The 56745-nt window shown below is 63.4% G+C and carries 52 protein-coding genes and 1 pseudogene (1 of these 53 only partly in view); 25 read left to right on the top strand and 28 right to left on the bottom strand.

Annotated features, from left to right (window positions below):
- A protein-coding gene (locus tag CAG46_RS25920; RefSeq protein WP_003256970.1) for a DUF2388 domain-containing protein crosses the window boundary here: on the top strand, nucleotides 1-4 show its final stretch. It extends 317 nt beyond the left edge of the window; only the last 4 of its 321 coding nucleotides appear in the window; the start codon falls outside the window, past its left edge; its stop codon occupies nucleotides 2-4.
- Complete coding sequence (locus CAG46_RS25915) at nucleotides 1-1956, top strand: DUF4105 domain-containing protein (protein ID WP_085619025.1); 1956 nt, start codon at nucleotides 1-3, stop codon at nucleotides 1954-1956. The genes CAG46_RS25920 and CAG46_RS25915 overlap by 4 nt, the downstream gene beginning before the upstream one ends.
- Nucleotides 1957-2082: 126 nt before the next feature.
- On the opposite strand, the gene CAG46_RS25910 is transcribed toward CAG46_RS25915, so the two are convergent.
- Nucleotides 2083-2484: a GFA family protein gene (locus CAG46_RS25910; protein ID WP_085619023.1), complete on the bottom strand. Its 402-nt coding sequence runs from the start codon at nucleotides 2482-2484 to the stop codon at nucleotides 2083-2085.
- 267 nt (nucleotides 2485-2751) lie between these two features.
- On the opposite strand from CAG46_RS25910, the gene CAG46_RS25905 reads away from it, so the two are divergent.
- The 9 genes from CAG46_RS25905 (at nucleotide 2752) to CAG46_RS25865 (ending at nucleotide 13109) form a co-directional block, all read left to right on the top strand.
- A complete protein-coding gene (locus tag CAG46_RS25905) occupies nucleotides 2752-4059 on the top strand; it encodes a CitMHS family transporter (protein WP_015268498.1) in 1308 nt (435 codons plus the stop codon).
- Between the two features lie 71 nt (nucleotides 4060-4130).
- Entirely contained in the window at nucleotides 4131-4901 is a 771-nt protein-coding gene (locus tag CAG46_RS25900) for a TerC family protein (protein ID WP_025337243.1), read from the top strand.
- A gap of 351 nt (nucleotides 4902-5252) precedes the next feature.
- The gene (locus CAG46_RS25895; RefSeq protein ID WP_085619021.1) at nucleotides 5253-6911 is read left to right on the top strand and encodes a Na/Pi cotransporter family protein; all 1659 of its coding nucleotides are present in this window, start codon (nucleotides 5253-5255) and stop codon (nucleotides 6909-6911) included.
- Nucleotides 6912-6941: 30 nt separating this feature from the next.
- Complete coding sequence (locus tag CAG46_RS25890; RefSeq protein WP_085619019.1) at nucleotides 6942-8348, top strand: pitrilysin family protein; 1407 nt, start codon at nucleotides 6942-6944, stop codon at nucleotides 8346-8348.
- 145 nt (nucleotides 8349-8493) lie between these two features.
- Nucleotides 8494-9516 (top strand): DUF5924 family protein, encoded by a 1023-nt coding sequence (locus CAG46_RS25885; RefSeq protein WP_085619017.1) that lies wholly within the window; start codon nucleotides 8494-8496, stop codon nucleotides 9514-9516.
- A gap of 115 nt (nucleotides 9517-9631) precedes the next feature.
- Nucleotides 9632-10765, top strand: coding sequence for an ABC transporter permease (locus CAG46_RS25880; RefSeq protein WP_085619015.1), 1134 nt, complete (start codon nucleotides 9632-9634; stop codon nucleotides 10763-10765).
- A complete protein-coding gene (locus tag CAG46_RS25875) occupies nucleotides 10762-11553 on the top strand; it encodes an ABC transporter ATP-binding protein (protein WP_015268492.1) in 792 nt (263 codons plus the stop codon). Before CAG46_RS25880 ends, CAG46_RS25875 begins: the two co-directional genes overlap by 4 nt.
- A 3-nt stretch (nucleotides 11554-11556) precedes the next feature.
- Nucleotides 11557-12495, top strand: coding sequence for an MlaD family protein (locus tag CAG46_RS25870; protein ID WP_046616914.1), 939 nt, complete (start codon nucleotides 11557-11559; stop codon nucleotides 12493-12495).
- Nucleotides 12492-13109, top strand: a complete 618-nt coding sequence (locus tag CAG46_RS25865; protein WP_085619013.1) for an ABC-type transport auxiliary lipoprotein family protein — start codon at nucleotides 12492-12494, stop codon at nucleotides 13107-13109. The genes CAG46_RS25870 and CAG46_RS25865 overlap by 4 nt, the downstream gene beginning before the upstream one ends.
- 143 nt (nucleotides 13110-13252) lie before the next feature.
- Here CAG46_RS25865 and CAG46_RS25860 read toward each other — a convergent pair whose 3' ends face one another.
- The 6 genes from CAG46_RS25860 to CAG46_RS25835 all read right to left on the bottom strand — a co-directional run bounded on the left by CAG46_RS25860 (nucleotide 13253) and on the right by CAG46_RS25835 (nucleotide 18757).
- A complete protein-coding gene (locus tag CAG46_RS25860; RefSeq protein ID WP_085619011.1) occupies nucleotides 13253-14482 on the bottom strand; it encodes a nucleoside recognition domain-containing protein in 1230 nt (409 codons plus the stop codon).
- Between the two features lie 238 nt (nucleotides 14483-14720).
- Nucleotides 14721-16049 carry a glutamate/aspartate:proton symporter GltP gene (gene gltP, locus CAG46_RS25855; RefSeq protein WP_025337235.1) on the bottom strand — a complete coding sequence of 443 codons (1329 nt, stop codon included), beginning with the start codon at nucleotides 16047-16049 and terminating at the stop codon, nucleotides 14721-14723.
- A 745-nt stretch (nucleotides 16050-16794) separates the two neighbouring features.
- A complete protein-coding gene (locus CAG46_RS25850) occupies nucleotides 16795-17265 on the bottom strand; it encodes an inhibitor of vertebrate lysozyme family protein (protein ID WP_085619009.1) in 471 nt (156 codons plus the stop codon).
- A 2-nt stretch (nucleotides 17266-17267) separates the two neighbouring features.
- Nucleotides 17268-17429 (bottom strand): DUF1328 domain-containing protein, encoded by a 162-nt coding sequence (locus CAG46_RS25845; protein WP_003252966.1) that lies wholly within the window; start codon nucleotides 17427-17429, stop codon nucleotides 17268-17270.
- Between the two features lie 41 nt (nucleotides 17430-17470).
- Nucleotides 17471-17761, bottom strand: coding sequence for a hypothetical protein (locus CAG46_RS25840; RefSeq protein WP_025337233.1), 291 nt, complete (start codon nucleotides 17759-17761; stop codon nucleotides 17471-17473).
- A gap of 174 nt (nucleotides 17762-17935) precedes the next feature.
- A complete protein-coding gene (locus CAG46_RS25835) occupies nucleotides 17936-18757 on the bottom strand; it encodes a BON domain-containing protein (RefSeq protein ID WP_085619007.1) in 822 nt (273 codons plus the stop codon).
- 213 nt (nucleotides 18758-18970) lie between these two features.
- Here CAG46_RS25835 and algB point away from each other — a divergent pair, with 213 nt between their 5' ends.
- The gene (gene algB, locus CAG46_RS25830) at nucleotides 18971-20317 is read left to right on the top strand and encodes a sigma-54-dependent response regulator transcription factor AlgB (RefSeq protein ID WP_025337231.1); all 1347 of its coding nucleotides are present in this window, start codon (nucleotides 18971-18973) and stop codon (nucleotides 20315-20317) included.
- Nucleotides 20314-22095, top strand: coding sequence for a KinB sensor domain-containing domain (locus CAG46_RS25825; protein WP_085619005.1), 1782 nt, complete (start codon nucleotides 20314-20316; stop codon nucleotides 22093-22095). The genes algB and CAG46_RS25825 overlap by 4 nt, the downstream gene beginning before the upstream one ends.
- A gap of 163 nt (nucleotides 22096-22258) precedes the next feature.
- Here CAG46_RS25825 and CAG46_RS25815 read toward each other — a convergent pair whose 3' ends face one another.
- From CAG46_RS25815 to CAG46_RS25785, 7 genes and pseudogenes are all read right to left on the bottom strand, one after another.
- A complete protein-coding gene (locus CAG46_RS25815) occupies nucleotides 22259-23863 on the bottom strand; it encodes an EAL domain-containing protein (protein WP_025337229.1) in 1605 nt (534 codons plus the stop codon).
- Between the two features lie 228 nt (nucleotides 23864-24091).
- Nucleotides 24092-24880 carry an N-acetylmuramoyl-L-alanine amidase gene (locus CAG46_RS25810; RefSeq protein ID WP_025337228.1) on the bottom strand — a complete coding sequence of 263 codons (789 nt, stop codon included), beginning with the start codon at nucleotides 24878-24880 and terminating at the stop codon, nucleotides 24092-24094.
- Between the two features lie 80 nt (nucleotides 24881-24960).
- The gene (locus tag CAG46_RS25805; protein ID WP_085619001.1) at nucleotides 24961-26904 is read right to left on the bottom strand and encodes a GGDEF domain-containing protein; all 1944 of its coding nucleotides are present in this window, start codon (nucleotides 26902-26904) and stop codon (nucleotides 24961-24963) included.
- A gap of 27 nt (nucleotides 26905-26931) precedes the next feature.
- Nucleotides 26932-27764, bottom strand: a pseudogene (locus CAG46_RS25800) (endonuclease/exonuclease/phosphatase family protein).
- A 34-nt stretch (nucleotides 27765-27798) separates the two neighbouring features.
- A complete protein-coding gene (gene dsbA / locus CAG46_RS25795; protein ID WP_025337225.1) occupies nucleotides 27799-28431 on the bottom strand; it encodes a thiol:disulfide interchange protein DsbA in 633 nt (210 codons plus the stop codon).
- A gap of 285 nt (nucleotides 28432-28716) precedes the next feature.
- On the bottom strand, nucleotides 28717-29334 hold the full coding sequence (locus CAG46_RS25790; RefSeq protein ID WP_003256951.1) for a cytochrome c: 618 nt from the start codon (nucleotides 29332-29334) through the stop codon (nucleotides 28717-28719).
- A gap of 31 nt (nucleotides 29335-29365) precedes the next feature.
- Nucleotides 29366-29668 (bottom strand): cytochrome c5 family protein, encoded by a 303-nt coding sequence (locus CAG46_RS25785; RefSeq protein WP_015268479.1) that lies wholly within the window; start codon nucleotides 29666-29668, stop codon nucleotides 29366-29368.
- Between the two features lie 201 nt (nucleotides 29669-29869).
- Between CAG46_RS25785 and yihA the strand changes: the two genes are divergently transcribed.
- Nucleotides 29870-30502 (top strand): ribosome biogenesis GTP-binding protein YihA/YsxC, encoded by a 633-nt coding sequence (yihA, locus tag CAG46_RS25780; RefSeq protein ID WP_003252993.1) that lies wholly within the window; start codon nucleotides 29870-29872, stop codon nucleotides 30500-30502.
- 401 nt (nucleotides 30503-30903) lie between these two features.
- Here the strand turns inward: yihA and polA are convergent, their stop codons facing one another.
- Nucleotides 30904-33651 (bottom strand): DNA polymerase I, encoded by a 2748-nt coding sequence (gene polA, locus CAG46_RS25775; protein ID WP_085618999.1) that lies wholly within the window; start codon nucleotides 33649-33651, stop codon nucleotides 30904-30906.
- 75 nt (nucleotides 33652-33726) lie between these two features.
- Here polA and CAG46_RS25770 point away from each other — a divergent pair, with 75 nt between their 5' ends.
- Complete coding sequence (locus CAG46_RS25770) at nucleotides 33727-34014, top strand: DUF2782 domain-containing protein (protein ID WP_013970316.1); 288 nt, start codon at nucleotides 33727-33729, stop codon at nucleotides 34012-34014.
- A gap of 69 nt (nucleotides 34015-34083) precedes the next feature.
- The gene (locus CAG46_RS25765; RefSeq protein ID WP_085618997.1) at nucleotides 34084-35034 is read left to right on the top strand and encodes a homoserine kinase; all 951 of its coding nucleotides are present in this window, start codon (nucleotides 34084-34086) and stop codon (nucleotides 35032-35034) included.
- A gap of 112 nt (nucleotides 35035-35146) precedes the next feature.
- Here the strand turns inward: CAG46_RS25765 and CAG46_RS25760 are convergent, their stop codons facing one another.
- A complete protein-coding gene (locus CAG46_RS25760; protein WP_085618995.1) occupies nucleotides 35147-36103 on the bottom strand; it encodes a zinc ABC transporter substrate-binding protein ZnuA in 957 nt (318 codons plus the stop codon).
- Nucleotides 36104-36121: 18 nt separating this feature from the next.
- Between CAG46_RS25760 and zur the strand changes: the two genes are divergently transcribed.
- From zur to CAG46_RS25740, 4 genes are all read left to right on the top strand, one after another.
- Nucleotides 36122-36607, top strand: coding sequence for a zinc uptake transcriptional repressor Zur (gene zur / locus CAG46_RS25755; RefSeq protein ID WP_025337220.1), 486 nt, complete (start codon nucleotides 36122-36124; stop codon nucleotides 36605-36607).
- A complete protein-coding gene (gene znuC, locus CAG46_RS25750) occupies nucleotides 36604-37380 on the top strand; it encodes a zinc ABC transporter ATP-binding protein ZnuC (protein ID WP_025337219.1) in 777 nt (258 codons plus the stop codon). The genes zur and znuC overlap by 4 nt, the downstream gene beginning before the upstream one ends.
- A complete protein-coding gene (gene znuB / locus CAG46_RS25745; protein ID WP_003253007.1) occupies nucleotides 37373-38155 on the top strand; it encodes a zinc ABC transporter permease subunit ZnuB in 783 nt (260 codons plus the stop codon). The genes znuC and znuB overlap by 8 nt, the downstream gene beginning before the upstream one ends.
- Nucleotides 38156-38282: 127 nt before the next feature.
- Entirely contained in the window at nucleotides 38283-38990 is a 708-nt protein-coding gene (locus CAG46_RS25740) for a PA5502 family lipoprotein (protein WP_085618993.1), read from the top strand.
- 109 nt (nucleotides 38991-39099) lie between these two features.
- Here CAG46_RS25740 and katE read toward each other — a convergent pair whose 3' ends face one another.
- Nucleotides 39100-41235 (bottom strand): catalase HPII, encoded by a 2136-nt coding sequence (gene katE, locus CAG46_RS25735; RefSeq protein ID WP_085618991.1) that lies wholly within the window; start codon nucleotides 41233-41235, stop codon nucleotides 39100-39102.
- Nucleotides 41236-41461: 226 nt separating this feature from the next.
- On the opposite strand from katE, the gene CAG46_RS25730 reads away from it, so the two are divergent.
- From CAG46_RS25730 to CAG46_RS25720, 3 genes are all read left to right on the top strand, one after another.
- Nucleotides 41462-42469, top strand: a complete 1008-nt coding sequence (locus CAG46_RS25730) for a methionine ABC transporter ATP-binding protein (RefSeq protein WP_003256960.1) — start codon at nucleotides 41462-41464, stop codon at nucleotides 42467-42469.
- Nucleotides 42469-43140 carry a methionine ABC transporter permease gene (locus CAG46_RS25725; protein WP_013970307.1) on the top strand — a complete coding sequence of 224 codons (672 nt, stop codon included), beginning with the start codon at nucleotides 42469-42471 and terminating at the stop codon, nucleotides 43138-43140. Before CAG46_RS25730 ends, CAG46_RS25725 begins: the two co-directional genes overlap by 1 nt.
- Nucleotides 43141-43204: 64 nt before the next feature.
- On the top strand, nucleotides 43205-43975 hold the full coding sequence (locus CAG46_RS25720; protein WP_025337216.1) for a MetQ/NlpA family ABC transporter substrate-binding protein: 771 nt from the start codon (nucleotides 43205-43207) through the stop codon (nucleotides 43973-43975).
- A gap of 123 nt (nucleotides 43976-44098) precedes the next feature.
- Here CAG46_RS25720 and CAG46_RS25715 read toward each other — a convergent pair whose 3' ends face one another.
- Genes CAG46_RS25715 through CAG46_RS25695 form a run of 5 tightly spaced genes read right to left on the bottom strand, consistent with a single transcriptional unit; the run spans nucleotide 44099 to nucleotide 47982 of the window.
- Nucleotides 44099-44731, bottom strand: coding sequence for an SCO family protein (locus tag CAG46_RS25715; protein WP_013970305.1), 633 nt, complete (start codon nucleotides 44729-44731; stop codon nucleotides 44099-44101).
- The gene (gene cyoE / locus CAG46_RS25710; RefSeq protein ID WP_025337214.1) at nucleotides 44728-45621 is read right to left on the bottom strand and encodes a heme o synthase; all 894 of its coding nucleotides are present in this window, start codon (nucleotides 45619-45621) and stop codon (nucleotides 44728-44730) included. The genes CAG46_RS25715 and cyoE overlap by 4 nt, the downstream gene beginning before the upstream one ends.
- Nucleotides 45606-46685 carry a heme A synthase gene (locus tag CAG46_RS25705; protein WP_015268468.1) on the bottom strand — a complete coding sequence of 360 codons (1080 nt, stop codon included), beginning with the start codon at nucleotides 46683-46685 and terminating at the stop codon, nucleotides 45606-45608. The genes cyoE and CAG46_RS25705 overlap by 16 nt, the downstream gene beginning before the upstream one ends.
- A 9-nt stretch (nucleotides 46686-46694) precedes the next feature.
- On the bottom strand, nucleotides 46695-47276 hold the full coding sequence (locus CAG46_RS25700) for a hypothetical protein (protein WP_085618989.1): 582 nt from the start codon (nucleotides 47274-47276) through the stop codon (nucleotides 46695-46697).
- Nucleotides 47245-47982 carry an SURF1 family protein gene (locus CAG46_RS25695; protein ID WP_085618987.1) on the bottom strand — a complete coding sequence of 246 codons (738 nt, stop codon included), beginning with the start codon at nucleotides 47980-47982 and terminating at the stop codon, nucleotides 47245-47247. Before CAG46_RS25695 ends, CAG46_RS25700 begins: the two co-directional genes overlap by 32 nt.
- Nucleotides 47983-48045: 63 nt before the next feature.
- Here CAG46_RS25695 and CAG46_RS25690 point away from each other — a divergent pair, with 63 nt between their 5' ends.
- The gene (locus CAG46_RS25690) at nucleotides 48046-48249 is read left to right on the top strand and encodes a twin transmembrane helix small protein (protein WP_085618985.1); all 204 of its coding nucleotides are present in this window, start codon (nucleotides 48046-48048) and stop codon (nucleotides 48247-48249) included.
- Between the two features lie 174 nt (nucleotides 48250-48423).
- Here the strand turns inward: CAG46_RS25690 and CAG46_RS25685 are convergent, their stop codons facing one another.
- From CAG46_RS25685 to coxB, 4 genes are read right to left on the bottom strand one after another with little or no spacing between them, the layout of a single operon-like run.
- Nucleotides 48424-49311, bottom strand: a complete 888-nt coding sequence (locus CAG46_RS25685; RefSeq protein ID WP_003258926.1) for a cytochrome c oxidase subunit 3 — start codon at nucleotides 49309-49311, stop codon at nucleotides 48424-48426.
- Between the two features lie 16 nt (nucleotides 49312-49327).
- A complete protein-coding gene (locus tag CAG46_RS25680) occupies nucleotides 49328-49894 on the bottom strand; it encodes a cytochrome c oxidase assembly protein (RefSeq protein WP_085618982.1) in 567 nt (188 codons plus the stop codon).
- Nucleotides 49895-49904: 10 nt separating this feature from the next.
- Nucleotides 49905-51494: a cytochrome c oxidase subunit I gene (gene ctaD / locus CAG46_RS25675; RefSeq protein ID WP_015268463.1), complete on the bottom strand. Its 1590-nt coding sequence runs from the start codon at nucleotides 51492-51494 to the stop codon at nucleotides 49905-49907.
- A 43-nt stretch (nucleotides 51495-51537) separates the two neighbouring features.
- Nucleotides 51538-52665, bottom strand: coding sequence for a cytochrome c oxidase subunit II (gene coxB, locus CAG46_RS25670; protein ID WP_015268462.1), 1128 nt, complete (start codon nucleotides 52663-52665; stop codon nucleotides 51538-51540).
- A gap of 369 nt (nucleotides 52666-53034) precedes the next feature.
- Between coxB and CAG46_RS25665 the strand changes: the two genes are divergently transcribed.
- Nucleotides 53035-53676 (top strand): hypothetical protein, encoded by a 642-nt coding sequence (locus tag CAG46_RS25665; RefSeq protein WP_039612407.1) that lies wholly within the window; start codon nucleotides 53035-53037, stop codon nucleotides 53674-53676.
- A 141-nt stretch (nucleotides 53677-53817) separates the two neighbouring features.
- Here CAG46_RS25665 and CAG46_RS25660 read toward each other — a convergent pair whose 3' ends face one another.
- Together CAG46_RS25660 and CAG46_RS25655 are read right to left on the bottom strand one after the other, a co-directional pair.
- A complete protein-coding gene (locus tag CAG46_RS25660; RefSeq protein WP_085588915.1) occupies nucleotides 53818-55350 on the bottom strand; it encodes a SulP family inorganic anion transporter in 1533 nt (510 codons plus the stop codon).
- A gap of 191 nt (nucleotides 55351-55541) precedes the next feature.
- Nucleotides 55542-56261: a carbonic anhydrase gene (locus CAG46_RS25655; protein ID WP_013970295.1), complete on the bottom strand. Its 720-nt coding sequence runs from the start codon at nucleotides 56259-56261 to the stop codon at nucleotides 55542-55544.
- Nucleotides 56262-56745 lie beyond the last annotated feature (484 nt).

Here is a 56745-nt window from a genome sequence, read left to right as displayed (position 1 = left end):
GTGAACCGCGTGCGCGCCTGGCTGCTCGGCTGCGCCCTGACGCTGCTCGGCACGCCCGCCCTGGCCGACCTGCAGCTCGAGCTGCAGGGGTCCGGCCTTGACTCGCAGCAGGCCCAAGCCACTCAGGCTCTGCTCGACGAAGCCATGGGCAAGCTGCCCCCTCGCTTCAAGCAACAGCTGAACCGCCGGGTGCGGGTCAGCTGGAGCGACAACATGCAGGCCGACGCCTATGGCCAGGCATCGCTGGTATCTACCCTCGAACTCAATCGCCGCCTGCTGCCCAGCCTCACCGATGGCAGTGCTGCCACCGAGCGCACCAACCGCCCGCATGGCACGGTGCGAGAAGAACTGCTGGCCACCGTGCTGCACGAACTCACTCATATCTACGACCGTGCCCGGCTGTGGCCCAGCGCCGAGAACGCGCTGATCGCCCGTTGCAAGCGCCAGCAAGGTACGTTGGGCAAGGTCGGCCTGCCCGAAGCATGCCGTGGCCAGGCCGAGCGCCGCTTCACCCTCAGCGACGACCCGCGCCTGCTCGACCTGGCCGGCTGGCAGCAGTACGTGGGCCGACGCGGCGAGCGCGAGCAGCACAACGGCCAGTTCGTGCGCAGCCCCGACAGCTATGAACTGAGCAGCCCCAAGGAGTACATCGCGGTCAACATGGAGTACTTCCTCCTCGACCCGAGCTACGGCTGCCGCCGTCCGGCGCTGAACCAGTACCTGCGCGAACACTTCGGCTGGGCACCGCAGCAGGACAGCTGCGCCAAGGGCCTGCCGTTCATCAATGCCGGCAGCGACTTCGCCCGCCAACCGCTGGGCGAAATCGACCCCGAGCGGGTCTATGAGGTGGACTACCTGCTGGCCGAAGCCAACCAGAACCTGGTCAGCCGCTGGGGCCACAGCATGCTGCGCCTGGTGATCTGCAAGCCGGGCCGCCCACGCGGGCCGGACTGCCGCCTGGACCTAGACCAGAGCTTGGTGCTGTCGTACCGCGCCTTCGTCAACGATGTGCAGCTTTCCAGCTGGGACGGCCTGGTCGGTGCCTACCCCTCGCGCCTGTTCGTGCTGCCGCTGGGCCAGGTGATCGACGAGTACACCAAGACCGAACTGCGCAGCCTGGCCTCGGTGCCCTTGCGGCTCGACCGCGACGAGATCGAGAACCTGGTGCGTCAGGCCGCCGAAATGCACTGGAGCTACGATGGCAACTACTGGTTCCTGTCCAACAACTGCGCAGTAGAGTCGTTGAAGCTGCTGCGCAGCGGCACCGCCAACCCACGCCTGAACGACCTCGACAGCATCATGCCCAATGGCTTGCTGGCTGTGCTCAAGGGCAGGGGGCTCGCCGACACCAGTGTGCTCGACGACCCCCGCGAGGCGCTGCGCCTGGGTTATCGCTTCGACTCCTACCGCGACCGTTACCAAGCCATGTTCGAGGTGTTGAAGAAGCAGTTGCCAATCAAGCAGGACAAGGTCGAGGACTGGCTGGCCCTTGACGCCGAGCAACGGCGGGGCTGGTTCGCCCAGGCCGACCTGCGCACCAGCGCCGCCTTGCTGCTGCTTGAACAGGCCAGCTTGCGCCGGCAACTGCTGCTGGCCCAGGACGAGGTCAAGCAGCGGTACCTTAACGCCGCCGCGCTGAACGATGGCAGCGTCAGCAAGGCCGATGCGACCCTCAGGCAGATGCTTGCCAACAGTGGCTTCCTCAGCCGCCCGGCAGAGTTGCTCGATAGCAAGGGCTACGGGCTGCCGCAGCCGCAGGAGCGCAAGCACCTGGAGCAAGTCAGCAGCGAGCGGCAAGCGAAATTGCTGCGCTTGAGCACGAGCCTGGACAAAGAGGTGAGGGCGCTGCTGGAGCCGTCGCGGGCCAGGGAGATTGCGGCGGTGGAAGCCAATGTGAAGCAGGTGGGCGAGCATCTGCGGGCATTGCACAAGGCTGCAGGAGGCCTGCAGTTGTAAGTACGGCTGTACGGGCCCTATCGCCGGCAAGCCAGCTCCCACAAGACCACCATAGGTCTGAAGGTGGTGGGACACCTGTGGGAGCTGGCTTGCCGGCGATAGGGCCAGCAGCACCAACACAATCTCTTACAGGTTCTCCTCCGCCTCCGAAGGCAAATCCTCGTCCAGATGCAACCAAGGCAACCGGCTACCCACCCAGATATGCCGGTTGGCCCTGACGCGTTCCGGGTGGTCCAGCGTCGCCACCGTCACATCCACCGTCTCCGGGCTATGTGTAGTCACCAACGCCACATGCGCCCCGCAATGCCCACAGAAGTACCGGCTGCAACTGGCCGGTGCCACATAGCAGTTCGGCTCGCCCGCCAGCCACCGGAACCCCGAGCGGGGCACGGTGAGCCAGGTCACCACCAGCCCGCCACTGACCCGCCGGCAGATCGAACAATGGCAATGGGCAATGTCCGTCAGGTCGCCCTCCAACCGATAACGCAAGGCGCCACAATGGCAGCCACCCTCGGTCACATCCTGCATCACCTACCTCTCGTCGCCTTTGCTTCGGCGAAAGCTGGCTGAAAGCTTGCCCTCATAGGATAGCCCCCACTACCGGCACAAGACCGGTCAGCCAGGGCACCCGGTAACCACCGCGCCCGGCCCAATCAACAACAACAATGGTGATTCTGATGTATTCCTGTGCCCGACTTTCCGTAGCCCCCCTCCGCATGCTCCCCGCACAGCGCCAAGCGCGCTGATCCGCCCGAATCGACGTTCCTTTCGCCGCGCCACGCCTGGAGTATTGCCATGCTGACCTTCCTCGGCTTTGCCATGGTCATCACCTTCATGTACCTGATCATGACCAAGCGCCTGTCGGCCTTGATCGCGCTGATCCTGGTACCGATCCTGTTCGCCCTGTTCGGTGGTTTTTCCGCCAAGATCGGCCCGATGATGCTCGAGGGCATCAGCAAGCTCGCACCTACCGGCGTGATGCTGATGTTCGCCATCCTCTATTTCGCCTTGATGATCGACTCCGGCCTGTTCGACCCGGCCGTGCGCAAGATCCTCAAGCTGGTCAAGGGTGACCCGCTGAAAGTCTCCGTCGGCACCGCAGTACTGGCCCTGGTGGTCTCGCTCGACGGTGACGGCGCCACCACCTACATGATCTGCTGCGCCGCCATGCTGCCGATGTACAGCCGCCTGGGCATGAGCCCGCGGATCATGGCCGGCCTGATCATTCTCGCCGGCGGGGTGATGAACATGACCCCCTGGGGTGGCCCGACTGCCCGCGCCGCCAGCGCCCTGCACGTGGACCCGTCGGACATCTTCGTGCCGATGATCCCGGCCATGCTGTTCGGCGTGCTGGCAATCCTGGCCATCGCCTACATGTACGGCAAGCGTGAACGTGCCCGCCTGGGCGAGTTGCACCTGCCCACCGACGACATCGACCACAGCGAAATCACCGTTTCGCAGTACCCGGACGCGCGCCGGCCAAAACTGCTGTACTTCAACGGCGCCCTGACCGCTGCCCTGATGGTCGCGCTGATTGCCGGCGTGCTGCCACTGCCAGTGCTGTTCATGATCGCCTTCAGCATCGCCATGATCGTCAACTACCCGTGCCTGCAGCAGCAGAAAGACCGCATCGCCGCCCACGCCGGCAGCGTGCTGGCGGTCACCGGGCTGATCTTCGCCGCCGGCATCTTCACTGGCATCCTCTCAGGCACCGGCATGGTCGACGCCATGTCCAAGAGCCTGCTGTCGGTCATCCCCGAGGCGCTGGGCCCATACCTGGCGGTGATCACCGCGATCGTGAGCATGCCGTTCACCTTCTTCATGTCCAACGACGCGTTCTACTACGGCGTGCTGCCGGTGCTGGCCGAAGCTGCCAGCCACTACGGCATCAGCCCGGTGGAAATGGCCCGTGCGTCGATCGTCGGGCAACCGGTACACCTGCTCAGCCCCTTGGTACCCTCCACCTACCTGCTGGTGGCCCTGGCCGGCATCGAGTTCGGCGATCATCAGCGCTTCACCTTGAAGTGGGCAGTGCTGGTGTGCCTGTGCATAATGCTCGCCGCGCTGCTGATGGGCATTTTCCCGCTGTTCAGTAGTCTTTAATAAACGCGTATTTCCCTAACGCGACGCGCCCTGATCCGGGCGCGTCGCCTTTACCGTTCGAAGGAAAACACATGGAATGGCTGACCAGCCCGGAAATCTGGGTTGCCTTTTTCACCCTTACCGCGCTTGAGATCGTCCTCGGTATCGACAACATCATCATGATCTCGATTCTGGTCAGCCGCATGCCCAAGCACATGCAGCCGCGCACCCGGATCTTCGGCCTGGCCCTGGCCATGGTCACCCGTATCATGCTGCTGCTGTCGATCACCTGGGTCATGCGCCTTACCGCCGACCTGTTCGTGGTCCTGGGCCAGGGCATCTCCGGGCGTGACCTGATCCTGTTCTTTGGTGGCCTGTTCCTGCTGTGGAAAAGCTCGCAAGAGATCTACCACGGCCTGGAAGGCGAGGACGAGAACCCGGAAGAGCCGAAAGGCGCGGGTGGCAAGTTCTTCTACACCATCATCCAGATCGCCATCATCGACATCGTGTTCTCGCTGGACTCGGTGATCACTGCGGTGGGCATGGTGTCCCACGTACCGGTAATGATCGCCGCGATCATCGTCGCCGTGCTGGTGATGATGCTGTGCGCCGGCACCATCAGCGACTTCATCGACAAGCACCCGTCGCTGAAGATGCTCGCACTATCGTTCCTGATCGTGGTCGGTACCGTGCTGATCGCCGAAGCTTTCGACGTGCATGTACCAAAGGGCTACGTCTACTTCGCCATGGCGTTCTCGCTGGCGGTGGAAGCCATCAACATCCGCATGCGCACTGCCTTGGCCCGCAAGAACGGCAAAGAGCATGAACCGGTGAAACTGCGCAAGGACATTCCGGGTCAATAAGATCAGGAAGTGCAGGACATAAAGGGCCCTTCGTTCTGTTCGGGGCCCTTTTTTCATTTCTGGGTATCAGAAATGGAGCTGTTCTGTGCCGGCCTCTTCGCGGGTAAACCCGCTCCCACAGGGGCCACACAGGCCTTGAGGTTATGGTGATCCTGTGGGAGCGGGTTCACCCGCGAAGAGGCCGGCACAGGCAATCATTCATTTCCAGTGTGTTTCAAATAAATGGCAGCCATGCGAAGCTGGCGACAGCTACGCAAAACAACTAAAGCTTTGAGTGAGCACTGAAAATTCTTCAAACGCTCACGCTTCGTCTCTTGGCCCTCTGGGCCAATGCAACAGGGGGCCGTCGCCATGCTGACCCTGCTCAACCTGCTCTCGGCCGTTACGCTTCTGGTCTGGGGCACCCACATCGTGCGTACCGGCATCCTTCGGGTATTCGGCTCGAGCCTGCGGCGCATCATCAGCCAGAACATGAGCAAACGCCCGCTGGCGTTCGTCGCCGGCATTCTGGTCACGGCCATGGTGCAAAGCAGCAACGCCACCGCCATGCTCGTCACCTCGTTCGTCGGCCAGGGCCTGATGGCCATGACCCCGGCCTTGGCAATCATGCTCGGCGCCGATGTGGGTACCGCGCTGATGGCCCGGGTGCTGACCCTGGACCTGTCTTGGCTGTCGCCGCTGCTGATCTTCCTGGGTGTTATCTTCTTCCTCTCACGCAAACAGACGAGGGCCGGCCAGCTGGGCAGGGTAGGCATCGGGCTTGGCCTGATCATCCTGGCATTGGAGCTGATCGTGCAGGCAGCTACGCCGATTACCCACGCCCAAGGCGTGAAGGTGCTGTTCGCCTCGCTGACCGGTGACATCATGCTCGACGCCTTGGTCGGCGCTCTGTTCGCCATGATTTCCTATTCCAGCCTGGCGGCCGTGCTGCTCACCGCAACGCTGGCCGGTGCCGAAGTGATCAGCCTGCCGGTGGCCATCGGCCTGGTGGTGGGCGCCAACATCGGTAGCGGACTGCTGGCCTTCCTCAGCACCAGCATGCAAAACGCCGCCGGGCGCCGAGTGGCTCTGGGCAGCCTGCTGTACAAGCTGATCGGCCTGCTGCTGATCATCCCCGTGTTGCACCCGCTGGTGAGCTGGATGGACTCACTGAGCTTCAGCCCACAGGAGCTGGTCATCGGCTTCCACCTGCTCTACAACACACTGCGTTGCCTGATCATGCTGCCCACGGTCAAACCCATGGGCCGGCTGTGCAACACCCTGCTCCCCGAACGGGAAAACGGCAACGGCCAGATTCGCCCGCGCCATCTCGACACCTCGGCGCTGGAAACACCCAGCCTGGCCCTGGCCAACGCCTCCCGCGAAACCCTGCGCCTGGGCGATATCGTCGACAGCCTGCTCGAAGCCATGCTCGGTGCCCTGCGCGGTACCCAGGCCGCCTTGCCGCAGCAGGTCCGCGCCCTCGGCGAGGACGCCGAAGCCTTGTACAGCGCGATCAAGCTGTACCTGGCGCAGATGTCGCGTGAAGACCTCAGCGAACAGGACAACCGCCGCTGGGCGGAAATCATCGAACTGGCGATCAACCTCAAGCTGGCCTGCGACCTGATCGAGCGCATGCTGCGCAAGGTCCAACAGCAGAAAACCAGCCAGCGCCGGGAGTTTTCCCAGGTGGGCCTGGAAGAGCTGACCGGCTTGCAGGAACAGCTGCTGGCCAACCTGCGCCTGGGCTTGTCGGTGTTCCTCAGTGCCGACCCGGAAAGCGCCCGCTTGCTGCTGCGGGAAAAACGCCGTTTTCGCGCCCAGGAACGGCGCCTTGCCCACGCCCATGTCAGCCGCTTGCAGCGCAAGGTAGTGCAAAGTATCGAGACCAGTTCGCTACACTTGGAGCTGATCGCCGACATGAAACGGTTGAACTCTTTGTTCTGTAGCAGTGCCTATGTGGTACTGGGCGGCTCGGACACGGGCGGGCTGATGCTCGACAGCGTGCCGGACGAAGCCCGTCTGCCGTGATTTCGCCTACCTGAGGACCCAAGCTCGCCCATGCGTTGCCTGATGTTCGTTTGCCTGCTGATCTGCAGCCTGCCCTCATTCGCCCTCGACCGCTCGCGGGTTGAAGGTTACCTGTTGCCCAACGGCCTGCAGGTCATCCTGAAAAACGGTTATGAACGTGACCATGTGGCGATTCGCCTGGTGGTCGGCGTCGGCCTGGATGACTTCAATTGCGAGCAGAAAGAGCTGCCGCACCTGCTCGAACACCTGCTGTTCAGCGGCATCGACGAAACTGGCGAGGGCGGCCTGGAAGAGCGCCTGCAATCGCTGGGCGGCGAGTGGAACGCCTACACCAGCAGCGCCGACACCACCTTCGTCATCGAAGCCCCGGCGCGCAACCAGCGCAAAATCCTCGACCTGCTGCTGGCGGTGATCCACGACACCCGCATCGATGCCAAGGCCCTGGCCACCGCCAAGCGCATCATCGAGCGCGAGGATGGCGGCCACTATGGCCACCTGCAGCGCTGGCTCGACCGCCAGGACATCGGCCACCCCGCCAGTGACCAGCTGGCCACCGAGCTGGGCCTGAAATGCCCGGAGCGCTCCAACCTCGACGACATGACCCTGGAGCAGGTGAACACCTTGCGTGACCGCTGGTACGCGGCCAACAACATGACCCTGATCGTGGTCGGCGGCCTCGACCGCCTGCTGCCGGCCTACCTGGAGCGCACCTTTGGCGAACTGCCCGCCACCGAGCCGGAGGAGCGCCGCACCCTGGAAAGCATCGGCCAGCAAGCTGCACAGCGCCGCGACCTGACCCGCGGCTGGCTGGGTGACAGCGTCAAGCTGCACTGGCTGTTCGTCGAGCCGGTGCTGGACAACGACCACCAGGCCACCCTCGACCTGCTGTCGCACTACCTGGACTGGGCGCTGTACGACCAGCTGCGCCTGCGCAACGGTTTGTCCTACGGCCCTTCGGCAAAACGCGAAAGCTTTGGCGACACCGGCCTGCTAAGCCTCAATGCCGACCTGCAGCGCGAGGATATCGACCAGGCGGTCGAGGTGATGCAGAAATTGTTCGACCACCTGCGCAAGGAAGGCCTCGACCCGGATACCTTCGAGCGCATCAAGTACGCCAGCGTCGCCAAGGAAAGCTGGAGCACTCAGGGCAACAGTGCCTTGGCCGACTACTACTGGGGCGCGCTGAACGACTATAGCGACGGGCGCTTCGTCAACCCGGTGCGCAAGCTGCGCCAGGTCAGCCTGGCGCAGGCCAACGAGGCGCTGAAGGAACTGCTCAAGGAAGATGGCTATGTGCGTATCGAGAAACCATTGCTTGGCTATGATGAGCTCTACGGGCTGGTTGCCTTGCTGTTGGGGCTGATCCTGGCAGCGGGGCTGCTGCGCTGGCGTCGGCATGGTCCGGAAAAACCGAGCGGTGCTACACGCGAGCAGTGAAACGACGGTATCCTTTTGCCAGTACCGGTCTCTTCGCGGGCACGCCCGCTCCCACAAAGGTCAGTGACAACCCGGACCCTGTGGGAGCGGGCGCGCCCGCGAAGAGGCCAGCACAGTCACCTCACCCATTCTGTTGTAGCCCCCAATGCCCCAAATCCCCCACATCGTCCAGCGCATCATCGAACTGCTCAAACGCTACCCCGGCGTCATCGCGCTCGGTGGTTTCCTCTCCGGCATCGGCAGTTTCATCCTGGTCGACCGTCAGGCTGGCCTGGCCAGCTGGGTAGCTGTGCTCATGCTGGTCAGCTGGCTCTGGCTGATGCTGGAAAACACCCTCACCGGCCTGTTCGCGCGCACCTTCAACCGCGAAATACCGCAGCCATTGCTGCGCTACGCGACGCAGATGATCCACCAGGAATCACTGTTCTTCGTACTGCCGTTTTTCTTCATCACCACCACCTGGAACAGCGGCCAACTGGTGTTCACCGGCCTGCTCGGTGCCGCCGGGCTGATTTCGATCATCGACCCGCTGTACTACAAGTGGCTGGCACCGCGGCGCTGGCTGTTCCTGGCGCTGCATACCCTGACCCTGTTCGCCGCCCTGCTGACCGCGCTGCCGATCATCCTGCACCTGACCACAGCGCAAAGCTTCAAGCTGGCCCTGATTGCAGCCATGGCCCTGTCGTTCCCCAGCCTGGCCAGCAGCTTCCCGATCAACAACTGGCGCCGCGCCGTGGCCCTGGTGCTGGTCACCCTGTCGGTCGGCGGCGGGGGCTGGCTGCTGCGTTCCTGGGTGCCGCCAGCGACCCTGTGGATGACCGAAGTGGCGGTCAGCACCGAAGTGCTGAACCGCCAGCCGGGCGATTCGCTGGACGAAATTGCTGCCAGCCGCATCCGTAGCAGCGGCCTGTACGCCTACACCGCGATCAACGCGCCACGCGGCCTGAACGAGCGGATCTACCATGTGTGGCAAAAGGACGGCCAGGAAGTCGACCGCATTGCCTTGGACATCCACGGCGGGCGCAAGGAAGGCTACCGGGCCTGGACCCACAAGCAGAACTTCCCGCCGAACCCGGTGGGCAAGTGGCAGGTGAGGGTACTGACCGAAGATGGGCAGGTCATCGGCGTGCTGCGCTTCAAGGTGGTCGACGAAGCGCCCGCGGGGTGAGTGAAAGGGGCCGCTTTGCGGCCCCCAAGGTCCGTGAAGACAGCACATAATCACCAAACAGCCCATGCCCGCTGCGCTATGATCAGGCCCTAAGCCTTAGCGCCGAGTCAGTAGCATGGAGTCGATGACCACCCCCAGCGCCACCCTGGACACCAGTAGCCAACCGGCCTGCCTGCGCATTACCGGTGACTGGACCCTGGCGCACTACGCCAGCCTCAAGCGTGAGAGCGAGCGCCTGCGCGCGCAATACGCTGCCGATACCGTCGCCGACCTCAGCCAACTGGGCCGCCTGGATACCGCCGGTGCCTCGCTGCTGGCCGAACTGCTCGGCTCCGAGCGCCTGTCGCGCTGCACCCACGGCCTGCCCGAAGCCAGCCGCGCTCTGCTCAAGAACGTCTACTGCTCGGTGCAGGACTACTGCATCCCGGTCAAGGAACCCGAGCGTAACGTGCTGCTGTTGCTGCTGGAACGCATCGGCTGCGCCGTCGGTACCCTGTGGCAAGACACCATGCAGGTGCTCGGCTTCGTTGGCCTGATCCTCGAAACCCTGCTGCGCCGCGCCCTGCAACCTCATCGCTGGCGCTTCACCCCGGTCGTGGCGCACATCGAACAGACCGGCCTGGACGCCGCGCCCATCGTCGCCCTGCTGACCTTCCTGGTGGGCGCGGTGGTGGCCTTCCTCGGCGCCACGGTGCTGGCCGATTTCGGTGCGACCATCTTCACCGTCGACCTGGTGGCATTCTCGTTCCTGCGCGAGTTCGCCGTGCTGCTCACCGCTATCCTCATGGCCGGCCGCACCGCCAGCGCGTTCACCGCGCAGATCGGCTCGATGAAGGCCAACGAGGAAATCGATGCCATCCGCACCCTCGGCCTGAACCCCATGGAGATGCTGGTGGTACCGCGCGTACTGGCGCTGTTGATTTCGCTGCCCTTGCTGACCTTCATCGCGATGATCTGCGGCATCGTCGGCGGTGCGGTGGTGTGCGCGCTGTCACTGGACATCTCGCCAGCCATGTTCCTGTCGCTGCTGCAAAGCGACATCGGCGTACAGCACTTCCTGGTCGGCCTGGCCAAGGCACCGTTCTTCGCCTTCCTGATCGCCGCCATCGGCTGCCTGGAAGGCTTCAAGGTCAGCGGTAGCGCCGAATCGGTGGGCGCACACACTACCTCGGCGGTGGTGCAGTCGATATTCGTGGTCATCGTGCTGGATGCGGTGGCCGCACTGTTCTTCATGGAGATGGGCTGGTGAGTGGCCAGGAACGCGTGATCGAGGCCCGCGGCATCTGCAACCGCTTCGGCCGCCAGAGCGTGCACGAAAACCTCGACCTCGACCTGTATCGCGGCGAGATCCTCGCCGTGGTCGGCGGCTCGGGCAGCGGCAAGTCGGTGCTGCTGCGCAGCATCGTCGGCCTGCGGCGGCCCGACGAAGGGCAGATCAAGGTGTTCGGCCAGGACCTGGCCGGCCTGCGCGAAGAGCAGCGCTCACTGGTCGAGCGGCGCTTCGGCGTGCTGTTCCAGAAGGGCGCGCTGTTCTCTTCGCTGACCGTCACCGAAAACGTGGCGTTGCCGCTGATCGAGCACGCCGGGCTGTCCCGCGCCGATGCCGAGCACCTGGCCGGAGTGAAGCTGGCCCTGGCCGGGCTGCCGATCTCGGCCGCCGACAAGTACCCGGCCTCGCTGTCGGGGGGCATGATCAAGCGCGCCGCGCTGGCCCGTGCCCTGGCACTTGACCCGGACATCCTGTTCCTCGACGAACCCACCGCTGGCCTGGACCCGATCGGCGCCGCCGCCTTCGACCAGTTGATCCTGACCCTGCGTGACGCCCTGGGCCTGTCGGTGTTCCTCATCACCCACGACCTCGACACCCTGTACACCATTACCGACCGCATCGCCGTGCTGTCGCAGAAGAAGGTCCTGGTGGCCGGCCCACTGGCCGAGGTCGAGCAGACCAACGACGCCTGGATTCAAGAATACTTTCATGGCCCACGCGGGCGCGCAGCCGAGCAGGCCGCCACCCGTGCCGGGCAGGAGCGCTGAGCAATGGAAACCCGAGCCCATCACGTTCTTATCGGCCTGGTCACCGTCCTGGTGGTGGCCGGTGCCATGCTGTTCGGCCTGTGGCTGGCCAAGTCTAGTGTCGACGACGCCTTCAAGGACTACGAAGTGGTGTTCAACGAAGCCGTCTCCGGCCTGTCCCGTGGCAGCCCGGTGCAGTACAACGGCATCAAGGTAGGCGACGTGTCCACCCTGCGCCTGGACCCGAAAGACCCGCGCCGGGTACTGGCACGGGTGCGCCTGAGCGCTGACACCCCGGTGAAGGAAGACACCCAGGCCAAGCTGACCCTGGCCGGCGTGACCGGCAACTCGTTCATCCAGCTCAGCGGGGGCACCCCGCAAAGCCCCGAGTTGAAAGGCAAGGACGGCAAGCTGCCGGTGATCATCGCATCGCCCTCGCCAATCTCGCGCCTGCTCAATGACAGCAGCGATCTGGTGACCAACATCAACCTGCTGCTGCACAACGCCAACCAGATGTTTTCCGAGGACAACATCGGCCACCTCAGCAACACCCTGTCCAACCTCGACAAGACCACCGGCGCCTTCGCTGGCCAGCACGGCAGCATCACCCAGGCCATCGAGCAACTGGTGCAGGTGGGCAAGCAGGCCAGCGCCACCCTGGCCGAAACCCAGGCACTGATGCGCAATGCCAACGGCCTGCTGGGCAGCGAAGGCAAGCAGGCAATCGGCAGCGCCGAGCAGGCCATGCAGTCACTGGCCGAGAGCACCGCCACCATCAACCGCCTGCTCGAGGACAACCGCGAGGCCATCGGCGACGGTGCCCAGGGCCTGAACCAGCTGACCCCGGCGATTCGCGAGCTGCGCGAAACCCTCAACGCACTCAAAGGCATTTCCCGGCAACTGGAGGCCGACCCTAGCGGCTACCTGCTCGGCCGCGACAACAACAAGGAGTTCCAACCATGAAACCGTCACTGCGCCTGCTGGCCCTGGCGGCCGCACTGAGCCTGGCCAGTGCCTGCTCGATCCTGCCGCAGAGCGAGCCCGTCGACCTGTACCGTCTGCCGGTGAACCAGCCCGGCCGGACGGCGCCGGCGCTGGACTGGTCATTGCGCCTGAACAAGCCGCTGGCCAGCGAAGTGCTGGCCGGGCCACGGATTGCCGTGATTCCCCAGGGCGATGTGGTCAGCAGCTACAAAGGCGCGCGCTGGAGCGACGCAGTACCGGTGCTGCTGCGCAACCGCCTGCTCGACGGTTTCCAGCGTGACGGCCAGGTACAGCGCCTTAGCGCCGACGACAGCAACCTGCAGGCCGACTACGAGCTGGCTGGCGAGCTGCAGGCGTTCCAGGCCGAATACCGCGAGGGCGGGGCGGTGGAGGTGGTGATCCGCTATGACGCACGTCTGGTCCAGGGCCGCAGCCAACGAATTCTGGCCAGCAAACGCTTCGAAATCCGCCAGCCGCTGGCCGACAAGCAGGTGTCAGCGGTGGTTGCCGGCTTCGGGAAGGCCTGCGACCAGCTGACCGGGCAGGTGGTCAGTTGGACCATTGCGCAAGCATCCAGCGTTCCTGCTCACTGAAGCCCTGCCTGCTTTTTGTGGGAGCGGCCTTGTGTCGCGAAAGGGCCGCGAAGCGGCCCCGGCAATTCTTGCATGAGCGCCGAAATCCTGGGGCCGCTGTGCGGCCCTTTCGCGACACAAGGCCGCTCCCACAACGGTCCGCGTCAGGCGAAGAACCAGTAGCAGACGAAGATCGCCGCGATCACACCGGACAACTCCGCCAGCAATGCGCAACCGACGGCATGGCGCACGCGCTGGATACCCACCGCACCAAAGTAAACCGCCAGCACGTAGAAGGTGGTTTCGGTACTCCCCTGAATCGTCGCCGCTACCAGCGCCGGGAAGCTGTCCACACCGTGGGTCTGCATGGTCTCGATCAGCATCGCCCGCGCCGCACTGCCGGAGAACGGCTTGACCAATGCCGTGGGCAGGCCCTCGACGAAGCGGGTGTCCAGGCCCAGCCAGGTCACCGCATGGCGAATACCGTCCAAGGCCAGCTCCAGGGCGCCTGAGGCCCGCAATACACCCACCGCCACCAGCATCGCCACCAGGTAAGGCAACAGGCCCTTGGCCACATCGAAGCCTTCCTTGGCGCCTTCGACAAAGGCTTCATACACCTTCACCCGCTTCAAGGCGCCGATCACCAGGAACAGGATGATCACGCCAAACAACGTGAGGTTGCCCAGGATCGACGACAGGCTCGCCAGCGCGGCCGCCGAGAGGGTGCCGAGAAAGGCCATGAACCCGCCCAGCAGCAATGCACCGGGGATCAGGTAGGCGAGCACTACCGGGTCCCACAGGCGCAGGCGCTGCATCACCGCCACCGACAGCAGGCCGACCAGGGTCGAGACGCTGGTGGCCAGCAGGATGGGCAGGAACACCATGGTCGGGTCGGCCGCGCCTTGCTGGGCCCGGTACATGAAGATCGTCACCGGCAGCAGCGTCAGCGACGAGGCGTTGAGCACCAGGAACAGGATCTGCGCGTTGCTCGCCGTGGTGCTACTGGGGTTCAGCTCCTGCAGTGCGCGCATGGCCTTCAGGCCGATCGGCGTGGCGGCGTTGTCCAGGCCCAGGCCGTTGGCGGCGAAGTTCATGGTGATCAGGCCCAGGGCTGGGTGGCCGGGCGGAACTTCCGGCATCAGCCGGGCAAACAGCGGGCCGAGCACCTTGGCCAGCCACTCGACGATGCCAGCCTTCTCGGCGATCTTGAGAAAGCCCAGCCACAGGGTCAGCGTGCCGAACAGCAGCACCATCACCTCGACCGACAGCTTGGCCATGGCAAAGATGCTCTCGACCATCGCCGCGAAGATGCCGGCGTTGCCGCCTACCAGCCATTGGGCCAGGGCGGACACTGCCGCCACCAGGAAAAAGCCAAGCCAAAGGCCGTTGAGCATCCGTGTGTTCCCCCTGAAAAATGCCCGAATGATAGCGTATCGGGGCGTAAGGCTGGAGACCGCAGGCGAGGGCTGCGCCCTCGTATCGCGACACAAGGCCGCTCCCACAGTGGTCGGTGTACGCCGGCCATTGTGGGAGCGGCCTTGCGTCGCGAAAGGGCCGCAAAGCGGCCCCAAGATCTCACAGGCAACAAAAAGCCCCGACAAGTCGGGGCTTTTGGTCAAACAGCAGTCAGGCTCAGCGCTTGGCAGCTTCGCCAACCATGGCCGCTTCCTGTTTGCCGGCCATCAGCGAGGCGTAGTACTTCTCGCCCTTGGCGGCGTCGTACATACCCTCCCAGCGAGCGATGACCAGGGCTGCCAGAGCGTTACCCACAACGTTCAAGGCGGTACGGGCCATGTCCATTATGCGGTCGACACCGGCGATGAAGGCCAGGCCTTCCAGCGGGATGCCCACGCTGCCCAGGGTGGCCAGCAGCACCACGAAGGAAACACCCGGTACGCCAGCGATACCCTTGGAAGTGACCATCAGGGTCAGCACCAGCAGCAGCTGCTGGCTCCAGGACAGGTCGATACCGTACAGCTGGGCAATGAAGATGGCCGCGATGCTCTGATACAGGGTCGAGCCGTCGAGGTTGAACGAGTAGCCGGTCGGTACCACGAACGAGCAGATCGACTTCGGTGCACCGTACTTCTCCATCTTCTCGATCACGCGCGGCAGCACGGTTTCCGAGCTGGAGGTGGAGTAGGCGAGGATCAGCTCATCTTTCATGATGCGCATGATCTTGATCACCGAGAAACCGAACAGGCGGGCAACCAGGCCCAGCACCATGAAGGCGAAGAAGGCGATGGCGAAGTACACCAGCAGCACCAGCTTGGCCAGCGGCAGCAGCGAGCTGAAACCGAAGTTGGCGACGGTCACGGCGATCAGGGCGAACACGCCGATAGGGGCGTAGTTCATGATCATGTGGGTGACCTTGAACATGGTCTCGGAAACCGCCTGGAAGGTACGCACCAGCGGGTCGCGCAGCTCTGCCTGCAGGCTCGACAGGCCCAGGCCGAACATCACCGAGAAGAAGATGATCGGCAGCATTTCGCCACGCATCAGCGCTGCGAAGATGTTCGACGGGATCAGGTTCAGCAGGGTTTCGATGAACGCGTGCTCATGCTGCACTTCGGCCGCGGTAGCCTGGTACTTGGAGATGTCCACGGTACCCAGGGTGCTCATGTCGATGCCGGCGCCCGGGTGGAACAGGTTGGCCAACACCAGGCCCACGACGATGGCGATGGTGGTCACCACTTCGAAGTAGATGATGGTCTTCAGGCCGATGCTGCCCAGTTTCTTCGCGTCGCCAACCCCGGCGATACCCACGATCAGCGACGAAATCACGATCGGGACGACGATCATCTTGATCAGGCGAATGAAGATGTCACCAGCGGGCTGGAGGACGTTGCTGATCCACCATGCCTTTTCTGCACTGAAATGATTCAGTAGCGCGCCGATTGCAACACCCAGGACCAGACCGATGACGATCTGCCAGGCGAGGCTCAGTTTTGCCTTCTTCATGTCTTTACCCTTTGTTCTAGTGGTCATGGGCACCCAACGGAAACGCGCGTAACAGAGCCGTTGGCAAGGTCACGAGCAGCAGATGCTTCCGTCCGGCGACTTCATGTAAGGACACCGCAGGCGAGCGACAGGGCGCTCGGGCCGGCGAAAAAGGCGGCAACTATTGCGATGGCAAAGGGGGAAATCTAATGCCGGAAGCGCATAGCCCATGCCGTTTGTGCATAACATTTCTGACCAAAACGGGAGGTTCGCAAGTGCTTGATTTACAACGTTCGGAATCCCGAACAAGACCAAACCGCCATATTTAGGCAGATTTGGCAGGGTAAAAAGGACAGGGGTGATGGCTTGTTCGACAATCCGAATGGCCGAAATGCCTCTTGAACAAGCGCCAGGCTGATCGAAAAAAAATTGATGTACGGTCGAGACAAAATGTGTCTCGAAGAGGAAATCGCGCAGGGAAGAGACGTTTCCTACATGGCTCCTCGGAAGTCAGGTCTGGTCAGGTGCCCCTATGGCACCGCCGACCTGAAACTTCCGATTCCGCCTTTCCTGACCCGGCCCATTGCTGGAGGCACTCCCTGTACCCCTAGGCCACTCCGATCCTGCAACAATCAGAACAGCCCGGCCCCTTGGTCATGTGCGGCCCCTCCTCGGGGCGGCGCATCATAGAAGGCTGAAATATAGAAAGGTTCAGCTTCTATTTCGTGACAGTGCATGACCTTTCCTCCGTACCGGGTGCAAATGCTCAGTACCAGTTCGGGTCACGCTTGAGCTGCTCCTGCAGCATCGTCTTCATGCCGTCGTCCGGCTTACCCAGCCAGCGGTACTGCGCGTGACGGGTGGGCGACTTGTCGCTCGGCAAACCTTCGGGTACCTCCACGAGCATCCCGTAGGCATCGTCCTTGTCCCAGCTGAACGCCACGATCAGGCGCTTGTAGGTGCAGTTGTCCTGGCGTTCGCACAATGGGCCGACCAGGTACTTGTCGCCGTCTTCGGTAACGGCAGACATCTGCTGCTGGGCACTGCCGGTCAGATTGACCACCCAATCAGGCAGACGTTCCTCGCCTTCAATCGTGTCCTGCCAGGTTTCCCGGTACTCCGGGTCCGAGCCGAGCAGCTGGTCGACTCGGACCTGGCCGTCATTGGCCGCCATCGCCGCCGCACTGCCGCCCAGTAACAAGGCGGCAGCCAGGGATGTCCAACGCTTCCTGCCCATCTTCAACCTCGTCCACGTCCAAAGAAGAAGGAGGCTACGAACAGCACCAGGAAGACAATGAACAGAATCTTCGCGATACCGGTGGCAGCGCCCGCGATACCACCGAAGCCCAGTACGGCGGCGACAATGGCGATGATGAGGAAAGTGATAGCCCAACTCAGCATGGTGGTTCTCCTTTCTTTTTTGAAATCGTTAAGGCCAGCGGTCAGAACACCCAGCGGTCCTGGGGTACGACCCTTTCCAGGGTGGCCGGTGACGCGGTGGCCTGGCCAGTTGGAAGCGGGTCGGCGGCCTTGACCAAGGTATTGGCACGGGTTGCCTGAATCTGCGTCAACAGGGCGGTCTGCGCCGCCACTTGCTCGGTCAGGCGCGCGGTCTGCCAGCTGTAATAGAAGAGGCCAGCGGCCAAGGTCAGCAACAGCGCCAGGCCGAGTGAAAGCACCTGGCTCAGGGGCAGTGCAGCGCTCTGCAAGCGGTTGACGGATTGGCGGGTCATGCCGGCTCCTCCTGCTGTAATTCTTGTTCAAACCTGAACAGGTAATTGCAGCCTGCATGCCAGCCTTACGAATCAAATAAAATTCTTTTAAATCATATAGTTATGTGAATCCTGCAAAACCGGCAAGGACGTATCCTGCACGATGCCGCCCGGGCCGTCGTGCGAATTGCACGATCAGCCCTCGACCTTGGTCGCCACCTTGAGCAGGTCGGCATCCACCCCGCGCACGCCGATGATCTGCCGGGCGATTTCCACGGCAATGGTTTTCTGCTCGCTGCTGACCACCTCGCCCGAAAGCCGCACCAAACCCTCCTCGCTGGCCACTTTCAGGTTCAGGCCATCGAGGTTACGGCTGAAGCGGTAGCTGTTCTGGATCTTGTCGATGATCCAGCTGTCGCTCGGTTGCGGCCCAGTCGGCGTCCCCACCGGGGTTTCCCGGACCTTGGCCATGGCGGCGCTATCGAGGCTGACCAGGTTGTTGACCAGGTGCACACCCTCGGTGGTACGCGCCACCACGCCGGCCAGCTCCTTGGCCTCGGCACTGTCGACCTTGCCACGCAGGGTCACCACACCTTCGCTGCTCTGTACATCTATAGGCGCCTTCTCGGTGGTGCGGCTCCACAACAGCCGCGCACGGATCACCGCGGCCAGGGTGGCATCCTCCAGGCGCTGGGCATAGGCACGCAGCGCCAGCGGGCGCTCCACCAGCTGGGCATTGACCCGCAGCTGGTTGTCGACTTGCTCGATGCCACGGGTAGCCAGCGCCACATGCTCGGCCAGCTGGCGTTCGACGTCGTTCTCCACCTCACCGGAAAGCCGCGCCTGCTTGCCGTCCACCTCGACCTGGATACGAAACGGGTCGAGCATGCGGTTCAGCGACAGGGCAGTTTGCAGGGCCCCCTCCAGGCGGGCGTCCTGCACCGGGCCGGCGAATGCCGGGGTGAACATCGGCAGCAGGGTGGTTGCCAACACGGCGGTGCGAATGGAAAAGGACATGGCAGTGCCTCCTTTTGTAGAGCAAAAGCTAAAAATCCTCGCAACCAATGTGCCACCGCGGACCTCTAAGGAAATCATCGGGATATCGCGGCCTTCCAGGCGTTGATTGGCCATTGGCTAGCATGCAAAGGACAGGTTCCTTCACAATGGACCATGCAACTTGCCCGATTTTTCCCACACTAAATGAAGATCTTTCCTAAAGGAGCGCAGCACATGGAGTCAGCCCAGGACAACCAAGGCCGCATTCTGCTGGTGGATGACGAGTCCGCGATCCTGCGCACCTTCCGCTACTGCCTGGAGGACGAGGGCTATAGCGTGGCGACGGCCAACAGCGCTGCTCAGGCCGAAGCCCTGCTGCAGCGCCAGGTATTCGACCTGTGCTTCCTCGATTTGCGCCTGGGCGAGGACAACGGCCTCGATGTGCTGGCGCAGATGCGTATCCAGGCCCCATGGATGCGGGTGGTGATCGTCACCGCACACTCGGCGATCGATACGGCGGTAGACGCGATCCAGGCAGGCGCCGCCGATTACCTGGTCAAACCGTGCAGCCCCGACCAGCTGCGCCTGGCTACCTCCAAGCAGTTGGAAGTGCGCCAGCTTTCCGCGCGCCTGGAGGCCCTGGAAGGTGAAGTACGCAAACCCAAGGACGGCCTCGACTCGCACAGCCCGGCCATGATGGCGGTACTGGAAACCGCCCGCCAGGTCGCTACCACCGACGCCAACATCCTCATCCTTGGCGAGTCGGGCACAGGTAAAGGTGAGCTGGCCCGGGCCATCCACGGCTGGAGCAAGCGCGCGCGCAAATCCTGCGTGACCATCAACTGCCCGTCACTGAACGCCGAGCTGATGGAAAGCGAATTGTTCGGCCACACCCGCGGCGCCTTCACCGGCGCCAGCGAAAGCACCCTGGGGCGAGTCAACCAGGCTGATGGGGGCACGCTGTTCCTCGACGAGATCGGCGATTTCCCACTGACCTTGCAGCCCAAACTGCTGCGCTTCATCCAGGACAAGGAATACGAGCGCGTCGGCGACCCGGTCACCCGTCGCGCCGATGTGCGAATTCTCGCCGCCACCAACCTCAACCTCGAAGAGATGGTGCGTGAAAGCCGCTTCCGCGAAGACCTGCTGTATCGCCTGAACGTCATCACCCTGCACCTGCCGCCCCTGCGCGAGCGCAGTGAAGACATCCTGACCTTGGCCGACCGCTTTCTCGCCCGCTTCGTCAAGGAATACTCCCGGCCTGCCCGCGGTTTCAGTGACGAAGCCCGTACGGCCCTGCTCAACTACCGCTGGCCCGGCAACATTCGCGAATTACGCAACGTGGTGGAGCGGGCCAGCATCATCTGCCCGCAGGAACGTGTGGAAATCAGCCACCTGGGCATGGGCGAGCAGCCCGCAGGCAATGCCCCGCGGGTTGGCGCCGCGCTGAGCCTGGATGAGCTGGAACGCGCCCACATCGGTGCGGTGCTGGCCGCAAGCGACACCCTGGACCAAGCCGCCAAGACCCTGGGGATCGATGCCTCCACCCTGTACCGCAAGCGCAAGCAGTACAACCTATGAGGTGGCCGCCCATGAAGCTGCGCACGCGGCTTTTCCTCAGCATTTCGGCGCTGGTCACCGTGGCCCTGCTCGGGCTGCTGCTGGGCCTGGTCAGCGTGCTGCAGATGGCCACGGTGCAACAGCGACTGGTGCGCGATACCACCCACGCCCTGGAAATCGGGCTGAAGTTGCGCCAGAACCTTGGCGAACAGTTGACCCTGATCCTCGATGACGAGACCGCCCCGGAAAATCTGCGGCTACTGCAGGACAACTTCCAAACCCTGCTCAACCAAGGGCTGGACCAAGGTGGCGAGCGCACCGGCTTCAGCAAGGCCAGCAGCAATTACCAGGCTTTTCTCCAGGCCTACCGCGACAGCTCGGCGCCTTCACGCAGCATGGGGGTTGAACAACCACTGGGGGCCGCGTTCAACCAGGTCCGCACCGACCTGATCGATTCCCACAAGCAGGCCTTGGAGCACATCACCCGCAGCGAGGAGCACACCCGCGACCACGCCTTGCTGGTCAGCGGCGTACTTGGCCTGATGGGCTTGGTGGTGCTGGTGCTGGGCTTCATCACCGCGCACAACATTGCCCGGCGCTTCGGCCAGCCGATCGAAGCCTTGGCCATAGCGGCCGACCAACTCGGCAAGGGTAATTTCGACGTAACCCTACCGGTCACCCAGGCCACCGAACTTAACCAGCTGACCCGCCGCTTCGGCCTGATGGCCGATGCCTTGCGCAAGCACCAGGCCACCAACGTCGATGAACTGCTGGCCGGCCAGCAACGCTTGCAGGCGGTACTGGACAGCATTGACGATGGCCTGCTGATCATCGACCGCCAAGGCCGGCTGGAGCACCTCAACCCGGTGGCGCAACGCCAGCTGGGCTGGACCGATAGCCGCGTGGGTAGCAGCCTGGCCGAAGCCCTGCAGCGCCCGGAGCTGGAGCAGCAGCTACGCCAGGTACTGCGCGGCGGCAACCTCGACCGCCAGCCGGACGACCTGAACATGGAGGTCGATGACGAAACGCGCCTGCTCGCCTACAGCCTGACTCCGGTCAGCCACCCGCAAGGGCCGATCCTGGGCGCGGTGATGGTGCTGCACGATGTAACCGAGCAGCGAGCCTTCGAACGCGTGCGCAGCGAATTCGTGCTGCGCGCTTCCCACGAGCTGCGCACCCCGGTGACCGGCATGCACATGGCCTTCGGCCTGTTGCGCGAGCGGCTCAAGTTTCCGCCCGAGGCGCGCGAACATGACCTGCTGGAAACCATCGGCGAGGAAATGCAGCGCCTGACCCAGTTGATCAACGATCTGCTCAACTTCAGCCGCTACCAGAGCGGGATGCAGAAGCTCGAGCTGGCTCCCTGCGCCATCGACGAATTGCTGGAGCGTGCACAACAGCGCTTTGCCGAGCCGGCGGTAAACAAGCAGATCGAGCTGATCACGGAGCTGGAGCCGCCGCTGCCGCGTATCCAGGCCGACGTCTCCCAACTCGACCGGGTGCTGGACAACCTGTTGCACAACGCCATCCGCCATACCGCCAGCGGCGGGCGTATCCGCTTGCATGCACGACGGCATGCGGAGCGGGTGATCATCAGTGTCGAGGACAACGGAGAGGGCATTGCCTATGGGCAACAGGGGCGCATCTTCGAGCCCTTCGTGCAGGTAGGGCGCAAGAAAGGCGGCGCGGGGCTGGGGCTGGCGTTGTGCAAAGAGATCGTGCAACTGCATGGCGGGCGCATGGGCGTCTTTTCCAGACCGGGGCAGGGGACCCAGTTCTACATGGCACTGCCGGTCTGACGGCCTGTGACGCGCCCCCTGTAGGAGCGGCCTTGTGTCGCGATAGGGCCGCAAAGCGGCCCCAGGATTTCAGCACCAGTGCACAAATTGCTGGGGCTGCTCCGCAGCCCTATCGCGACACAAGGCCGCTCCTACAGAGATCTCGCAGTCCAGCAGCAATCACTCAATGCTCAACCCGCCGCGGCAGCCGGCCGCGGGTCACCAGCTCGGCAAACTGCCGGGCATTCAGTGGCCGGGCAAACAGCCAGCCCTGGCCATAATTGACCCCTTCGCTGTTCAGCAGCACCGCTTGGTCTTCACACTCGATGCCTTCGGCAATCACCCGCAGGTGCAGGTCGTGGGCCATGCGGATGATATGCGGGGCAACACCGCTGCTGGCGGCGTCATGCCCAAGGGCATCGATAAAGGCCTTGTCGATCTTCAGGCAGTCCACCGGCAGGGTCTGCAGGTAGGCCAGGCTGCAATAACCCGTACCAAAGTCGTCGATCAGCACCTGATGCCCTACTGCACGCAACGCCTGCAGATTGTCGCGCGCCACCACCACGTCGATCAGGCCGCGCTCGGTCACTTCGAAGGCAATCTGGCTGGCCGCCACCCGGTGCATTGCCAGCAAGCGCGCAGCTACCCGGCCAATACGCGGCACCATCACATCGCAAGCTGCCAGGTTCACCGAAATGTACAAGTTGGGGTGCGAGCGCAGCAGTTGCCCTAACTGTTCCAGCACACGCTGCAGGACAAAGTCGGTGATCTGGCGAATCTGCCCGGTGTTTTCCGCCAGCGGGATGAAGAGGTCCGGGCTGGTCAGGGTGCCGTCCGGGCGACGCCAGCGCACCAGGGCCTCGGCTCCGACACAGCGCCGGCTGTCGAGCTCGAAGATCGGCTGGTAGAGCACCTGCAGTTCGCCGCGGCGCAAGGCATTCTGCAATTCCGAGCTCATCGACCGCCGCTGCAGGATGAGTTGCAGCACCAGCCAGCCGATGCAGCAGGCCGCCAGCACACTGCCGGGGAACAGGAGCCAGAGCATGCCATTCATTCTCAGCGGCAGGCTCGCCCGCGGGGCAATCAGCACCAGCTGGTAGTCCGGTGACTTGGTCGGCATGCGGTAGATCAGGCGGTCGCTGAGCTCGAGCAGCGACTTGTGGCTGGTCGACCAGGCCGAGGGTGGCGGCCATACCTGTGGTGGGCCCAGCACAGGGATGGCCCGGGTACCGTTGTCCAGCACGACCACAAGGCTGCCGCCAGGGGGCAGGTCGACCACATCGGTCAGGTGGCCACGAGAGGTGGATACCACGAACTTGCCCCGCCCCAGCATCAACGCGGCCAGGTTTTCGTTCGGCTCGGTCGTTGTGTTCAGCCAGTAGCTGTAGGTCGGCCCCTGGATGTCGGGGACCCGCAAGGGTTCGAACGCCCGCTCATCACCGCGGTTCGAACAGGCGATATCCCCATCCACGTATGCCGCTTCATAAATGAAGCGTGAACTCAGGCCTACCTGCTGCAATGCCGTCAGCATCGCCGGGCTGCAGCCGCGCAAGGGCTGCGCCTGCAGCAGGTCGACCCCTTCGCGCAACTGGCCGAACACCTGCTCGAGGCGCTCGAGAAAGCGCTCGCCCTGGGCATTCATCTGTGCGCTCTCGCTTTGCTTCATCTGTTGCAGGGCAATGCCGATGCTGGCAGAGAGCAACAGTGCCGCGCTGGCCAGTGCTGCCAATGTGGCCAGCATCCAGGGACGGTAAAAAATTTGGCGCATCAAGGCGATGAAGGCTGACATCGAGGGCATCCAGTTGATAACTAAGGTATAGCAACTGAATCAGGAATCACCTCGCCGTTTGGCGTTTCGCTACAATCGCCGGGGCCTGTTGTAGGAGCGGCCTTGTGTCGCGATAGGGCCGCAAAGCGGCCCCGGCAGTTTGTGCTGGAACCAAGATCCTGGGGCTGCTGTGCAGCCCGTCGCGACACAAGGCCGCTCCTACACAAGAGCCCGTCCCACCTTGGCAGCTCAACGCATCCGGTTGAGCACCTGCAGCATCGCCGCCGTCTGCGCATCCGGCATGCCATCGAAGCGCTGCGGGCGGAAACGCATCTGGAACGCGGCGATCACATGGCGGGTGGCAACATCCAGTACCCCGGTCTGCTCGATCGCATAGCCAAACCGCGCCAGCTCCTGCTGATACCAGCCAACGCTCGGCGGGTTGACGCTGAAATAGGCTTGCTGCCGTGCCACGGCATTTGCATCCGGCCAGACACCCAATCCGGCGTCGGCCAGGCGCTTCCACGGGAACAGCGGCCCCGGGTCAAGCTTGCGCAGCGGCGCGATATCGCTGTGGCCAATGATGTGCCGTGGCTCGATGTTGTTGCGTTTGACGATGTCCTTGAGCAGCGCGATCAGCGACTGAACCTGCGCTTCGCTGTAAGGGTGCCAGACCCGGCCATTCGGCGTATCGGTGAAGCCCGGGTTGACGATTTCGATACCGATGGACGAGGAGTTCAGCCAGGTCCGACCCTGCCACTGGCTATCACCGGCATGCCAGGCGCGGCGGTTTTCATCCACCAGCTGATACACCGTCGCCGGGCCGTCGCCAATCAGGTAGTGGCTGCTGACTTCGCCATGGGTCAGCAACGCCAGGGAACGCTCCAGCGAAGCATTGGTGTAATGCAAGACCACGAACTGGATGCGGTTGTCCTGGTTGACCGAAGGGTGGCTACGGTCGATGCGCAGGCCTGTCGAGCAACCGGCGACAGACAACAGCAGGAAGGAAATCAGGGTTTTTTTAAGCGTGGAAAGCACGTCAGTAGCCTCAGCGTATGAGCGCTACAGTATAACGTGCTCCCCAAGGGCCATGCTTGCCGCGAGTCAGCGGCTGCCGGCTATGCCTGCTCGACGCGGTTGCGCCCCGACTCCTTGGCCCGGTACAGCGCCGCATCGGCGCGCTTGAGCACCTGGTCGCCGCGCTCTCCGGAACGGAATGCACCCAGGCCGATGGACGTGGTGATCACCACCCGTTCGCCCTTGAAGTGGAACGGGCACGCCTCGACCGTGGCCCGTAGCACCTCGGCTATCTGGGCAGCGGCGGCCGGCGAGGTCTGCGGCAGCAACAGGACAAACTCCTCGCCGCCGAAGCGGGCGATGAAGTCACCGCTGCGCAGGCGCTTGCGCAACTGGTCGGCGACGATCTTCAGTACCTTGTCCCCGGCCAGGTGCCCATAGCTGTCGTTGATACGCTTGAAATGGTCCAGGTCGAGGATCGCCATCGCCAGATGGCCGCCATGTGCCTGCCATTCGAGCATTTCGCGCTCGACCCGCTCGCTCCAGGCCGCACGGTTGGGCAAACCGGTGAGGGGGTCGAGCAAGGCCTTCTGGCGCTGCTCTTCAAGGTGCTCGCGGTAGCCGAGCGCCTCCTGCTCCATACTCGCCACCCGCTCCGACAGCCCTTGCAGGCGCCCAGCCAGCTCCTGCTCGCGGCGATCACGCTCATGCTTGTGCTCGTCCATGGTCACCAACAGGCCTTCCAGGCGGTTTTCCAGGATGTGCTTGAGGCTGTCGACGTCGGCGGCACCTTGCACACTGCTCTGCAGCCCGTCGACGTGCTCACGCAGCTGGGTATCCAGCTCGCGGGCGGCCGAACTGTTGTCGGCGTGGCCGGCGCTGGCCTCGTGCAGGTGGCTCTGGAAACCTTCCAGGCGTTCGTTGAGCTGCTGCAGGTAGGTTTCGAATTCGTGCTGGCCGCTGTCGGTGATCGCCAGCATGAGCACAGCCAGGTCATCCAGCACCGGGATCAGCTCATACCAGTTCAAGCCGCGGGCGACCCGTTCACGCATCTCGAGCGCCTGGGCCTTGTGTCGCTCCGGCAGGCTGAGGTCATCGAGCAGACCGATCAGGGTGTGCTCGATGTGCTCGGCAACCTGGCTGTAGGGCGGCTCCACCGCGTAGGGCAGGGCATAGGGGCCGTCTTCGCCGAAGGTTTGTTCGAGTGTTTGCGCCGGTCCTGCTTCAGCCGGAGGCTCGCTGGCGACAGTTTCCGGGGCCGGCACATCGTCCGATAGCGGCTGCGGCTGCGGGGCTGGTGACAGTTCGGCCGTTTCGATCAGCGCCGGGCCAGGGGCCTCCAGCGCGGGCTCTGGCACTACGGGCGCCTCGACAACAGATGCTGGTGAGGCTGGCAGCGGCTGCAGCGCGTCCACGTCGTCGGGCTGCGGAGCACCGACACTGGCCGGTGCTGCCAAGGGCTGCGCCTCGGCAACCGGCAGCGTCAGCGGCACAAGCGCTGGCTCGCCTTGCGCGTCATCCTCGCGGCTGCCGAACAAGCGCTGCAAGAAGCCGGGACGGGCGTCCTCCCCCGACTTGCCCAGGGCTGACAGCGCGCGGCCCTGCAAACCGCTCAACTCGCCCAGCAACGGTGGCAGGTCGCGTGACTGGGCCACGCCACCGTCGAGCTTCTTCGCCAGCTTTTTCAACGGCCGCGACACATCGTTCGGCAATGGCAGGCCTTGCAGTTGGTCGACCAGCGCGGTCAGCGCATCGCTGACCTGATTCATGCGAGCTTCCCGGCGCTGTTCGGAGTCCAGCACCGCCTTCTCAAGACGCGGAATCAGCCCGGCAAGGCCAGCGTCCATGTTGTCGCTGCGGATAACCTCGCGCATTTCCTTCATGCACTGGTCCACTACCTTGTCACTGCCTTCGGCAGCCAGGGTGCTGCGTACCAGGCCGCGACGCAGCAGGTCGAGACGGGCGTCCCAACGGCGCTCGAGCTTTTCCTGCTGCTCGATGCTTTTCAGGTATTTTTCTTTCCAGCGCTCAGCGTCTTCAGTCATGCCCGGGTCCGCAAACGGTGATGGCAATTAGCTCAGGACCGGCAGCGTATCCACAGTCAATGCATCAGGCAATCGAATCTCGACAGCAACGGGAAGGTGGTCGGAAATTGGCTGCGCCAGCACCTCGACACGCTCCAGCGTGAGGCTTGGGCTGAGCAGGATGTGGTCCAGGCAACGCTGTGGACGCCAGCTGGGAAAGGTGGCCTCGACTTGTGGGGCAATCAGGCCCAAGTCGCGCAACGGCGAGTGCTCCAGCAGGTCGGTGGCATGGGTATTCATGTCGCCCATCAGCACCTGGTGGCGGTAACCGCCAATCAGCTCGCGGATGTAACCCAGTTGCAAGGCGCGGGTCTTGGCGCCGAGGGCCAGGTGCATCATCACCACGATCAGCGCATCTTCGCCCTCGCCAAAGCGCACCAGAATCGCACCACGCCCAGCCGGGCCGGGCAATGGGTGATCCTCGAGCAGTTGTGGCTTCAGGCGGCTGAGCACGCCATTGCTGTGCTGGGCAAAACGCCCAAGGTTGCGGTTGAGTTGCTGGTACCAGTAGGGGAAGGCACCCAGGTGGGCAAGGTGCTCGACCTGGTTGACATAGCCCGAGCGCAGGCTGCCGCCATCGGCCTCCTGCAAGGCCACCAGGTCGAAGTCGCCCAGCAGTTGGCCAATCTTCTGCAGGTTGCCTGCACGCCCGTTGTGCGGCAGCAGGTGCTGCCAGCTGCGGGTCACGTAATGCCGGTAGCGCTCGGTGCTGATGCCCACCTGGATGTTGAAACTGAGCAGCCGCAGACGACCATCCTCGGGCAGGCCAGGGGCCTGCAGGTGATGCTCGTTGACCTGCGGCTGGTGCAGGCCAATGCCACGCGCGGTTCTGAAGCGGCGCATGGGTTACGCCGCTTACTTAGCGGCGCGCTCCTTGGCGATCAGCTGGTCGGCAACGTTCAGTACGCCTTCCGGCCCGCCGGCAGTACCCAGGTCGAAGCGGTACTTGCCGTTGACCACCATGCTCGGTACGCCGGTGATCTCGTACTTTTTCGCCAGTTCCTTGGCCTGATTGACCTGGCCCTTGATGGCGAACGAATTGAAGGTGGCGAGGAACTTGTCCTTGTCCACGCCCTGGGTGGCGAGGAAGTCGGCCATGTCCTGCGGGTCGGTCAGGCGCTTTTTCTGGTTCTGGATGGCATCGAACACCGCGGCGTGTACCTTCTGCTCGACGCCCATGGCTTCGAGGGTCAGGAACATCTGGCCGTGGGCGTCCCATGGGCCACCGAACATGGCTGGTACGCGCTTGAAGTTGACGTCCTTGGGAAGTTTTTCAACCCACGGGTTGATGGTCGGCTCGAAGTGATAGCAGTGTGGGCAGCCGTACCAGAACAGCTCGACCACTTCGATCTTGCCAGGCACGGAAACCGGAACAGGGTTGCTCAGCTCGAGGTATTCCTTGCCGGCGACAGGCTCGGCGGCCTGGACGGCAGTCATACCGAATACGCTGGCAGCGACCAGCGCGGCGCTGAGAATCAGTTTACGCATGCTTTACTCCTGGGCAGTCATTGGTCGCCACGACGCGACCTGCACTGAGACAGGCCGGGAAGGGGCCGAGTTCTGTAGTGTAACGGCTGCGGACGGAAAAAAGGGCGGTCCGGCCGCCCTTTCATCATTGGCCTACAACATTAACTGAAGGTTAATGCGCCGCCTGTGATGGCCCTATCGCCGGCAAGCCGGCTCCCACCTCGAGCGCATCGACCTCAAGCCATATGCAGCATCTGTGGGAGCTGGCTTGCCGGTGATAGGGCCATCACAAGCGGCCGAAGGGCCTCAGTGCAGGCCCTGGATGTAGCTGGCCAGCGCCTCGATGTCGTGGTTGCTCAGCTTGCCGGCGATGGTGCGCATGGTCATGGCATCGCCATCGTTGGTGCGGTTGCCTTCGCGGAAGTCGGTGAGCTGCTTGGTCACGTACTGTGCATGCTGCCCGCCCAGGTGCGGGAAGCCGGCCAGGGCGATACCCGCGCCGTTCGGCGAGTGGCAGCCGGTGCAGGCAGGCATGCCCTTTTCCAGGTCGCCGCCGTTGAACAGCGCCCGGCCACGTTCGACCAGCTTGGGATCGGCCGCGCCCACGCTGCCTTTCTGGCTGGAGAAGTAGGCGGCGATATCGGCCAGGTCCTGGTCGCTGAATGCGGCCAGCATGCCGGTCATCTCCAGCACGGTACGCTTGCCCGACTTGATATCGTGCAATTGTTTTTCGAGATAGCGCTGGCCTTGACCGGCCAGTTTCGGGAAGTTCGGTGCCAGGCTGTTGCCGTCGGGGTTGTGGCAGGCGCCACAGACGGCCGTCTTGGCCTGGCCGGCGGCGGCATCGCCTTTGACGGGTTGCGCAGCAGTGGCCGCACCTGCGACACCCAAGGTCAACAGCAGACTCACGACTAGTTTGTTCATCAGCTAATCCAACACGGCTAAGGGTGAAATGTTATGTATCGGGACTGCCACTCATCCAAAGGATGACCAAACGGTAGTCCTCGGCACTGCAGTCCATGCACAATCCACGCGGCGGCATAGCCTTGAAACCCTGGGTCACGTGCTTCACCAGTACATCCATGCCTTGCGCCAGCCTTGGCTCCCATGCTGCCCGGTCACCCTGCCTGGGTGCCTGTGGCAACTGCCCGGTGTGACAGGCCGCACACGTGCGGTTGTACAACACCTCGGGATCCTGTGTAGCCTGTGCGCTGAAAAACGGCAGGAACATACCGACAGCAAGCAGCCATTTCGCCATGCGGAACGACCTTCAGGGTTGGGGGCCGCGCTGCGTTCTGTTGCGCGAGCTATTGTTCGACACCCCATGCCCGTTCTCCTTCGCCGGGAGAATGAGCACACAAAAACTGGGGCATTATATACTTCCGCCATCCAAACGGAAACGACACCGCTTGCCAGGCTCGGGCCTATAGAGTCAGGCAACACCCACATCGGATATCCCATGCAAGTCAAGAACCCCATCCTCGGCCTCTGCCAGAAAGCCAAATTCGCCCTCAGCGCTGCCAAGGTCGAACAATGCCCGGACGACCAGGGTTACGAGGTGGCTTTCGCCGGCCGCTCCAACGCCGGCAAATCCAGCGCCCTCAACACCCTGACTCATGCCAGCCTGGCGCGCACCTCGAAAACCCCCGGGCGCACCCAGCTGTTGAATTTCTTCAGTCTGGACGATGAACGGCGTTTGGTCGACCTGCCAGGCTACGGTTATGCAAAAGTCCCGATTCCGCTCAAGCAGCACTGGCAGAAACACCTGGAAGCCTACCTGGGCAGCCGGGAGTGCCTGCGTGGCGTGATCCTGATGATGGACGTGCGCCACCCGATGACCGACTTCGACAAGATGATGCTCGACTGGGCCAAGGCCAGCAGCATGCCGATGCACATCCTGCTGACCAAGGCCGACAAGCTGACCCACGGCGCGGGCAAGAACACTCTGCTCAAGGTGCAGTCGGAAATCCGCAAGGGTTGGGGCGACGGCGTGACCATCCAGCTGTTCTCGGCGCCCAAGCGCCTGGGCGTGGAAGATGCCTACCGGGTGCTGGCGGACTGGATGGAGCTGGAAGACAAGCCAGTCATTTGAAGGTTTGCTCGTAACCTGTGGGAGCGGGTTTACCCGCGAATGTGGCGGTGCATCCGACATCGCATTCGCGGGTAAACCCGCTCCCACAGGGCTCTCTACTAGCCATAAGTCAAATTCCGGGCAAAAAAAACCCCGGACTTCGTATGGGGAGGGGGAAGTTCGGGGTCCAAGTCCGGACCGCTAGGGCGGGGTCCAGATATCTGCCAACACTTAACACAACATAGGAGCATCGAAAGGCTTCACCAGCCATTCAGTTACTCTGAGTTCCGCTTCACCGGTTTAGTTCCAAAGCCCTGAAAACTATTTGCGATAGTTTCATGAAGCCTCAGCACCACTGGCACTGAGCGGTGCCAGGATCCGCATCCCTACATCACGGATCCTACACAGCTTTCCCCGCCCGATCAGTGAGCTTCGTCCCAATTCGCACCAATTCCTGCCTCGACCAGCAGTGGTACATCCAGCTGCGCGGCCTTGCTCATGTGCTGGCGAATTTCATCTTTCACCTGCTCCACCAGGTCCTCGCGCACTTCCAGCACCAGTTCGTCGTGTACCTGCAGGATCACCCGGGCGTCCAGCCCGCTCTCGTTCAGCCAGTTATCCACATTGACCATGGCCCGCTTGATGATATCGGCCGCAGTGCCCTGCATCGGGGCGTTGATCGCCGTGCGCTCGGCGCCTTTGCGCAGGGCCGGGTTCTTGGCATTGATATCCGGCAGGTACAGGCGGCGGCCGAACAGGGTTTCGACAAAGCCTTGCTCCGCCGCCTGGGCGCGGGTGCGCTCCATGTAGGCCAGCACGCCCGGGTAGCGGGCGAAGTAGCGGTCGATGTAATCCTGCGACTGCTTGCGGTCGACGCCGATCTGCTTGGCCAGGCCAAAGGCGCTCATGCCGTAGATCAGGCCGAAGTTGATGGCCTTGGCACTGCGGCGCTGGTCGGTGGTGACGTCTTCCAGGGCTACGCCGAATACTTCCGCCGCCGTGGCGCGGTGCACGTCCAGGTCGTTGCGGAAGGCATGCAGCAAGCCTTCGTCCTTGGCCAGGTGGGCCATGATGCGCAACTCGATCTGCGAGTAGTCCGCCGCCAGCAGCTTGTAGCCCGGGCTGGCGACGAAGGCCTGACGGATGCGCCGGCCTTCGGCAGTGCGGATCGGGATGTTCTGCAGGTTCGGGTCGCTGGACGACAGCCGGCCGGTGGCCGCTACCGCCTGCTGGTAGGAGGTGTGGATACGCCCGGTGCGCGGGTTGATCTGCCCCGGCAGCTTGTCGGTGTAGGTGCTCTTGAGCTTGCTCAGGCTGCGGTACTGCATCAGTACCTCCGGCAGCGGGTAGCCTTGCTCGGCCAGTTCGTCGAGCACCGCCTCTGCCGTGGATGGCTGGCCCTTGGTGGTCTTGCTCAGCACCGGCATGCCCAGCTTGTCGTAGAGGATCGCGCCCAGCTGCTTGGGCGAGCCGAGGTTGAACTCCTCACCGGCCAGCTCATAGGCGCGCTGCTCCAGCTCGGCCATCTTCACCCCCAGCTCACCGCTCTGCACCTGCAGCAGCGCGGCATCGACCAGCGCCCCCTGGCGCTCGATCTTGGCCAGCACCGGCACCAGCGGCATCTCGATGTCCATCAGCACCGGCTGCACGCTCGGCGTCTGCGCCAGGCGCGCCTGCAGCGCCTGGTGCAGGCGCAGGGTGATGTCGGCGTCTTCGGCAGCGTAGGGGCCGGCCTTGTCCAGGTGGATCTGGTTGAAGGTCAGCTGCTTGGCGCCCTTGCCGGCGATGTCCTCGAAGGCGATGGTGGTGTGGTCGAGGTACTTCAGCGCCAGGCTGTCCATGTCGTGACGGGTGGCGGTGGAGTTCAGCACGTACGACTCGAGCATGGTGTCGTAGGCAACGCCGCGCATTTCGATGGCGGGCGAGCCATTGGCGAGGATGTTGATGTCGTACTTGGCGTTCTGCCCGACCTTGGCCTTGGCCGGGTCTTCCAGCAGCGGCTTCAACGCCAGCAGCACGGCGGCGCGGTCCAGCTGGACCGGCGCGCCTTCATAGTCGTGGGCCAGCGGCACATAGGCCGCTTCATGCGGCTCGACGGCGAACGACAGGCCGACAAGCTGCGCCTGCTGTGCGTCCAGGCCGGTGGTCTCGGTGTCGAAGGCGAACAGCGGCGCTTGGCGCAGCTTCTCCAGCCAGAAGTCGAAACGGGCCTGGTCGAGAATGGTTTCGTACCTGGGCTCGGTCTTGGCCACCGGCTCCGCGATCGGCGCGATGTCGTCACCGGCCTTGGCAGCGTCACGCTGCACCTCGGCGACCCAGCTCTTGAATTCCATCTCGGTGTACAGCGCCAGCAACGCGTCGCGATCAGGCTCGCCGCACACCAGGGCATCTACTTCGATATCCAGGGGCACGTCGACCTTGATGGTAGCCAGCTCATAAGACAGGAACGCCGCGTCGCGGTGCTCTTCCAGCTTGGCCGGCAGGGTCTTGGCGCCGCGAATGGCCAGCGTCGGGACCTTGTCCAGGTTGGCATACAGGTCGCTGAGGCCGCCGCCGATACCGGTCAGCAGGCCCACCGCAGTTTTTTCGCCCACGCCCGGCACACCTGGGATGTTGTCGACCTTGTCGCCCATCAGCGCCAGGAAGTCGATGATATGTTCCGGGCCGACGCCAAATTTCTCGTGCACGCCAGCCACGTCCAGTACGCTTCCGGTCATGGTGTTGACCAAGGTAATGTGCCCGTCCACCAGCTGCGCCATGTCCTTGTCACCGGTCGAGATGATCACCGGGCGGCCCAGCGCGGCGCTGCTGCGCGCCAGGGTGCCGATCACGTCGTCGGCCTCGACCCCCTCGACGCACAGCAGTGGGTAGCCCAGCGCCTTGACGCTGGCGTGCAGCGGCTCGATCTGCACCCGCAGGTCGTCCGGCATGCTTGGGCGGTTGGCCTTGTATTCGGCGAACATGGCATCGCGGAAGGTGCCACCCTTGGCGTCGAACACCACCGCGAACAGGCTGTCGGGGTATTGCTTGCGCAGGCTCTTGAGCATGTTCAGCACCCCCTTCACCGCGCCGGTCGGCATGCCTTTGGAGGTAGTCAACGGCGGCAGCGCGTGGAAGGCGCGGTACAGGTAGGAGGAACCGTCCACCAGGACGAGGGGCGCTTGGCTCATGAGCAGAATCAACCTTTTCGACGGGTCCGGCGCTAGAATAGCCAGAATCATTGACGACAAAGGGACAAGGTTATCATGCGTACACTCAATCGCCTGTTACTGCTCGGTCTGTTGGCCACCATGCCTGTCGTCACCCTGGCGGCGGACGACGCCCCCTCGGCCGATCCCGAGGTGACCATTCGCACGGAAGGCGACAAAACCATCCAGGAGTACCGGCAGAACGGGTTCCTGTATGCGATCAAGATCACGCCGAAAAACGGCAAGCCTTATTTCCTGGTACGCGCCGATGGCTCTGATGGCAATTTCATTCGATCCGACCAGCCGGACATGCTGATTCCGTCCTGGAAGATCTTCGAGTGGTAATCTGACGCGCACCGTTCACATCAACCCGGCACTTCCCGGCGGAAGTGCCCGTATGGGCAATTTTTCATCATGTCAGTCTTCACCCCCGTGACCCGGCCTGAGCTGGAATCCTTTCTGGCGCCGTACGCGCTGGGTCGTCTGCTCGACTTCCAGGGCATCGCCGCCGGCACCGAGAACAGCAATTTCTTCGTCAGCCTCGAACAGGGGGAGTTCGTCCTGACGCTGATCGAGCGCGGGCCCAGCGAGGACATGCCGTTCTTCATCGAGCTGCTGGACACTTTGCACGCAGCCGACATGCCGGTGCCCTATGCCATACGCGACCGCGACGGCAATGGCCTGCGCGAGCTGTGCGGCAAGCCGGCGCTGCTGCAGCCACGGCTGTCGGGCAAGCACATCAAGGCACCGAACGCCCAGCACTGCGCCCAGGTCGGCGAGTTGCTGGCGCACATTCACCTGGCTACCCGCGAACACATCATCGAGCGCCGCACCGACCGCGGCCTGGACTGGATGCTGGCCTCGGGTGCCGAGCTGCTGCCGCGCCTTACCGCCGAGCAAGCCGCGCTGCTGCAGCCGGCGCTGGATGAAATCAGCGCGCACAAGGCACAGATCCTGGCCCTGCCACGGGCCAACCTGCACGCCGACCTGTTCCGCGACAACGTGATGTTCGAAGGCACCCACCTGACCGGTGTGATCGACTTCTACAACGCCTGTTCCGGGCCGATGCTGTATGACATCGCCATCACCGTGAACGACTGGTGCCTGGATGAACACGGCGCGATCGATGTGCCACGCGCCCAGGCATTGCTGGCGGCCTATGCGGCGCTGCGGCCGTTCACCGCCGCCGAAGCCGAGCTGTGGCCGGAGATGTTGCGGGTAGGCTGCGTACGCTTCTGGCTGTCGCGCCTGATTGCAGCGGAATCGTTTGCCGGGATGGATGTGATGATCCACGACCCGAGCGAGTTTGAAGTGCGCCTGGCGCAGCGCCAGCAGGTGGCTTTGCACCTGCCGTTCGCCCTCTAGTCCAGCTTCCGCTTCTTCGCGGGCATGCCCGCTCCCACAGGGATAACACAAACCTCAAGGTTGTCGTTGTACCTGTGGGAGCGGGCGTGCCCGCGAAGAGGCCGGTACAGGCTTACAACTGCTCCAGGCACCCAACCAGGTCGCCACTCAGCTTCTCCAGCAAGCGCTCATAGCCCTTGCCATCCACCGGGTCGGTACCGCCCAGGGCATCCAGCTCGGCCAGGCGCACCGGCAGCCCGGCGGTCAAGGTCTCGGCCAGCCGCGGCCGCAGCGGCGGTTCGCTGAACACACAGGTCTTGCCCACTTCCTGCAGGCGCTTGCGCATGGCTGCCACGTGCTGCGCACCCGGCTGCACTTCGGACGCCACGCTGAACACCCCGGTGTGCTTCAGGCCATACTCGGCCTCGAAATAGTCGAACGCTTCGTGGAACACGAAGTACGGCTTGCCGGCAATCCCGGCCACCCGCGCCTTGATCTGCCCATCCAGTGCGTCCAGGCGTTCGTCGAAGGCCTTGAGGTTGCTCTGGTAGCGCGCCGCATTGGCCGGATCGATCTGCGCCAGGTCAGCCGCCATTTTCGCTGCAATTACCCGCGCGTTGACCGACGATAGCCACAAGTGCGCGTCCAGGCTGCCCGGACGGTGATCATGATCATGGTCGTCGTGGTCTTCTTCCTCGTGGGAATGGCTGTCCTCGCCAAAATGCCGCAGCTTCATGCCCGGTAGCGCCTGCACGGCCACCGTGGCCTTGCTGCGATTGCCCAGTACCCGCGGCAGGAAGCCCTCCATGTCCGGGCCGATCCAGTACAGCAGGTCGGCATCGCCCACCCGCCGCACGTCGGACGGGCGCAGCGCGTAGTGGTGCGGCGAAGCACCCGGCGGCAGCAATACCTCGGGGTTGCCAACACCGTCCTGCACGGCGGCGGCAATCTGCTGCAGGGGTTTGATACTGGTCAGCACGCGCACGTCGGCCTGGGCGGAAAATGCGATGAAAGCGACAAAAAGGACTAGGAATCGGGACACGGTGAATACTCGAGTCGTCAGAAACAGGTAACATAATAACGTCTCCATCCAGAACCGTCGCTGCCCATGTCCATCACGCCGCTGGCCAACCGTCCTCACGATCATTCCCATTGCGTACACAGCGCACTGGCTGAAGCCGACGCCTTGTGCACCCGCCAGGGCCTGCGCCTGACCGCGCTGCGCCGTCGAGTGCTGGAACTGGTGTGGCAAAGCCACAAGCCGCTGGGCGCCTACGATATCCTCGCCGTGCTCAGTGAGCAGGACGGCCGCCGCGCCGCGCCCCCCACGGTGTACCGTGCGCTGGACTTCCTGCTGGAAAACGGCCTGGTGCACCGCATCGCCTCGCTCAACGCCTTCATCGGCTGCAGCCACCCGGAACACCTGCACCAGGGGCAGTTCCTGATCTGCCGGGCCTGCCATGTGGCCATCGAACTGGAACAGGACAGTATCAGCGACGCCATCATCAGCAGCGCCAAGGGCGTGGGCTTCACGGTCGAGACCCAGACGGTGGAAGTGGTCGGCCTGTGCAGCAATTGCCGGAGCGCGGCATGAGCGATGCACTGATCCGCCTGGAGCAGGTCGGCGTCACCTTCGGTGGCGAGGCGGTGCTCGACAGCATCGACCTGTCGGTCGCACCTGGCCAGATCGTCACCCTGATCGGCCCGAACGGCGCGGGCAAGACCACCCTGGTGCGCGCCGTGCTCGGCCTGCTCAAGCCGCACCGCGGCAAGGTATGGCGCAAGCCGAAACTGCGCATTGGCTACATGCCGCAAAAGATCCAGGTCGATGCCACGCTGCCGCTGTCGGTGTTGCGCTTCCTGCGCCTGGTGCCCGGTGTAGACCGCGCGGCAGCCTTGTCGGCGTTGCAGGAAGTGGGTGCCGAGCAGGTCATCGACAGCCCGATCCAGACCATTTCCGGCGGCGAGATGCAGCGCGTGCTGCTGGCCCGTGCCCTGCTGCGCGAACCCCAGCTACTGGTGCTCGACGAGCCGGTGCAGGGCGTAGACGTGGTCGGCCAGACCGAGCTGTACAACCTCATTACCCGCCTGCGTGACCGCCACGGCTGCGGCGTGCTGATGGTTTCCCACGACTTGCACCTGGTGATGAGCGCCACCGACCAGGTGGTGTGCCTGAACCGCCACGTGTGCTGCTCGGGCCACCCCGAGCAGGTCAGCGGCGACCCGGCGTTCGTCGAGCTGTTCGGCCAGACCGCCGCACCCAGCCTGGCCATCTACCACCACCATCACGACCACAGCCACGACCTGCACGGCTCGGTGGTCGCCCCTGGCACCCATGTTCACGGAGCGCACTGCAAGCATGGCTGATTTTCTTCTCTACGCCCTGCTTGCCGGTTTGTCCCTGGCGCTGGTGGCCGGCCCACTGGGCTCCTTCGTGGTATGGCGGCGCATGGCCTATTTTGGCGATACCCTGTCCCACGCCGCCCTGCTCGGCGTGGCCCTGGGCTTTGCCCTGGACGTCAGCCCGGCGCTGGCGGTAACCGTGGGCTGCCTGTTGCTGGCGATCTTGCTGGTGACCTTGCAGCAACGGCAACCGCTGGCCTCCGATACCCTGCTCGGCATACTCGCCCCCAGCACATTGTCGCTGGGCCTGGTGGTGCTGAGCTTCATGCATGATGTACGCATCGACCTGATGGCCTACCTGTTCGGCGACCTGCTGGCCATCAGCACCACCGACCTGGCCTGGATCCTCGGCGGCAGCGCGCTGGTGTTGCTGCTGCTCGCTGCGCTGTGGCGGCCGTTGCTGGCAGTCACCGTGCACGAAGAGCTGGCCATGGTCGAAGGCCTGCCGGTGGCCGGGCTGCGCATGGCGCTGATGCTGCTGATCGCGGTGGTGATTGCCGTGGCCATGAAGATCGTCGGCGTGCTGCTGATCACCTCGCTGCTGATCATTCCTGCCGCTGCGGCGCAACGTCACGCCCGCTCTCCCGAGCAGATGGCCCTGGGCGCCAGCCTGCTCGGCGTGACCGCGGTATGCGGTGGCCTGGCCATGTCCTGGTTCAAGGACACCCCCGCCGGCCCGTCGATCGTGGTCTGCGCGGCGGTGCTATTCTTGCTGAGCCTGGCCCTGCCAAAACGCTGAAAAACAGGGCGCGTGAAGGCGCGCCCTGCAACCTTTTCGCACGTAAAGGGTCTGTAAGACTTGTTTTCGAGCGTGCGCACCTGGGTGTAGACTTGCTCGCTTTTTGCGCAAATAGAGAGTCGCAGGAATGAAGCCGTTCGCCTCCCGTTATCTGCTTGTTGCCGCGTTTTCCCTGTTCCTGGCTGCGTGTTCCAGCGCGCCGGTCGAACAGGCCACCGCACCTGCCCAAGCCGATGCCTGGCAGCAGTTGCAACAGAACATCGCCAGCAACGAGCTGGCCACCGCCGAAGACCAGCTGGCAGCCCTGCAGGCCCAGGCGCCGGACGACGCGCGCCTGGAGCAATACCAGCGCCAGCTTGCCGAAGCCTACCTGCAACGCAGCCAGATCTTCCTGCAGAAGGGTGATGTGAACGCTGCCGCCACCGCCCTGGCCCGTGCCCGCGCGCTGATGCCGCAGGCCCCGGCGGTGACTGGTGGCGACGCCGTGACCCAGGCGCGCAAGGCCGAACTGGAGAAGGCTGAAGCGGCGCTGAAAGCGGCCGAGGCCAAGCCCAAGGCGCGCATCATCGACCCGGCTGCACCGAGCACCGTCGTGGCCTTGAAGACTACCGACAGCAGCGCCATGCGTCGCCAGCTGGATGACATTGCCGCCGATGTGGTGAGCTACCAGTGCGACGTGGTGTTCCAGGTGCCGCGCACCGAGGATGCGCCTTGGCTGAAGACCTTGCTGGAGAAGCGCGTGCGCAAGATCGACAGCGGGTTCGAGCTGAAGCAGAAGCACGAGATTCAGCGGTCGCTGCCGGCGCAGGTGGTCCTGGTTCCGCATCAGCGTTAAGAATCTGGGGGCGCTGCGCGCCCCTTTCGCGACACAAGGCCGCTCCTACAAGGGAATGCGATCTCCTGTAGGAGCGGCCTTGCGTCGCGATGGGCTGCAAAGCAGCCCCTTAGGCAGGCACAGCCTCCGCAGCCGCCTCCCGCTCCCACACCCGATGCCCTTCTACCGCTTTGACGAAGGCATCCACGGTCTTCTGCTCATCCCCCAGCAGCAACCCCTTGTCTTCTTTCAGCCCCAAGCTGCCCAAAAGCTCTTTGGTCAACACCATCGCCTTCAGGTGCTTGTAGCCCTCCAGCAGGAAATGCTTGGCCAACCCGCTGGCCGCCAGCGCATCGGTCGAAGCCTTGCCACCCGGCACGACAATTCCATCGAACATGATCGATGGCATCCCCTCCATGGAAGCATCCACCGGCAGTTGCTTCCCGTCCGCAGCCTTCACCGGTGCTGAGGTCGGCCCCAGGAGCAATGGCCGGGCACTGTGTGCTTCCAGGGCCTTGACCAACTTGTCCACGCTGGCAGCGTCTACGCCATCTGTTACCAGCACGGCAATCTTGCGCCCCTTGATGCCAACCGAACCCGGGTGGTTCATCTGGCTCAGGGCAGGCGACTGCGCAAGCTGGCTTCCCTTCACTTGAACAGTGCCCGCGCTCGGAGCAGGCAAACCGAGGTTGGCAGCAACCGCAGCCGCCAGCTTCAGGTCGATGTTGGCGAGAATCTCATTCACTTCCCGAGCACGGATCGTCTCCCGCTCCACCTTGCCCAGTTCAAAGCTGTAGGCATTGATGATGTGCTGCTGCTCGGTCGGGCTCATGCTCTGGAAGAACAACCGCGCCTGCGAGAAATGGTCGCCGAACGAATCGCTGCGTTGGCGGATCTTGTGTGCATCGATACGCTCCTGGTAGCTCTCGAAGCCGCCATCCTGCGCGGCTGGTGGCGTTTCCTTCGGCCAGCCACCGTCGATGGAATTGGGCTCGTAGGATGCGCGACCTTTGTGAACCACATGCTGATGCAAGGCGTCACGCTGGTTGTTGTGGTTAGGAGCGACGGGGCGGTTGACGGGGATCTGGTGGAAGTTGGGCCCGCCCAGGCGGCTAAGCTGCGTGTCGGTGTAGGAGAACAGCCGCCCCTGCAGCAAGGGGTCGTTGGTAAAATCGATACCAGGCACGATATGACCCGGGCAGAACGCCACCTGCTCCACTTCAGCAAAGAAGTTGTCCGGGTTGCGATTCAGGATCATCTTGCCCAAAGGTGTAACCGGCACCAGTTCTTCCGGGATGATCTTGGTCGGGTCCAGCAGGTCGAAATCAAATTTGTGCTCGTCAGCTTCCGGCACAATCTGCACACCCAATTCCCATTCAGGGTAATCGCCCGTCTCGATAGCCTCCCACAAGTCGCGACGCTGGAAATCAGCGTCCTTGCCTGCCAGCTTCTGCGCTTCGTCCCATAGCAAGGAGTGCACACCCTGGCGCGGCTTCCAGTGGAATTTGACGAAACTGGCTACGCCCTGGGCGTTGATCAGGCGGAAGGTATGCACCCCGAAACCTTCCATCATCCGCAAGCTGCGCGGGATAGCACGGTCCGACATCGCCCACATGACCATATGGGCCGACTCCGGTACCAGCGAGACGAAATCCCAAAAGGTGTCATGGGCCGAAGCGCCGGTCGGGATCTCGTTGTGCGGCTCTGGCTTTACGGCGTGGACGAAATCCGGGAATTTGATCGCATCCTGGATGAAAAACACCGGCATGTTGTTGCCCACCAGGTCAAAGTTGCCTTCATCGGTGTAGAACTTGACCGCAAAGCCCCTTACGTCACGCACGGTGTCGGCTGAGCCACGCGGGCCCTGTACCGTGGAAAATCGCACGAACACGGGCGTGATTTTCTCCGGGTCCTGCAGGAAGCCCGCCTTGGTCAGTTCGGCGTGGTTGCCATAGCTCTGGAAATAGCCATGCGCCCCCGTCCCTCGCGCATGCACGATGCGCTCAGGGATGCGTTCGTGGTCAAAGTGCGTGATCTTCTCGCGCATGATGAAATCTTCGAGAAGCGAGGGGCCTCTATCTCCGGCCTTCAGCGTGTTCTGGTTGTCAGCGATGCGCACCCCCTGGTTGGTGCGCAACGCATGACCTGTCGCATCGCTACGGTCAGCCTCCAGGCTCTGTAACTTGGCGTTGGTGTTGGCCCGGTCCGGGGTCTGGGTACCAGCGGCTTCGCTGTGCTTCGGCGCGTCCGTGTTCTTGCTGGGCATGGTCGGCTCTCCTCGTCAGTCTTCAGGCGTACCCGTTTCGGGCTTGTGCAAGTAGTGACCGGGAGGCTTTGCCGAGCGTTCAATCAGGATTACCGGTTGTCGCGATATGCCCGAAGGATTGGTGCATTACGAAATAAATGCTAAGAACAGCTATGGGAAAAGGCTAAAATGCGCGACCCCAGCCAACCGCTGACCCAAATTCCATGCGCCCCACAAGGTTCGCTACGTGATCGAGTTCCAACAGGTACACAAGACCTACCGCGTCGCCGGTAGGGAAATCCCCGCACTGAATCCGACCAGCCTGACCATCGAAGATGGCCAGGTGTTCGGCCTGATCGGCCATTCCGGCGCCGGCAAGAGCACCATGCTGCGCCTGATCAACCGCCTGGAAGAGCCTTCCGGCGGCAAGATCATCGTCGACGGCGAAGACGTTACCGCGTTCAACGCCAGCCAGCTGCGCGGTTTCCGCCAGCAGGTCGGGATGATTTTCCAGCACTTCAACCTGCTGGCCTCCAAGACCGTCGCCGACAACGTCGCCCTGCCACTGACCCTGGCCGGCGAGCTGTCGCGCAGCGAAATCGACAAGCGCGTGACCGAGCTGCTGGCCCGCGTCGGCCTATCCGACCATGCCAGAAAGTATCCGGCGCAGCTGTCCGGTGGCCAGAAGCAGCGCGTCGGCATCGCCCGCGCCCTGTCCACCAACCCGAAGATCCTGCTGTGCGACGAGGCCACCAGCGCCCTCGACCCGCAAACCACCGCCTCGGTCCTGCAATTGCTGGCCGAAATCAACCGTGAGCTGAAGCTGACCATCGTGCTGATCACTCACGAAATGGACGTGATCCGCCGGGTCTGCGACCGCGTGGCAGTGATGGACGCCGGCCAGATCGTCGAGCAGGGCTCGGTGGCCGAGGTGTTCCTGCACCCGCAGCACCCCACCACCAAGCGCTTCGTCCAGGAAGACGAGCAGGTCGACGAAGGCGAGCAGCGGGACGACTTCGCCCATGTGCCGGGCCGTATCGTGCGCCTGACCTTCCAGGGCGACGCCACCTACGCGCCGCTGCTGGGCACCGTGGCCCGCGAAACCGGTGTGGACTACAGCATCCTCGCCGGGCGTATCGACCGCATCAAGGATGTCCCCTATGGCCAGCTCACCCTCGCCCTGATCGGCGGTGACATGGAAGCGGCGTTCGCCCGCTTCAAGGCAGCTGACGTACATATGGAGGTACTGCGTTGATGGACGCCCTGAATTTCTTTGCCAACGTCGACTGGGCCGAAATCTGGCTGGCCAGCGTCGACACCATGATCATGCTGTTCGGCTCGCTGTTCTTCACCGTGCTGCTCGGCCTGCCGCTGGGCGTGCTGCTGTTCCTGTGCGGGCCGAAACAGATGTTCGAGCAGAAGGGTGTGTATGCGCTGCTGTCGCTGATCGTCAACATCCTGCGCTCGCTGCCGTTCATCATCCTGCTGATCGTGATGATCCCGATCACCGTGCTGATCACCGGCACTTCGCTGGGCGTTGCCGGCGCCATTCCGCCGCTGGTGGTAGGTGCCACGCCGTTCTTCGCGCGCCTGGTGGAAACCGCCCTGCGTGAAGTGGACCGCGGCATCATCGAAGCCACCCAGTCGATGGGCGCCACCACCCGCCAGATCATCACCAGCGCACTGCTGCCGGAGGCCCGCCCGGGCATCTTCGCGGCCATTACCGTCACCGCCATCACCCTGGTGTCGTACACCGCCATGGCCGGTGTGGTCGGTGCCGGCGGCCTGGGCGACCTGGCCATCCGCTTCGGCTACCAGCGCTTCCAGACCGACGTGATGGTCGTCACCGTGGTGCTGTTGCTGGTACTGGTTCAAGTCCTGCAGAGCGTGGGCGACAAACTGGTCGTGCATTTTTCCCGTAAGTAACCCCAATGGGGTCGGCCCGGCCGACCCGTTCGGGGGCCGTCGCGGCCCTCACAAGGAGTGATCAATGAAGAAGCTGCTTGCTGTTGTCGCCGCTGTCGCGGCCTTCTCGGCCCACGCCGAGTCCCTGACCGTTGCCGCTACCCCGGTACCGCACGCCGAGATCCTCAACTTCGTCAAACCTGCACTGGCGAAAGAGGGCGTGGAGCTGAAGGTCAAGGAATTCACCGACTACATCCAGCCGAACGTGCAGGTGGCCGAAAAGCGCCTGGACGCCAACTTCTTCCAGCACCAGCCGTACCTGGATGAGTTCAACAAGGCCAAGGGCACCAACCTGGTGAGCGTTGCCGGCGTGCACATCGAACCGCTGGGCGTGTACTCGACCAAGATCAAGAAGCTGGACGAGCTGTCCTCCGGCGCCACCGTGGTCATCCCCAACGACGCCACCAACGGCGGCCGCGCGCTGCTGCTGCTGGACAAGGCCGGTGTGATCAAGCTGAAGGACAACAAGAACATCCTGTCCACCGTGAAGGATGTTGCCGAGAACCCGAAAAGCCTGAAGTTCCGTGAGCTGGAAGCAGCCACCATCCCGCGCGTGCTGACCCAGGTCGATGCTGCCCTGATCAACACCAACTACGCGCTGGAAGCCAAGCTGAACCCGGAGAAAGACGCCCTGGTCATCGAAGGCAGCGACTCGCCTTACGTGAACATCCTGGTTGCCCGCCCGGACAACAAGGACTCGGACGCCATGAAAAAGCTGGCTGCTGCGCTGCACTCGCCTGAGGTGAAGCAGTTCATCAACGAGAAGTACAAAGGCGCTGTGGTTCCGGCGTTCTGATCCGAAATCCCCGGGGCCGCTTTGCGGCCCATTCGCGACGCAAGGCCGCTCCTACATGGGATCGCATTCCCCTGTAGGAGCGGCCTTGTGTCGCGATAGGCCTGCGCAGCAGGCCCAAAAATCTCAATCCCGCTTCACAAGCCCGGGCAACTGCGCCACCAGCTTCTGGTTGTTGAACGGCGCCCGAATGAACCCGCGCTGACGCCCATCCGGCCCCACAACCGCCAGGTTGCCGCTGTGATCCACGGTATACCCCGGCTTGCTGGTATCGGCCGGAATGAACGGAATGCTCAAGGCATTGGCCAGCTTCTGGGTATCCTCGATCGACCCCGCCACCCCGACGAAATCCTTGTCGAAATAACCCAGGTACTGCTTCAGCTGGTTCGGCGTGTCGCGGTTCGGGTCAACGCTCACCAGCACCACCTGCAGCCGGTCGACGGCCTCCTTGGGCAGCTCGCTCTTCACCTGGCGCAGCTGGGCCAGGGTGGTCGGGCAGATGTCCGGGCAGTAGGTGTAGCCGAAGAACAGCAGCGACCATTTGCCCTTCAGGTCATCCAGTTGCACCGGCTGGCCGTCCTGGTTGGTCATGGTCACATCGGCCACGGTACGGCTCTGCGGCAACAGGATGATGCCGGCATCGATCAGCTCGGTGGGGTTGGGCTGGTCGCGGCCATTGAGCACCTTGTTGACGGTCAGGCCCAGGATCAACGCGACCAGGGCAACGAGGATGAAGACGGTTTTCTGGGTTCGGGTCATAGGTTCAGCAACAGGTAGTGGTCGAGGAGCAACGCGATGAACAGCGCGAACAGGTAGCCGATAGAGTACTTGAAGGTGCCGATCGCTGCGTGCGGCCGGCTGCCACGGTACAACACCCAGGCCCATTGCAGGAAGCGCAGGCCCAGCACCAGGGCGCAGGCCAGGTACAGCGGGCCGCTCATGTGGATGGCGTACGGCAGCAGGCTTACCGCCAGCAATACCAGGGTGTACAGCAGGATATGCAGCTTGGTGTAGCGCTCGCCGTGGGTCACCGGCAGCATCGGGATATCGGCCTTGGCGTATTCCTCCTTGCGGTGGATGGCCAAGGCCCAGAAGTGTGGCGGGGTCCAGGCGAAGATGATCAGCACCAGCAACAGGGGCTCGGCGCTGACATGGCCGCTGACCGCCACCCAGCCCAGCAACGGCGGGGCGGCGCCAGCCAAGCCACCGATGACGATGTTCTGCGGCGTGGCGCGCTTGAGAAAGCCGGTGTAGAGCACCGCATAGCCGAGCAGGGAAGCCAGTGTCAGCCAGGCTGTGAGGGCGTTGGTGAACACCAGCAGCAGGGCCATGCCAAGTAGCGCCAGCGCCAGGGCGAACAGCAGCGCCGGCAGCGGCTCGACCCGGCCTTGGGCCAGCGGCCGCTTGTGGGTACGCGCCATCAGCGCGTCGATGCGTCGGTCCACCACATGGTTGACCACCGCCGCGCCGCCTGCACAAAAGCCGATGCCCAGGTTGCCGAACAGCAGCACGCTCCAGCTGACACCCGCACGGGTGGCAAGGAACATGCCCGCCAGCGAGGTGATCAGCATCAGCACCACCACCTTGGGCTTGGTCAGCTCCAGGTAATCACGCCAACTGGCCCTCTGTGTGCTCAGAAGCGTCGCCACGAATCATTCCTCATGTGGTGGGAGATGCCCACGCCAGCCACGGGCCGCAGGCGCCAGCCATGGCCGACACCCACGCGAACCTTGTCGACCACACGGATGCGGTAGTTCACCAGCACCATGCTCAGCAGCAACAGCGCCCCACCAGCGTTGTGCGCCACGGCCACGGCCAGCGGCAGGTGCAGCAGCACATTGCTGATGCCCAGGCCGACTTGCACCACCAGCGCCAGCAGCACCAGCCGCGCCAGGCCAGGGAGGCCGCAGCGGTGCAGCTTCCAGCTGAGCATCAGCAGCACGCAGGTCACCAGCAATGCGCCCAGGCGGTGGCTGATGTGAATGGCCGTGCGCGCATCACTGTCCAGCTGCCCGCCCAGGTAATTGGGCCCGACGTGCTGGGTCAGGTGGAACCCGTTGCTGAAGTCCGCCGCCGGCCACCACTGGCCGTGGCAGGTGGGCAGGTCGATGCAGGCGACGGCCGCGTAGTTGGCACTGACCCAGCCGCCCAGGGCGATCTGGCCGATCACCACCAGCAAGGCCAGCGCGGCGATCCGGCGCAGGCTCAATGGCAGCTTTGGCAAGGGCGCAAAGGCACGCGACAGACGCAGGGACAACAGGAACAACAAACTCAGGGTAGTGAAGCCGCCGAGTAGATGCGCGGTGACCACCTGCGGCCACAGCTTGAGGGTGACCGTCCACATGCCGAAGGCTGCCTGGGCGAGCACCACGCCCAGCAGCAGCAAGGGCAGGCGGTAAGGCTGGCCATCGCGGGCATGCCGGCGCAGCGCCTGCAAGGCGAGCAGGGCGATCACCATCGCCAGGGTGCCGGCGAAGTAGCGGTGGACCATCTCGGCCCAGCCCTTGGCGGCTTCCACCGGGTGTTCGGGGAAATGCAGCTCGGCATGAGCCAGTTGCGCCTCGCTCTTGGGCACGCTGATGAAGCCGTAGCAACCCGGCCAGTCCGGGCAGCCGAGGCCGGCGTGGGTCAGGCGGGTATAGGCACCGAGCAGGACGACCAGCAGCGCCAGCAAGGTGGCGAACACAGCAAGGCGGAATCCGGGTCTGGCCATGGCAGGCTCCTAGCCGATGTTGGACAGCTTGAGCAGGTGGCGCAGGTCGTCCAGCACATGCTTGCCGTTGACCTTGGCGTCGTAGCGCAGCACCAGGTTGCCGTGTGGGTCGACGATCCACAGCTGCGGGCCGGCCTCGCCGACCTTTTGCAGGTAGCGTTGCGCATCCAGCGGGTAACGCTGCAACTGTGGGTATTCGCGGCCGAGCAACGCCTGGTAGTCGGCACTTGAAGGCTGGGCGGCTGCCAGGGCATGGCTGGCACGGCTGGCATCACGGCCCAGGCCGACCTGGATCTGCCGGGCCAGGTACACCAGCCGCTGGCAATCCTCGGCACAGGCTGTGGGTGTGCTCACCAGCAGCTGCCAGCGCTCGTCCTGGCCCGCCACGCCGATATCGGATAGGCTCTCACCGTTGCCGATCATCACGCCGTGGTAGCTGCGGCCGTCCGGCACCCAGAACTTGAGCTTGTACATGCTGGTGGCCAGAACCATCGGCCCGAGCACCACCAGCAGAATCAACAGCAGCTGCAAACGCCCGCGGGCTCTGGGTTTGCTACGTTCAGGCACTTCCAGTGGAGTGGCGGTGGCCATGGCGTTTCTCCTTGTTGTGGTGCCAGCCGAAGTAGAGGTAGAGCAGTACCAAAGTGGTTGCCAGGGCAAACCACTGCACGGCGTAACCCAGGTGTTTTTCCGGGCCCATGGCAACGACCGGCCAGTCCAGGCGATAGGTCGCCGGGCCGGGTTCCAGGCGCAGCTCATGGGCGAAGCCTTCGCGATCGAGCTGTTGCCATAGCTGCGCGGCATCCACGGCAGTCAGCAGGTGCGGCCATTGGCCGCCTGCAGGGTCGGGGTGCAGCTGGAACGTGCTGCCAGGCGCGACATACACCGAAGCGTCCAGCGCCAACGCCTGGGCAGGGGTATCGAAATGCACCGGCACGCGGCGGTCCGGCCAGGGCAGCCAGCCGCGGTTGACCAGCAGCCACACGCCGCTGGCCTGATCATGGAAGGGTTGCAGCAGCTCGACACCGGCCTGGCCATCACGCATGCGGTTGTCCAGCAGCAGGCTGTGCTCGGCGTCGAAGCGGCCATAGAGATGCACGCGGCGGAAGGCATTGTCCTGGTTCGCTGTCAGCTGGGCCGTGGCCACGGGCGCTTCGACCCGCCGCTCGGCATAGGCGGCCATCAGCACGCGCTTTTCCTCGGCACGGCCGAGTTGCCAGCAGCCAAGCGCGATCAGCCCCGGCAGCAGCGCAAGCACCACCAGGGTTGGTACCCAGCCCGGACGAAACGGCCTCATCGGAGCCTCGTCGGGCCGATCGCTATACTTATCCACATCACCGCATCCCCCCGGAGTATCGCCATGCTCAAGGCCGCGATTGTCCTGATGCTGTTGGCCACGATTGCCAGCCTGTTCAGCGGCCTGGTGTTTCTGGTCAAGGACGGTGAAAACTCGACCCGTTTACTGAAAGCGCTGACCGTGCGAGTGACCCTGGCGGCGCTGACCATCGGCCTTGTCGCCTGGGGCTTCATCAGTGGTCAGCTCGTATCTCATGCCCCCTTCTGATACCTGAACCTTGCGCGTTTCCTTGTAGAAGCGGCCTTGCGTCGCGATGGGCCGCAAAGCGGCCCCAAAAACCTGCAACCCTGATTCACCTGGCAGAGCGCCTTGGCTGCTTTGGGGCCGCTACGCGCCCCATCGCGACACAAGGCCGCTCCTACAAGGGTTCGCAGTCGGCTGTCAGAGTACGTACACAAAGATGAACAACCCCACCCACACCACATCGACGAAGTGCCAGTACCAACTGGCCGCCTCGAAACCAAAGTGTTTCTCCGGGTTGAAATGCCCGCGCAAGATGCGTACGAACATCACGATCAGGATGATCGTGCCCAAGGTCACGTGGGCGCCGTGGAAGCCGGTGAGCATGAAGAACGTCGCGCCGTAGATACCCGACCCCAGCGTCAGCCCCAGCTTGGTATAGGCCTCGTGGTACTCGTAGGCCTGCAACGCGATGAAGCTGGCGCCCAGGACGATGGTCAGCGCCATCCAGAATTTCAGCGGGCCACGGTGGCCGCGACGCAGGGCATGGTGGGCGATGGTGATGGTCACGCTGGAGCTGACCAGCAAGATGGTGTTGATCAGCGGCAGGTGCCACGGGTCGATCACTTCCTTGGGCGGCGGGAACAGTTTCGGGTCGGGCGTGTGCAGCAGCGGCCAGGTGAATTCGAAGGTCGGCCACAACATGTGCGCAACACCCTTGGCCCCTTCACCGCCCAGCCACGGCCCGGCCAGCACGCGCACGTAGAACAGCGCACCGAAGAAGGCCAGGAAGAACATCACCTCGGAGAAAATGAACCAGCTCATGCCCCAGCGGAACGAGCGGTCCAGTTGCGGGCTGTACAGCCCCGCGCGGCTCTCCCGCACCACCGAACCGAACCAGCCGAACAGCATGTAGGCCAGGAACAACGCGCCGATGAAGAAGATCAGCGGCCCGTGCGACTCGGGGTGGCCGGCCTTCATGTCGTTGAACCAGGTACCCAGGCCGAACACCGTGATGAACATGCCGATGGTGGCGATGATCGGCCACTTGCTCTGCGCCGGAACGTAGTAGTGCTCATGACTTGCCATTGCTGTTCTCCTTCCCTTAACGGGCGCCCTGGACGTCCTGGGCCGCGACATGCGCGACCGGCGGGTGGCGAGCGGTGATGTCGAACAAGGTGTAGGCCAGTGTCAGGTGCTTCACACTGGCCGGCAGGTCGCGGTCGACGATGAAGCGCACCGGCATCTCGATGCGTTCGCCGGGCTGCAGCACCTGCTGGGTGAAGCAGAAGCACTCGGTCTTGTGGAAGTACGCCGCAGCCTCGGCGGGGGTGATGCTGGGGATGGCTTGCGCACTCATCGGCCGATCGGTCGGGTTGTGGGCGATGAAGATCATCTGGTTCACCGCACCCGGGTTGACCTCCAACTGGTCGGCGGTGGAATAGAAGTCCCAGACCATGTCGCTGGCATTGGTCGACATGAACTGCACCCGCACCGAACGCGTCGGGTCGCTGACCTGGCTGCCTTCGTACTGCCCTCCGGTCTTGCCGTTGATGCCGAAGGCCTTGCACATCACGTCATAGACAGGCACCAGGGCGAAGCCGAAGGCGAACATCACCACCGTCAGCATCAACAGGCGCAATACCAGGCGTTTCAGCGAAAGGCCGTTCATGGCACGGTTCCTATTTCACTTCCGGTGGCGTCTGGAAGGTGTGGTAGGGCGCAGGCGAAGGGATCGACCACTCCAGGCCCTCGGCGCCATCCCATGGCTTGGCCGGTGCCGGCGCGCCGCCGCGGATGCACTTGATGACGATGAACAGGAAGAAGATCTGCGTGGCGCCGAACATGAACGCGCCGATCGACGACACCATGTTGAAGTCGGCGAACTGCAGGTTGTAGTCGGGGATCCGCCGTGGCATGCCGGCCAGCCCCACGAAGTGCATGGGGAAGAAGGCCATGTTCATGCCGACGAACGATAGCCAGAAGTGCAGCTTGCCGAGGGTTTCGTCGTACATGTGGCCGGTCCATTTCGGCAGCCAGTAATAGGCCGAGGCGAAGATGCCGAAGATCGCCCCAGGCACCAGCACATAGTGGAAGTGCGCCACCACGAAGTAGGTGTCGTGGTACTGGAAGTCCGCCGGGGCGATGGCGAGCATCAGCCCGCTGAAACCGCCGATGGTGAACAGGATGACAAAGGCGATGGCGAACAGCATCGGCGTTTCGAAGGTCAGCGAGCCTTCCCACATGGTGCTGACCCAGTTGAACACCTTCACCCCGGTAGGCACGGCGATCAGCATGGTGGCGTACATGAAGAACAGCTCGCCGACCACGGGAATACCGACCACGAACATGTGGTGGGCCCAGACGATGAACGACAGGAAGGCGATGGCGCCGGTGGCGTATACCATCGAGGTATAGCCGAACAGCGGCTTGCGCGAGAACGCCGGGATGATCGAGCTGACCGCGCCGAAGGCCGGCAGGATCATGATGTACACCTCGGGGTGGCCGAAGAACCAGAACACGTGCTGGAACAGCACCGGGTCACCACCGCCGGCGGCACTGAAGAAGCTGGTACCGAAGTGGATGTCCATCAGCATCATGGTCACGACGCCGGCCAGCACCGGCATCACCGCAATCAGCAGGAATGCGGTAATCAGCCAGGTCCAGACGAACAGTGGCATCTTCATCAGGGTCATGCCCGGGGCGCGCAGGTTGAGGATGGTGGCGATCACGTTGATCGCGCCCATGATCGAGCTGATGCCCATCAGGTGGATGGCAAAGATGAAGAAGGTGACGCTGGCCGGCGCGTAGGTGGTGGACAGCGGGGCGTAGAAGGTCCAGCCGAAGTTGGGCCCGCCGCCCGGGCTGAACAGGGTCGAGACCAGCAGCAGGAAAGCCGCCGGCAGCAGCCAGAAGCTGAAGTTGTTCATCCGCGGCAGGGCCATGTCGGGCGCGCCGATCATCAGCGGGATCATCCAGTTGGCCAGGCCGACGAAGGCCGGCATCACCGCACCGAACACCATGATCAGGCCGTGCATGGTGGTCATCTGGTTGAAGAACTCCGGCTGGACGATCTGCAGGCCGGGCTGGAACAGCTCGGCGCGGATCACCATGGCGAACGAGCCGCCGAGCAGGAACATGATGAAGCTGAACCACAGGTACATCGTGCCGATGTCCTTGTGGTTGGTGGTCAGCACCCAGCGCATCAGGCCCTTGGCCGGGCCGTGCGCATGGTCATGGCCGTGGGCGTGGTCGTCGATCACTGCACTCATGTCCTGTCTCCTGCAATCCATTGATTGCCGCGAGTAACCCGGTTCATTGCGCTTCTGCCTGCTTCAGCGCCAGCACGTCCTTCGGCGTGACCATGTCACCCTTGTTGTTGCCCCAGGCATTGCGCTCGTAGGTGACCACGGCGGCGATGTCGACTTCCGAGAGCTGCTTGCCGAACGCGGCCATGGCAGTGCCGGGCTTGCCGTGGAAGACGATGCCCAGGTGGGCTTCCTTCGGCCCGGTGGCGATCTTCGAGCCCTTGAGCGCCGGGAACATCGGCGGCAGGCCCTGGCCTTCGGCCTGGTGACAGGCCACGCAGGTGGTGTGGTAGACCTTGTCACCACGTTCCACCAGCTCCTCCAGGGTCCATTCCTTGCTGGTCAGCTCCTTGAGCTTGGCAGCTTCGGCCTTGCGCTCGCCCAGCCAGGTGTCGTAGTCGGCCTTGGACTTGACCTCGACCACCACCGGCATGAAGCCGTGGTCCTTGCCGCACAGCTCGGTGCACTGGCCGCGGTAGATGCCGGGCTTCTCGATACGGGTCCAGGCTTCGTTGACGAAGCCGGGGATGGCATCACGCTTGACCGCGAAAGCCGGCACCCACCAGGAGTGGATGACGTCGGCAGCAGTCACCAGGAAACGCACCTTGGCGCCCACCGGCAGCACCAGCGGCTGGTCGACTTCGAGCAGGTAGTGCTCGTCCTTGGGTGCCTTGTTGTGGATCTGCTCGGTGGGGGTGGCCAGGTTGCTGAAGAACTCCACGTCCTGGCCCAGGTATTTGTAGTGCCACTTCCATTGGTAGCCGGTAACCTGGATATCGATGTCCGACTCGCTGGCATCGTAGATGTCGATCAGGGTCTTGGTGGCCGGGATGGCCATGGCCACCAGGATCAGGAAGGGGACCACGGTCCAGAGGATTTCCACCCAGGTGTGCTCATGGAAATGCGCAGCCTGCTGGCCGGTGGAACGGCGGTGGATGACCATGGACCAGAACATCGCGCCAAAGACAACGATGCCGATGATCACGCAGATCCAGAAGATGGTCATGTGCAGGTCGAAGACGGCGTTGGAGACTTCCGTCGCCCCTGGGTGCATGTTCACGGTCCAGGCGGCGTTCGCCTGACCAAAAACCGACCACAACAGGAGGCCCATCCAGACATGTGGATGTCGCATCATTGCGGGTTCCCCTTCTCGTTCTTGTAGTCCCGGAGGCGTGGCCTGCGGCAAGAGGGAACGGTGGTCAAGACTGCCTGGCTTCGACGACCGAGCCCCTGCTAAAAGCAGTTGGGCCTCATCAACGAATCACGTTCACCGGGAGTATAGACAGCGACCAACGGCACGCAACGAAGGCCGTGAAATGAACTTCATGAAAGGGCCGAACGCCCCGAAAACCGCGCGCTTGATAGGGTATGGCGCAATAATGGCATTTCGATATGCCTGAGCATGCACACGTTTGTGCGACTTATAACAAATACGTCTTAGGTATTCTGTATACCGAGCTAATTTAGTGTCTTCCGTTTGAAACGTAATGTCCCTGGAGTTGTCATGAACATCGCTGCTGTACGCGAGCAGGTAAGCCAAGCCCATCAACACGAAGGCCAGACCGGCCAACTGAAAAAGCGTCTCGAGCTGCAACTGCCCCACCTGCACCCCTCGATCCAACTGCCTGAGCAGGACGCCCAGGGTACTTTGGCGCGCTTCGTCAGCGCCTACATCGAACAGGTTCCGGAACTGCTGGAGGCCGCCCATGAGGTCGCCCGCGAGGCCGGGATCGAATCGCAGATCAAACCTGTACTGAAAATCGCCGAAGCCTACTTCCTGCAGCCGCCCAGCGTGATGCAAGGGCATGTGGGCCTGGACTGCCTGCTGGATGAGGCCTACCTGGCGCACCGCCTGGTGGAAGAGGTGAACGACCTGTACATCCGTCACTTCCAGCAACCGTTGATCCCGGTCGACACCACCGTCGCCAACCTGATTGCCCACCAGTTGATTGGCGAGACGTTTGCCAACCAGCTGGATGAAGTGGTGCACCACTCGGTGGATGAAATGTTGAATGATGAAAGCTTCGCGGTGGAATCGGTGGAGGCCTACCGCGAGAAATTGAGCAGCCCGGAAACAGGCGCGGCATGGAAGCGCTGGCCGTGCCTGTCGCGGCAGCTGGGGGTGGAGCTGGGCCAGCCGGCCTGATCGATTGGTATAAGCTGTTCCGGCCTCTTCGCGGGTAAAACCGCTCCCATAGGTACTGCACACGCTATGAACCCTGTGCAGTACCTGTGGGAGCGGGTTTACCCGCGAAGAGGCCAGTTCAGGCGATACAGACTTTCAGCTTCAGGCCCCAACCCCCGCCGTAGTCCGCATCCGCCCCTCGATCCGCCGCTTCAAGCGCCGCTGCTCGATCAGCAACCGCGACCCATTTGCCGAATTACTGCGACCCCAATCTTCAAGCAGCTCAAGGCACGAGTGGTCGATATAGCTGAGGTTACCCAACGGCACATGCAGCGTGGTCCCCGCCGGCACGCTATCCAGCACCTGGGTCAGCGCCGGCACCTTGAGGAAGGTGGCCGCGCCACTAAGCCGCAATTCCATGTGCCCAGCCTTCTCCAGGCTGACCAGGTTGATCTTCAACCGCGCCGCCTTCAGTGCCAGCTTCAGCAAGGTCAGGGCAAAGCCCAGCAATACGCCAGTCAGCAGGTCGGTAAAGATGATCGCCAGCGCCGTCGCCGCGTAGGTGAACATCGGCATGCGGCCATAGCGGCCCAACCCACGAAACGCCTTGAAATCCACCAGCTTGACCCCGGTAAACACCAGCACACCCGCCAGGCTAGCCACCGGGATCTGCTGCAGCACACTGCTCAGCGCCACCACGAACGCCAGCAGCCACAGGCCATGGAAGATCGCCGAAGCCCGGGTCTGCGCACCCGCCTGCACATTGGCCGAGCTACGCACGATCACCCCGGTCATCGGCAACGCGCCGAGCACCCCGCACAGCATGTTGCCGATGCCCTGGGCCGACAGCTCACGGTCGAAGTCCGAACGCTGGCCGCTGTGCATGCGGTCAACCGCAGCAGCCGACAACAAGGTTTCGGCACTGGCGATGAAGGCCAGGGCAAAAGCGGCGACCAACAGGGTAGGGTCGGCCAGTTGCATCAGGTCACCAGGGCGGATCCAGTCGATGGCTTCGGACAGGTCGGCCGGCACCTGTACGCGGTTCACCGGCAAGGCCAGCCACATGCTGATGGCCGTCATGGCCGACACGCCCAGCAGGGCACCCGGGACGAAGCGCAGCCGCTGCGGCCGCAGGCGCTCCCAGCCCCACATGATGGCGATGGTGCCCAGGCCCAGCGCACCGGCCATCCAACCGGAGCCGGCGCTTTCCTGTGGCAGGGCCGCGGCCACGGTCGCCGGGAACTCCAGCAGGTTCTGCATGCCGGATGGTTGCGGCGCGGTATCGAACATCACATGCACCTGCGACAGCACGATCAGCACGCCAATCCCTGCCAGCATGCCGTACACCACCGCCGGCGCGGTAACCCGGAACCAGCAGCCCAGGCGCAGGCGCCCAGCCAGCAACTGCAGCAAGCCGGCCAGCAGCAGGATCGGCCCGAGCATGGCCATGCCATGCTGGCGTACCAGCTCGAACACCAATACCGCCAGGCCGGCGGCCGGGCCACTGACCTGCAGCGGCGAACCGGCAAGGAAACCTACTACAATGCCGCCGATAATGCCGGTAATCAGGCCTTTGGCCGGCGGCATGCCCGAAGCGATCGCAATGCCCATGCACAACGGCAAGGCCACCAGGAAGACCACCACCGACGCCAGCAACTCACGCGGCAGGGCCGCTTTCAACTGTGTAATGTTCACCGTGTTTCTCCTTTCTCTGTCACACAGCCATTCCGCTGGCCGTGGGCACGTTTGCCCCTGACGAGCGCGCAGGCGCGGGCCGCCAGCGGGCGTGCCGGCAGGCAGTCAGGGAATTCAAGGCAGCCGAAGGCCGCGCCACACCCCTGCAGGGTGCAGCCGGCTATCAAGGTTCAAGCGGGTGGATGGGTCGCTTAGTAGCGGCCTCTCGGAGTAGCGCAGGGGACCGGCTCGCCAGCAGCCAGGGGCAGGAAGGTGTCGCTGGCGGCGTCGTAGGCTTCGATCTTGCTGGTCTCGATGTCGTAGACCCAGCCATGGATGTACAGCTCACCGGCTGCCAGGCGCGAAGCCACCGAAGGGTGGGTGCGCAGGTGATGCAGCTGGGCGATGACGTTTTCCTTGGTCAGCACTTGCATGGTTTCGTGTTCGCTGCCGCACGAGCAGTTGTTCTCGACCACGGTGCGGGCCACTTCGGCGTGGCGCAACCAGGCGGACACGGTCGGCATCTTGGTCAGCGATTGCGGGTTGAGTACCGCGCGCATGGCGCCACAGTCGGAGTGGCCGCAGACGATGATGTGATGCACTTTCAACGCCAGCACGGCGTACTCGATGGCGCTGGAAACGCCGCCGTTCATCTGGCCATAAGGCGGTACCACGTTACCGACGTTACGGGTCACGAACAGGTCGCCAGGCGAACTCTGGGTGATCAGCTCGGGAACGATGCGCGAGTCGGCGCAGGTGATGAACATGGCACGCGGGGTTTGCGCGGTGGCGAGCTTCTTGAACAGCTCTTGCTGCTCGGGGAAAACGTCATGGTGAAAACGCAGGAAGCCGTCGACGATGTGCTTCAGGGCGGCATCGGCGCTCTCCGCGGGGACCTGCGGTACGACCTTGGATGGGTCCTTGACGGGCATGATTCATCCTCTTGACGGTGTGTAGGTAAATCCATTTTACCGGTGAAAGATTCTGGCTATGCAGGGATTTAGATGACACGCACGGGCCATAGATCACAGTCGGTGAAGACTGATTTCCTACGCTAGCGGGGAAAACTTAACTGAAACTTAATTCGAAGGCTCTAGAACGGGTGTTCCAGATAGGAAAGGCGGGTATTGGATAATAGCAAAAAAACATCAACTGCCAAGAGCCATTACTGCAATTATCACTTTGCATTAGTTGAATCATGGGTTAGGTGTGGGAGCGGCCTTGTGTCGCGAAAGGGCTGCAAAGCAGCCCCTGGGCTTCTGCGCCGGAACACAAGTTGCTGGGGCTGCTTTGCAGCCCTTTCGCGACACAAGGCCGCTTGTGTCTTGATGAGGGATTAAAATCTGGAGTGAGAGCGGTGAATGACAAGCTGAATGCCGCAGGTGCCATGAGCACGAGTGGGAGCACAAGCTGTCA

This window comes from Pseudomonas sp. B23(2017) (genome assembly GCF_002113725.1).
In the GTDB taxonomy this organism is placed as follows: Bacteria; Pseudomonadota; Gammaproteobacteria; order Pseudomonadales; family Pseudomonadaceae; genus Aquipseudomonas; species Aquipseudomonas putida_Z.
Note: the sequence above shows the minus strand (reverse complement) of the source record. Positions and strands in the feature narration are given on the sequence as shown.

Bases quoted from the DNA above. Each gene is read 5' to 3' on its own strand.
- CAG46_RS25910 (WP_085619023.1), bottom strand. From the start codon at position 2,484: ATGCAGGATGTGACCGAGGGTGGCTGCCATTGTGGCGCCTTGCGTTAT.
- CAG46_RS25905 (WP_015268498.1), top strand. From the start codon at position 2,752: ATGCTGACCTTCCTCGGCTTTGCCATGGTCATCACCTTCATGTACCTG.
- CAG46_RS25900 (WP_025337243.1), top strand. From the start codon at position 4,131: ATGGAATGGCTGACCAGCCCGGAAATCTGGGTTGCCTTTTTCACCCTT.
- CAG46_RS25895 (WP_085619021.1), top strand. From the start codon at position 5,253: ATGCTGACCCTGCTCAACCTGCTCTCGGCCGTTACGCTTCTGGTCTGG.
- CAG46_RS25890 (WP_085619019.1), top strand. From the start codon at position 6,942: ATGCGTTGCCTGATGTTCGTTTGCCTGCTGATCTGCAGCCTGCCCTCA.
- CAG46_RS25885 (WP_085619017.1), top strand. From the start codon at position 8,494: ATGCCCCAAATCCCCCACATCGTCCAGCGCATCATCGAACTGCTCAAA.
- CAG46_RS25880 (WP_085619015.1), top strand. From the start codon at position 9,632: ATGGAGTCGATGACCACCCCCAGCGCCACCCTGGACACCAGTAGCCAA.
- CAG46_RS25870 (WP_046616914.1), top strand. From the start codon at position 11,557: ATGGAAACCCGAGCCCATCACGTTCTTATCGGCCTGGTCACCGTCCTG.
- CAG46_RS25865 (WP_085619013.1), top strand. From the start codon at position 12,492: ATGAAACCGTCACTGCGCCTGCTGGCCCTGGCGGCCGCACTGAGCCTG.
- CAG46_RS25860 (WP_085619011.1), bottom strand. From the start codon at position 14,482: ATGCTCAACGGCCTTTGGCTTGGCTTTTTCCTGGTGGCGGCAGTGTCC.
- gltP (WP_025337235.1), bottom strand. From the start codon at position 16,049: ATGAAGAAGGCAAAACTGAGCCTCGCCTGGCAGATCGTCATCGGTCTG.
- CAG46_RS25850 (WP_085619009.1), bottom strand. From the start codon at position 17,265: ATGGGCAGGAAGCGTTGGACATCCCTGGCTGCCGCCTTGTTACTGGGC.
- CAG46_RS25845 (WP_003252966.1), bottom strand. From the start codon at position 17,429: ATGCTGAGTTGGGCTATCACTTTCCTCATCATCGCCATTGTCGCCGCC.
- CAG46_RS25840 (WP_025337233.1), bottom strand. From the start codon at position 17,761: ATGACCCGCCAATCCGTCAACCGCTTGCAGAGCGCTGCACTGCCCCTG.
- CAG46_RS25835 (WP_085619007.1), bottom strand. From the start codon at position 18,757: ATGTCCTTTTCCATTCGCACCGCCGTGTTGGCAACCACCCTGCTGCCG.
- algB (WP_025337231.1), top strand. From the start codon at position 18,971: ATGGAGTCAGCCCAGGACAACCAAGGCCGCATTCTGCTGGTGGATGAC.
- CAG46_RS25825 (WP_085619005.1), top strand. From the start codon at position 20,314: ATGAGGTGGCCGCCCATGAAGCTGCGCACGCGGCTTTTCCTCAGCATT.
- CAG46_RS25815 (WP_025337229.1), bottom strand. From the start codon at position 23,863: ATGTCAGCCTTCATCGCCTTGATGCGCCAAATTTTTTACCGTCCCTGG.
- CAG46_RS25805 (WP_085619001.1), bottom strand. From the start codon at position 26,904: ATGACTGAAGACGCTGAGCGCTGGAAAGAAAAATACCTGAAAAGCATC.
- dsbA (WP_025337225.1), bottom strand. From the start codon at position 28,431: ATGCGTAAACTGATTCTCAGCGCCGCGCTGGTCGCTGCCAGCGTATTC.
- CAG46_RS25790 (WP_003256951.1), bottom strand. From the start codon at position 29,334: ATGAACAAACTAGTCGTGAGTCTGCTGTTGACCTTGGGTGTCGCAGGT.
- CAG46_RS25785 (WP_015268479.1), bottom strand. From the start codon at position 29,668: ATGGCGAAATGGCTGCTTGCTGTCGGTATGTTCCTGCCGTTTTTCAGC.
- yihA (WP_003252993.1), top strand. From the start codon at position 29,870: ATGCAAGTCAAGAACCCCATCCTCGGCCTCTGCCAGAAAGCCAAATTC.
- polA (WP_085618999.1), bottom strand. From the start codon at position 33,651: ATGAGCCAAGCGCCCCTCGTCCTGGTGGACGGTTCCTCCTACCTGTAC.
- CAG46_RS25770 (WP_013970316.1), top strand. From the start codon at position 33,727: ATGCGTACACTCAATCGCCTGTTACTGCTCGGTCTGTTGGCCACCATG.
- CAG46_RS25765 (WP_085618997.1), top strand. From the start codon at position 34,084: ATGTCAGTCTTCACCCCCGTGACCCGGCCTGAGCTGGAATCCTTTCTG.
- CAG46_RS25760 (WP_085618995.1), bottom strand. From the start codon at position 36,103: ATGGAGACGTTATTATGTTACCTGTTTCTGACGACTCGAGTATTCACC.
- zur (WP_025337220.1), top strand. From the start codon at position 36,122: ATGTCCATCACGCCGCTGGCCAACCGTCCTCACGATCATTCCCATTGC.
- znuC (WP_025337219.1), top strand. From the start codon at position 36,604: ATGAGCGATGCACTGATCCGCCTGGAGCAGGTCGGCGTCACCTTCGGT.
- znuB (WP_003253007.1), top strand. From the start codon at position 37,373: ATGGCTGATTTTCTTCTCTACGCCCTGCTTGCCGGTTTGTCCCTGGCG.
- CAG46_RS25740 (WP_085618993.1), top strand. From the start codon at position 38,283: ATGAAGCCGTTCGCCTCCCGTTATCTGCTTGTTGCCGCGTTTTCCCTG.
- katE (WP_085618991.1), bottom strand. From the start codon at position 41,235: ATGCCCAGCAAGAACACGGACGCGCCGAAGCACAGCGAAGCCGCTGGT.
- CAG46_RS25725 (WP_013970307.1), top strand. From the start codon at position 42,469: ATGGACGCCCTGAATTTCTTTGCCAACGTCGACTGGGCCGAAATCTGG.
- CAG46_RS25720 (WP_025337216.1), top strand. From the start codon at position 43,205: ATGAAGAAGCTGCTTGCTGTTGTCGCCGCTGTCGCGGCCTTCTCGGCC.
- CAG46_RS25715 (WP_013970305.1), bottom strand. From the start codon at position 44,731: ATGACCCGAACCCAGAAAACCGTCTTCATCCTCGTTGCCCTGGTCGCG.
- CAG46_RS25705 (WP_015268468.1), bottom strand. From the start codon at position 46,685: ATGGCCAGACCCGGATTCCGCCTTGCTGTGTTCGCCACCTTGCTGGCG.
- CAG46_RS25700 (WP_085618989.1), bottom strand. From the start codon at position 47,276: ATGGCCACCGCCACTCCACTGGAAGTGCCTGAACGTAGCAAACCCAGA.
- CAG46_RS25695 (WP_085618987.1), bottom strand. From the start codon at position 47,982: ATGAGGCCGTTTCGTCCGGGCTGGGTACCAACCCTGGTGGTGCTTGCG.
- CAG46_RS25690 (WP_085618985.1), top strand. From the start codon at position 48,046: ATGCTCAAGGCCGCGATTGTCCTGATGCTGTTGGCCACGATTGCCAGC.
- CAG46_RS25685 (WP_003258926.1), bottom strand. From the start codon at position 49,311: ATGGCAAGTCATGAGCACTACTACGTTCCGGCGCAGAGCAAGTGGCCG.
- CAG46_RS25680 (WP_085618982.1), bottom strand. From the start codon at position 49,894: ATGAACGGCCTTTCGCTGAAACGCCTGGTATTGCGCCTGTTGATGCTG.
- ctaD (WP_015268463.1), bottom strand. From the start codon at position 51,494: ATGAGTGCAGTGATCGACGACCACGCCCACGGCCATGACCATGCGCAC.
- coxB (WP_015268462.1), bottom strand. From the start codon at position 52,665: ATGATGCGACATCCACATGTCTGGATGGGCCTCCTGTTGTGGTCGGTT.
- CAG46_RS25665 (WP_039612407.1), top strand. From the start codon at position 53,035: ATGAACATCGCTGCTGTACGCGAGCAGGTAAGCCAAGCCCATCAACAC.
- CAG46_RS25655 (WP_013970295.1), bottom strand. From the start codon at position 56,261: ATGCCCGTCAAGGACCCATCCAAGGTCGTACCGCAGGTCCCCGCGGAG.